The 52105-nt window shown below is 64.4% G+C and carries 46 protein-coding genes and 5 pseudogenes; 26 read left to right on the forward strand and 25 right to left on the reverse strand.

The features are described from left to right. Positions 1-301: 301 nt before the first annotated feature. Together ACO2Q5_RS22095 and ACO2Q5_RS22100 are read right to left on the reverse strand one after the other, a co-directional pair. A complete protein-coding gene (locus ACO2Q5_RS22095; protein ID WP_423295105.1) occupies positions 302-1411 on the reverse strand; it encodes an IS110 family transposase in 1110 nt (369 codons plus the stop codon). A 95-nt stretch (positions 1412-1506) separates the two neighbouring features. Next, positions 1507-1893 (reverse strand): annotated as a pseudogene (locus ACO2Q5_RS22100) (hypothetical protein); the annotation flags it as partial. A gap of 175 nt (positions 1894-2068) precedes the next feature. Between ACO2Q5_RS22100 and ACO2Q5_RS22105 the strand changes: the two are divergent. After that, complete coding sequence (locus ACO2Q5_RS22105; protein ID WP_423295108.1) at positions 2069-2362, forward strand: hypothetical protein; 294 nt, start codon at positions 2069-2071, stop codon at positions 2360-2362. Between the two features lie 414 nt (positions 2363-2776). Here ACO2Q5_RS22105 and ACO2Q5_RS22110 read toward each other — a convergent pair whose 3' ends face one another. The 9 genes and pseudogenes from ACO2Q5_RS22110 to repA form a co-directional block, all read right to left on the reverse strand. After that, the gene (locus ACO2Q5_RS22110) at positions 2777-3478 is read right to left on the reverse strand and encodes an RES family NAD+ phosphorylase (RefSeq protein ID WP_423295110.1); all 702 of its coding nucleotides are present in this window, start codon (positions 3476-3478) and stop codon (positions 2777-2779) included. Continuing rightward, on the reverse strand, positions 3475-3876 hold the full coding sequence (locus ACO2Q5_RS22115; protein ID WP_423295112.1) for an MbcA/ParS/Xre antitoxin family protein: 402 nt from the start codon (positions 3874-3876) through the stop codon (positions 3475-3477). The genes ACO2Q5_RS22110 and ACO2Q5_RS22115 overlap by 4 nt, the downstream gene beginning before the upstream one ends. A 58-nt stretch (positions 3877-3934) precedes the next feature. Further along, positions 3935-4564, reverse strand: a complete 630-nt coding sequence (locus ACO2Q5_RS22120) for an antitoxin of toxin-antitoxin stability system (RefSeq protein ID WP_423295195.1) — start codon at positions 4562-4564, stop codon at positions 3935-3937. Beyond that, positions 4544-5395: pseudogene (locus ACO2Q5_RS22125) on the reverse strand (IS110 family transposase); the annotation flags it as partial. The pseudogene ACO2Q5_RS22125 and the gene ACO2Q5_RS22120, both read right to left, overlap by 21 nt. A gap of 62 nt (positions 5396-5457) precedes the next feature. Beyond that, complete coding sequence (locus ACO2Q5_RS22130) at positions 5458-5934, reverse strand: hypothetical protein (protein ID WP_423295115.1); 477 nt, start codon at positions 5932-5934, stop codon at positions 5458-5460. Positions 5935-6033: 99 nt separating this feature from the next. Then, positions 6034-8205: a ParB/RepB/Spo0J family partition protein gene (locus tag ACO2Q5_RS22135; RefSeq protein WP_423295117.1), complete on the reverse strand. Its 2172-nt coding sequence runs from the start codon at positions 8203-8205 to the stop codon at positions 6034-6036. 178 nt (positions 8206-8383) lie between these two features. Then, a complete protein-coding gene (repC, locus tag ACO2Q5_RS22140; protein ID WP_423295120.1) occupies positions 8384-9595 on the reverse strand; it encodes a plasmid replication protein RepC in 1212 nt (403 codons plus the stop codon). 182 nt (positions 9596-9777) lie between these two features. Beyond that, entirely contained in the window at positions 9778-10770 is a 993-nt protein-coding gene (repB, locus tag ACO2Q5_RS22145; RefSeq protein ID WP_423295123.1) for a plasmid partitioning protein RepB, read from the reverse strand. Continuing rightward, positions 10770-11954, reverse strand: coding sequence for a plasmid partitioning protein RepA (gene repA / locus ACO2Q5_RS22150; RefSeq protein ID WP_423295125.1), 1185 nt, complete (start codon positions 11952-11954; stop codon positions 10770-10772). The genes repB and repA overlap by 1 nt, the downstream gene beginning before the upstream one ends. A 215-nt stretch (positions 11955-12169) precedes the next feature. On the opposite strand from repA, the gene ACO2Q5_RS22155 reads away from it, so the two are divergent. Then, a complete protein-coding gene (locus ACO2Q5_RS22155) occupies positions 12170-12397 on the forward strand; it encodes an AbrB/MazE/SpoVT family DNA-binding domain-containing protein (protein WP_423295128.1) in 228 nt (75 codons plus the stop codon). After that, the gene (locus tag ACO2Q5_RS22160) at positions 12387-12782 is read left to right on the forward strand and encodes a PIN domain-containing protein (protein WP_423295130.1); all 396 of its coding nucleotides are present in this window, start codon (positions 12387-12389) and stop codon (positions 12780-12782) included. The genes ACO2Q5_RS22155 and ACO2Q5_RS22160 overlap by 11 nt, the downstream gene beginning before the upstream one ends. Positions 12783-12860: 78 nt before the next feature. Here the strand turns inward: ACO2Q5_RS22160 and ACO2Q5_RS22165 are convergent, their stop codons facing one another. Together ACO2Q5_RS22165 and ACO2Q5_RS22170 are read right to left on the reverse strand one after the other, a co-directional pair. Continuing rightward, positions 12861-13745 (reverse strand): recombinase family protein, encoded by an 885-nt coding sequence (locus ACO2Q5_RS22165; protein ID WP_423295132.1) that lies wholly within the window; start codon positions 13743-13745, stop codon positions 12861-12863. A gap of 215 nt (positions 13746-13960) precedes the next feature. After that, positions 13961-15112: a tyrosine-type recombinase/integrase gene (locus tag ACO2Q5_RS22170; protein WP_423295135.1), complete on the reverse strand. Its 1152-nt coding sequence runs from the start codon at positions 15110-15112 to the stop codon at positions 13961-13963. 153 nt (positions 15113-15265) lie between these two features. Here ACO2Q5_RS22170 and ACO2Q5_RS22175 point away from each other — a divergent pair, with 153 nt between their 5' ends. Both ACO2Q5_RS22175 and scpB read left to right on the forward strand, forming a co-directional pair. Next, complete coding sequence (locus ACO2Q5_RS22175; protein WP_423295137.1) at positions 15266-16114, forward strand: DUF1403 family protein; 849 nt, start codon at positions 15266-15268, stop codon at positions 16112-16114. A gap of 2 nt (positions 16115-16116) precedes the next feature. Next, on the forward strand, positions 16117-16725 hold the full coding sequence (gene scpB, locus ACO2Q5_RS22180) for an SMC-Scp complex subunit ScpB (protein ID WP_423295139.1): 609 nt from the start codon (positions 16117-16119) through the stop codon (positions 16723-16725). 55 nt (positions 16726-16780) lie between these two features. Here the strand turns inward: scpB and ACO2Q5_RS22185 are convergent. Continuing rightward, positions 16781-16896: pseudogene (locus ACO2Q5_RS22185) on the reverse strand (transposase domain-containing protein); the annotation flags it as partial. Positions 16897-16943: 47 nt separating this feature from the next. Beyond that, a complete protein-coding gene (locus ACO2Q5_RS22190) occupies positions 16944-17870 on the reverse strand; it encodes a LysR substrate-binding domain-containing protein (RefSeq protein ID WP_423295141.1) in 927 nt (308 codons plus the stop codon). Positions 17871-17937: 67 nt separating this feature from the next. On the opposite strand from ACO2Q5_RS22190, the gene ACO2Q5_RS22195 reads away from it, so the two are divergent. Genes ACO2Q5_RS22195 through ACO2Q5_RS22220 form a run of 6 tightly spaced genes read left to right on the forward strand, consistent with a single transcriptional unit; the run spans position 17938 to position 24668 of the window. Then, complete coding sequence (locus tag ACO2Q5_RS22195; protein ID WP_423295143.1) at positions 17938-19500, forward strand: sulfatase; 1563 nt, start codon at positions 17938-17940, stop codon at positions 19498-19500. A 27-nt stretch (positions 19501-19527) separates the two neighbouring features. Further along, positions 19528-20838, forward strand: coding sequence for an ABC transporter substrate-binding protein (locus ACO2Q5_RS22200; RefSeq protein ID WP_423295145.1), 1311 nt, complete (start codon positions 19528-19530; stop codon positions 20836-20838). Between the two features lie 38 nt (positions 20839-20876). Further along, positions 20877-21806, forward strand: coding sequence for a carbohydrate ABC transporter permease (locus tag ACO2Q5_RS22205; protein WP_423295147.1), 930 nt, complete (start codon positions 20877-20879; stop codon positions 21804-21806). Next, positions 21803-22633, forward strand: a complete 831-nt coding sequence (locus tag ACO2Q5_RS22210) for a carbohydrate ABC transporter permease (RefSeq protein ID WP_423295149.1) — start codon at positions 21803-21805, stop codon at positions 22631-22633. The genes ACO2Q5_RS22205 and ACO2Q5_RS22210 overlap by 4 nt, the downstream gene beginning before the upstream one ends. A gap of 24 nt (positions 22634-22657) precedes the next feature. Beyond that, a complete protein-coding gene (locus ACO2Q5_RS22215; RefSeq protein WP_423295151.1) occupies positions 22658-23749 on the forward strand; it encodes an ABC transporter ATP-binding protein in 1092 nt (363 codons plus the stop codon). Further along, positions 23742-24668, forward strand: a complete 927-nt coding sequence (locus ACO2Q5_RS22220; RefSeq protein WP_423295153.1) for a DUF4432 family protein — start codon at positions 23742-23744, stop codon at positions 24666-24668. Before ACO2Q5_RS22215 ends, ACO2Q5_RS22220 begins: the two co-directional genes overlap by 8 nt. Positions 24669-24929: 261 nt before the next feature. Here the strand turns inward: ACO2Q5_RS22220 and ACO2Q5_RS22225 are convergent, their stop codons facing one another. Then, a complete protein-coding gene (locus ACO2Q5_RS22225) occupies positions 24930-25283 on the reverse strand; it encodes a winged helix-turn-helix transcriptional regulator (protein WP_423295155.1) in 354 nt (117 codons plus the stop codon). Between the two features lie 213 nt (positions 25284-25496). Between ACO2Q5_RS22225 and ACO2Q5_RS22230 the strand changes: the two genes are divergently transcribed. The 4 genes from ACO2Q5_RS22230 to ACO2Q5_RS22245 are packed head-to-tail and all read left to right on the forward strand — an operon-like array spanning position 25497 to position 28561. After that, entirely contained in the window at positions 25497-26255 is a 759-nt protein-coding gene (locus ACO2Q5_RS22230; protein WP_423295157.1) for a DODA-type extradiol aromatic ring-opening family dioxygenase, read from the forward strand. 4 nt (positions 26256-26259) lie between these two features. After that, positions 26260-26757 (forward strand): luciferase family protein, encoded by a 498-nt coding sequence (locus ACO2Q5_RS22235; RefSeq protein WP_423295159.1) that lies wholly within the window; start codon positions 26260-26262, stop codon positions 26755-26757. 40 nt (positions 26758-26797) lie between these two features. Continuing rightward, positions 26798-27694, forward strand: a complete 897-nt coding sequence (locus ACO2Q5_RS22240; protein ID WP_423295161.1) for an NAD(P)H-binding protein — start codon at positions 26798-26800, stop codon at positions 27692-27694. 45 nt (positions 27695-27739) lie between these two features. Beyond that, positions 27740-28561: a glutathione S-transferase family protein gene (locus tag ACO2Q5_RS22245; protein ID WP_423295197.1), complete on the forward strand. Its 822-nt coding sequence runs from the start codon at positions 27740-27742 to the stop codon at positions 28559-28561. On the opposite strand, the gene ACO2Q5_RS22250 is transcribed toward ACO2Q5_RS22245, so the two are convergent. From ACO2Q5_RS22250 to ACO2Q5_RS22260, 3 genes are all read right to left on the reverse strand, one after another. Further along, entirely contained in the window at positions 28486-31563 is a 3078-nt protein-coding gene (locus tag ACO2Q5_RS22250; RefSeq protein ID WP_423295163.1) for an efflux RND transporter permease subunit, read from the reverse strand. The two genes, ACO2Q5_RS22245 and ACO2Q5_RS22250, sit on opposite strands and share 76 nt — an antisense overlap. Before the next feature lie 84 nt (positions 31564-31647). After that, on the reverse strand, positions 31648-32781 hold the full coding sequence (locus ACO2Q5_RS22255) for an efflux RND transporter periplasmic adaptor subunit (protein WP_423295165.1): 1134 nt from the start codon (positions 32779-32781) through the stop codon (positions 31648-31650). Next, positions 32771-33322 carry a TetR family transcriptional regulator gene (locus ACO2Q5_RS22260; RefSeq protein WP_423295167.1) on the reverse strand — a complete coding sequence of 184 codons (552 nt, stop codon included), beginning with the start codon at positions 33320-33322 and terminating at the stop codon, positions 32771-32773. Before ACO2Q5_RS22260 ends, ACO2Q5_RS22255 begins: the two co-directional genes overlap by 11 nt. 114 nt (positions 33323-33436) lie before the next feature. Between ACO2Q5_RS22260 and ACO2Q5_RS22265 the strand changes: the two are divergent. Beyond that, positions 33437-34708: pseudogene (locus ACO2Q5_RS22265) on the forward strand (DHA2 family efflux MFS transporter permease subunit); the annotation flags it as partial. Positions 34709-34729: 21 nt separating this feature from the next. Here ACO2Q5_RS22265 and ACO2Q5_RS22270 read toward each other — a convergent pair. Together ACO2Q5_RS22270 and ACO2Q5_RS22275 are read right to left on the reverse strand one after the other, a co-directional pair. After that, a complete protein-coding gene (locus ACO2Q5_RS22270; RefSeq protein WP_423295170.1) occupies positions 34730-35575 on the reverse strand; it encodes a hypothetical protein in 846 nt (281 codons plus the stop codon). A gap of 239 nt (positions 35576-35814) precedes the next feature. Next, complete coding sequence (locus ACO2Q5_RS22275; protein ID WP_423295172.1) at positions 35815-36471, reverse strand: hypothetical protein; 657 nt, start codon at positions 36469-36471, stop codon at positions 35815-35817. A 301-nt stretch (positions 36472-36772) separates the two neighbouring features. On the opposite strand from ACO2Q5_RS22275, the gene ACO2Q5_RS22280 reads away from it, so the two are divergent. Beyond that, positions 36773-37969 (forward strand): Fic family protein, encoded by a 1197-nt coding sequence (locus ACO2Q5_RS22280; protein ID WP_423295174.1) that lies wholly within the window; start codon positions 36773-36775, stop codon positions 37967-37969. Between the two features lie 77 nt (positions 37970-38046). Here the strand turns inward: ACO2Q5_RS22280 and ACO2Q5_RS22285 are convergent, their stop codons facing one another. Then, positions 38047-38205 (reverse strand): hypothetical protein, encoded by a 159-nt coding sequence (locus ACO2Q5_RS22285; protein WP_423295176.1) that lies wholly within the window; start codon positions 38203-38205, stop codon positions 38047-38049. 48 nt (positions 38206-38253) lie between these two features. Here ACO2Q5_RS22285 and ACO2Q5_RS22290 point away from each other — a divergent pair, with 48 nt between their 5' ends. Genes ACO2Q5_RS22290 through ACO2Q5_RS22330 form a run of 9 tightly spaced genes read left to right on the forward strand, consistent with a single transcriptional unit; the run spans position 38254 to position 45590 of the window. Then, on the forward strand, positions 38254-38877 hold the full coding sequence (locus tag ACO2Q5_RS22290; RefSeq protein WP_423295178.1) for a hypothetical protein: 624 nt from the start codon (positions 38254-38256) through the stop codon (positions 38875-38877). Next, the gene (locus tag ACO2Q5_RS22295; RefSeq protein ID WP_423295180.1) at positions 38816-39586 is read left to right on the forward strand and encodes a lytic transglycosylase domain-containing protein; all 771 of its coding nucleotides are present in this window, start codon (positions 38816-38818) and stop codon (positions 39584-39586) included. Before ACO2Q5_RS22290 ends, ACO2Q5_RS22295 begins: the two co-directional genes overlap by 62 nt. Beyond that, positions 39583-39873 (forward strand): TrbC/VirB2 family protein, encoded by a 291-nt coding sequence (locus ACO2Q5_RS22300; RefSeq protein ID WP_024811680.1) that lies wholly within the window; start codon positions 39583-39585, stop codon positions 39871-39873. Before ACO2Q5_RS22295 ends, ACO2Q5_RS22300 begins: the two co-directional genes overlap by 4 nt. Before the next feature lie 9 nt (positions 39874-39882). After that, a complete protein-coding gene (locus ACO2Q5_RS22305) occupies positions 39883-40161 on the forward strand; it encodes a type IV secretion system protein VirB3 (RefSeq protein ID WP_045682577.1) in 279 nt (92 codons plus the stop codon). Further along, a complete protein-coding gene (locus ACO2Q5_RS22310) occupies positions 40151-42547 on the forward strand; it encodes a type IV secretion system protein B4 (RefSeq protein WP_423295183.1) in 2397 nt (798 codons plus the stop codon). Before ACO2Q5_RS22305 ends, ACO2Q5_RS22310 begins: the two co-directional genes overlap by 11 nt. Beyond that, positions 42544-42759 carry a hypothetical protein gene (locus tag ACO2Q5_RS22315; RefSeq protein WP_423295185.1) on the forward strand — a complete coding sequence of 72 codons (216 nt, stop codon included), beginning with the start codon at positions 42544-42546 and terminating at the stop codon, positions 42757-42759. The genes ACO2Q5_RS22310 and ACO2Q5_RS22315 overlap by 4 nt, the downstream gene beginning before the upstream one ends. 4 nt (positions 42760-42763) lie before the next feature. Beyond that, complete coding sequence (locus tag ACO2Q5_RS22320; protein WP_423295187.1) at positions 42764-43930, forward strand: lytic transglycosylase domain-containing protein; 1167 nt, start codon at positions 42764-42766, stop codon at positions 43928-43930. Next, entirely contained in the window at positions 43927-44580 is a 654-nt protein-coding gene (locus ACO2Q5_RS22325) for a tyrosine-type recombinase/integrase (RefSeq protein WP_423295189.1), read from the forward strand. The genes ACO2Q5_RS22320 and ACO2Q5_RS22325 overlap by 4 nt, the downstream gene beginning before the upstream one ends. Further along, positions 44577-45590 carry a tyrosine-type recombinase/integrase gene (locus ACO2Q5_RS22330; RefSeq protein WP_423295190.1) on the forward strand — a complete coding sequence of 338 codons (1014 nt, stop codon included), beginning with the start codon at positions 44577-44579 and terminating at the stop codon, positions 45588-45590. The genes ACO2Q5_RS22325 and ACO2Q5_RS22330 overlap by 4 nt, the downstream gene beginning before the upstream one ends. A gap of 67 nt (positions 45591-45657) precedes the next feature. Here ACO2Q5_RS22330 and ACO2Q5_RS22335 read toward each other — a convergent pair whose 3' ends face one another. From ACO2Q5_RS22335 to ACO2Q5_RS22345, 3 genes and pseudogenes are all read right to left on the reverse strand, one after another. Further along, entirely contained in the window at positions 45658-48219 is a 2562-nt protein-coding gene (locus ACO2Q5_RS22335) for a TOTE conflict system archaeo-eukaryotic primase domain-containing protein (RefSeq protein WP_423295193.1), read from the reverse strand. 147 nt (positions 48220-48366) lie between these two features. Then, positions 48367-50586 (reverse strand): annotated as a pseudogene (locus ACO2Q5_RS22340) (strawberry notch-like NTP hydrolase domain-containing protein); the annotation flags it as partial. A gap of 290 nt (positions 50587-50876) precedes the next feature. Next, positions 50877-51986, reverse strand: a complete 1110-nt coding sequence (locus ACO2Q5_RS22345) for an IS110 family transposase (protein WP_423295105.1) — start codon at positions 51984-51986, stop codon at positions 50877-50879. Between the last annotated feature and the right edge of the window lie 119 nt (positions 51987-52105).

A 52105-nucleotide genomic window follows, 5' to 3' on the forward strand; every position in this document is an offset into this window, starting at 1 on the left:
GTGCTGAATTCCGATGACCATTCGTCAAGAGGATAGGCATGCGTTTCCCGCCGCGCGGCTTGAATGCCGTTCGTCATGTTCGTTCTCCTTGCGATATTGGCAGAGGTCAGGGCACCCGACTTATTCGACGGTTGCTCAAACTCCGATGCGGGGATCGAAACCCCATTATGGTAAGCGTCAGAGGCGTTCGTTCATTCTGCTGTCAGATGTCCGGACAGTTCCGGATCTCAATTCTCGACCGACGGTTTGCCTCGTCCCGCGTCAGATGCCCTGGCCACTGCCAACATTCGCACGTGCGGAGTCAGGCGGCCTTCGGCATGGCGCTGATCGCTGTCGCCCAGATGAAGCCGACCAGTTCGCGGGCAACCGCAGCCGCGGCAACGGTGCTGCGCTTGCCTCTGCCCTCGAGGCGCCGAAAGCGCTGGTTCAGTCGCACCTGGGCTTTCCACCCGATGTCCTTCAGCGCCTGGCTGTAGTTTTCCCGTTTCAGCATGAGCAGCACGCCGACCTTGGGGGGCCATTTGTAGGACCACGCGGCCTCGACCAGCATCACCCTCGCGATCTTGTTGCCCGCTTTCGTGATGCCGCCGGGTCGCTGCTTGCCGCCGCTGGAGTATTCGCTGGGGACCAGGCCGAGATACGCCATCAGCTGGCGCGGACTGGCAAACCGGGAAAAGTCACCGATCTCCGCGGCGAGGGTTGCGGCGATGACCATCCCGATCCCCTTGAACACCTGCAATGCGTGCACCACCGGGGCGAGCGTCCAGCCCGGAATGAGATGGACCATCTGGCCTTCGATCTCGGCTTTTCGGGCCTCGGCCTGATCCAGGCGATTGATATAGCTCTGCAGCGCGAATTTCTGGGCAGCATGCTCAAGCGGCAGGGATGTCAGCCACTTCCGATAACGCAGGCACCATGCCTTCGACTTGCACCGCAGTCCGTGCTTGAGCAGAAACATCTGGATCAGCGCACGAGCTGCCCGGACATCCTGCGAAGCAACCTGGCGCGCCCGAACCAGATCGCGCATCGCCTCATGGGTGGCGTCGGGCACCCACACAAAGGTAAGTTCGCCTGCACGAAGCAGCCGCGCCAGCATCAGCGCGTCCCGCGTGTCGTTCTTCACCCGTTCACCCGGCCGCTTTGGCGTATGGCTTGGCGCCACGATCCGGCAGACAATCCCCATCTCTGCAAGCTGCCGGTAAATCCCATAGCCGCAGGGACCTGCTTCGTAGGTCACCTCGATCTTGCCGTGGCGCTGAACCAGTTTGCGCATCAGGCGCGAAACAGCATCGGGCGTGTTGTGAATCGTCCCATACATCCGGATCTCGCCGTCCCGACCGGCATCCGCAATCGCGACCGATATGCTGTCCTTGTGCACGTCCAAACCGACAAAGGCGTTGTAGTCTTCCATGTCATCTCCTCGGGCTGCGGACCGAAGAAGAGTGCGGACCGCGATCACTCTACGGCGATCCTGTCCCACGTCGGCTGGAGCGCCAAGAATGGTCATGCCATCTGCTGGAAGCGCTCCATCTCCTCCGAGCGCCGGGTATGCGTGGGCAATAAGCCCGCCACCTTGGCGAGGATCGGCAGCAGCGCCGCGGGCGAGCCGGTTCGGGCGAGCAGCGCACGGCCGAACTTCCGCAGGAAGAGCACCAGCGCCACCTCCCCCGCCTCATAGGCAAGCTTCCAGTCCCAGGCGCCATCGGCATCGGAGCCGCCGAAGGCGCGCTCCATCTCAAGCCGCAGTCGCAGCGCGTCGAGATGGAAGCCCTGCGCCAAATCAGGCTGCAGCGCTTCGGCCACGCTCAAGATAGCAGCGGCCGTATCAGGGGACGGGATGGGGACAACAGGCGCAAGCGCGCGCTCGGACGCAAAAGGGGCGAGATGGGTCATCGGGAAACTCCGGAATGAGGGACAGGATCAGGCCAGGACACCCTCTTTCGGGCACCCTCAGGCCTGACCCTCTCCGCCCTCCTCTTCCTCTCAAACCCCATGATTTCCGCAGGTGGCTTGATTTTGTTCCTGTTATGTTCTATTTTGAGAGCCACGCTATGAAGGGAGATCCCCGATGGAAAGCAACACTTACGCCCTGCCCGCGACGCCAAAGCAGATCGCCTATGCGCGGTCGCTGGCCCTGCGCAACCAGACGCTTCTGCCATGGGAGGTTCAGCAGGACCGCCGGGCCCTGAGCGCCTGGATCGACGCACAGGCCAGGCTGAAGCCGGGCACGCAGGACAGCCGTCCGACATCAAAGCAGGTGGCCTTCGCGGAACGCCTCGCCCGCATCAAGCGCCGAGCCGTGCCGGATGAGTGTTTCCGTGACAAGGGGCTCATGTCGAAATGGATCGACGGGAACAAGTGAGCACGGCACCGGCTGGCTCCGGCCTTCCGGAGCTTCAGCCATACCGTGGTTTGGCAAACCGAGCGTAGTTGCCAACCTGTAGATTGGCAGATTAGCCCTTCGGGACATCAGCCTCGGTCAAACTCCTGTCCGAAGTACCAAGGTCTGGTCGCGGCGGCATACCAGGAGGTACACCACTGCGCCCTTCGGCAACCACTACAAGTCGTTGCCGTCTTTCGACCCAGCGTCTTCATATCTCCCTGCACGTGGGGCTAGTCCATAAATTCTTTGGAAATGGTGAGCTTGGAGCGTCCATAACGCTGGAAAAGCAACCTCATCGAAGAAAACTATAATGGTCTCTTGGGGCAGAGACGTCGCCGTGTGCCGGTTTCATGTCTTCGGAGCCCGCCAAAAAAGCGCTTGCGCCGCAAGGCGTCAGCCGACGGCCGTAAGCGAGTAGTGCGGTGTCCCATCCCAAACCAGATCCCAAGACGCGCCAGGCCGGACGTTCTGGATGGCGTGGGGCTCGAAGCAGACGAGGCAATTCCCGCCCGGCGCGGGAGCCCGAACTGAGGGGTAGATCAGGCCACGCGATCCAGCCCGGCGCAGATGCTGGGCGAGGCTTTGGCCCTCGGGATATCCGACAGCCGGATCGGGATGCAGCGCCGGATGGCCCAGCTCGTCGGTCAGATCATCGAAAATCCCGATGAAATCCGCCAGCAGTTCCACATAGCGGGCGCTGTCATGATAGCTGCCCACAAAGCCGAGTTCGCGCGTGCGGTGCCACGCCACTTCGCTGACGGAAACCATCACGTCCCACGCGCAGTACCAGCCGCCGCGCTCTTCGGTGTTGAAGCGGTTTCCGCCGGCGCGGGTGTAGGTAAAGGCGGCGTTGACGTGACTGTCGCCATAGAGGCGCAGATCACGGCTGCGGCGCTGCCAGGCCAGCTCGCGCGGGTCCAAATGCGGGTTGCGGCCACGTTCCGCCAGAAGACGGCCGCTGGTCAGGCCCTCGATTTCTGCCAGGATCTCCATCTCGTCATCGGTATCGACGAGACCACGCAGGGATGGCGGCTTGTGGTAAGTGGCGGGCAGGAGACGAACGAGACCACGATCAGAAATCTCGGTCTGCTTCATGCCCCACCGCGCAATGCATCAAGATAGGTCCGAACCGCGAGAATTTGCGGCAAGCCCCCGTCGATGGCGGTATCAACCGGACGGCTACCCCCGAACAGCGGCCCTGTGTTCGGTCGGGTGAACCAGCTTCGCGCGAGCGGCTCGGAGAAGTAGAGTTCGAGCGATTTGTAGATGCCGATCACCGCACTGACCCGCAGCAGTTGATCCTTGGTCAGTTCTCCCGCAAAGTCCGGCTTCTTGGCGCGCTTCCACGTGCTCACCGTCATATCGGCAAGGCCAGCCGCTTCGTTCAGGTTAAGGCCCCAAGCATCGACCACGCGCGCGTAAGCCTTCAACGCGACGGCGTTAACCTGTGCAGGTTCCCTGATTTTCTCAGCAACGTACATGGCGTCCTCCATTGGCTTGAATATAGATCATATGGCCTCATGGTAAAGATCAAATGAACCGCCCGCGCTCTCACCCGAACCTGCGCCCGGCTTCGGTGAAGGTGTACTCGTTGACGATGATCCCCTCCTCGATGGCCTCGTCCGAGGTCAGGTGGTCGTATTCAGCCTCAAGCTGGCGGTAGAGCCAGCGGACCAGATCGCGCAGCGCCTCGGTCACGATCTCCTCGGCGTCCTCGGTCGGCGGCTGCCAGCTTGGACTGTCGCGCGTGACGTCGATCGACATCGTGTATTCGTGGTAGTAGCGGCCACGGTGGCTGACCTCGGCGGCAAGCTGGTAGAAGTTCCGTCGCTGAATCGCCTGCAGCCGGTCGGCTATGCCATGCAGCGTCGTGTCCTTGGGCGCGTAGTCCCCGATGCGCGCGGTCGCGCCCTTCGCGTGGGACCAGTAACCCTCAAAACAGGCCCCGTCCCCCTGACTCCAAAACCCTGAAAACCAGATGCAGGGCTTGGCCCGCGTCCCGCCGCCCATCAGTCGGACGGGAGTCGTCTTCAGGCGGATGCCGAGGATTTCACAGACCCGCTCGAAATCCTCGTAGACCGCGTCCCACCATTCATCGTGGGGGCCAAGCTCGCGATACCAGCTGCGCGCCTTTTCCTTGGCGGCATCCGAGAGTTCGGGGAGCCGTGTCATCGCCCCCATGATCAACAGCCGCCTGATGTCCCCCTGCCCTGCCTTCGATATTTTCCCAAGCCTTTGTTTGCCACCTGATGAATGCTGTCGCGGGACGATCCCCAGCCAGGCCGCAAAATCGCGCCCTGATTTGAAGCTCGCCATCGGGGGCGCAAAGGTTTCCACCGCGAGCGCTGTGAGCGCGCCAACACCCGGGATCGTCTTCAGACGCCGGGTCACCTCGCCTTGAGACGCGAGCGCCTCCGCCTGCCGGGTTTTCACTGCAATGCGCGCGGTCTTGTCCTTGATCAAGTCCACCAGGTCCATGCAATCCTGATGAACCAGCGGATGCAGACCATGATCTGCATCCATCAGGAAGGCTTCGATCCGCCCCAGATTGCGCGCACCGGTCGCAAAGACATGGCCGTGTTCATAAAGCACCCCGCGCAAGGCGTTGATCAGCTCGGTCCGCTGCCGCACCAGCCGCTCACGGCTCCGGAACAGCGTTGCACGGGCTTGTTGGTCGATGGTTTTAGGGTCGACAAACCGCATCTCGGGGCGCTGAGCCGCGATCACAATCGCCTCGGCATCGGCGGCGTCGTTCTTCTGCCGCTTCACGAACGGACGGACATATTGCGGCGCGACCAGCCTCACCTCATGGCCCAAATCCTGCATCCGCCGCGCCCAGAAGTGGGCACCGCCGCAGGCCTCCATGACAACAACCGCCGGAGCGTGCCCCGTCATGAACTTCTCGAACTGTGGACGCGTCAACTTCTTGCGGAACAGCACCTCCCCGACCATTGATGCCCCGTGCAGCTGAAAAACCGACTTTGCCAAGTCCACCCCAATCATTGTATCCATAGGTTGCCGTCCTCTCCGTCCCGTGGCTGTAATCACCACGACTTTGGCACATCGCGATGCCGTTAAGGGAGGGCGGCAACCATTCCATCTGCCCTCTCGCTATCCTCGGTGCCGACGACTTCCAGGCGCGCATTGCGATATCCCTCTCGCGCGATCCAAAGCTCCGCCGCGGTGACGGACTCCGCCAGATGCAGCAGCTCGGTGTTGCCGCCGAAGTCGAGGAGTACGCGTACCTGCCCGGGCTGCGGTTCCTCCGCCACTTCGAAGACCAGACGGCTGTCGGCCGAATGGCTGCGCATGATGGTGACGAGGATCACCCCGTCCGAGGAGAAGTTCCCTTCATGCAGTGTGAAGGCGGCCGGAGCCGTCCAGGTCGGATAGACCCGCGGCGGTTCCTTCTTAACCAGACGGCCCACTCCGTTCGAACGCTCCCAGGCGGCAAGCTTCTTGGTGAACCGGGCCGGCGGCTTGGGACTGCCGTCGGTGTAGCGGATCAGCGCCCCGAGAGGGGCTGTGTCGATGATGATCGTTGCAGACATGATTCCTCATCCCGAATGCGAGAATTCGCATTCATCATATTGATATTGCTGTTTTTTGTTGGAATGAGGGCGGGTTGCCCCGCCCCCGGATGGCTCAGATCATTCCGCAGCCAGCATCGATGCGTCGCCGCCGGGTAGATCAGCCGTCAAGAAGGCGGGGAGATCGATGTCGTCGGGGTGGCCCGCGTCCTCCCCCTGCCCTTCTGCAATCTCCTCGCCGTCGCGTGCCACCAGATCGGCCCGGCGCAGGACCCCGGGCAACCAACCGCTGCCCTTGAGGAGCCGCTCGGCTTCGGTGGCCATCTCGCCCTTCTTGAGGTGATCGAGAAGTTGCGCGGTCCCCTCCCCTTTCGCCTCGCGCACGGCCTCGAGGATCCGGGCCTTGGGCACGCGGTTGAGATAGCCATCGACCGTCGGCTCCCAGCCTGCCTCGACCATGTCGAGATCCACCGCGCGGGCCACGAGATCGGCATGCGCCATGCGGCGGGTCAGGCGGCTGGCGGAGATGCCCGCTCCGTAGGGGTTCACCTTCTCATAGAGGGCGTTGATCCCGAAGCTGAGGCAATGCGCCAGGAGCGCGAGACGGCTGCCCTGATCGAGCACGGTCAGATAGTCCCAAAGCGCGGCATCATCGCCGAGGGGCAGATCAGCCTCCCAAGCTGCGTGACGCTCGTCGACCAGCTTGGCCACGACGCTGTCCTTCAGATCGGGCGCCTGTGCCGACATGTAGACATGACGCACCGAAGCTTCCAGACAGCTGCCCGAGGCCGAGGAGGTGCGGAAGGTGTCCGTCACGAGCTTCAGGAGCAGGAGCGTCAGCGCGACGTCGGGCGAGCGCCCGATGGCCTCACGCAGCGCGAGGGTCCGATGGGCCGTCAGTTCCATGACCAGCCGCTCAGGCAACGGCTTCAGCGCCCCGTCGTCTTCCTCGTCGGATGCGTCCGCGCCGATCGGGTGACCGCCCGAGGTGATGGCGGTGCCCCCGACAGAGGTCCCCGAAGGTTTCCAGTTGGAAACACCAACATCACCCGCCTGCCCCATGGCATCCACACCATCGCCATCCTGGACCGCGGTCTCCTCGTGCGGCTCGTCCTCTAGCCGAACGTACCCGCGATAGATCGCGAGGCTGCCGTCCCGATCCAGCGTCACGAAGACGCCCGCGCGCGGGATCTCGGCCGGGTCATAGATCAGCGGCCGCTGTTCGAGCGCCTCCATCGCCATCTCGAGCTGCCCGAGCCGGGCATCGATCTCTTCGGGGTACTCGTCCAGGCCGGAGTATTCTTCCTCCAGTGCCCGATACTCTGCGAGGAGCGTCGCGTGGGCCGCGCTTTCCTCGTCGGTCATCGGCGCGGGCTCACCAGAGAGACGCCGCAGGCCATGGCTGTAGCCATAGGGCAGGTCTGTCGCGACCTCGATCCACTTCCAGCCCTCGGAGGCCAGCGCCTCGGCTTCGGCTTGGAGCTTCTCCGAAACCAGCCGGTCGAGCAGGGCAGGGTCCTCGAGCCAGCCACCATCGTCACCTTGGAAGAGATCGCGCAGCACGACACCGCCGGCCGCATTATAGGCATCGACACCGACGAAGACCGCGCGGCGATCCGAGGCCCAGACCGAGGTTTCCGTGAGCATGCGGCGGATGGCATAGGGCTCCTTGTTCCAGGAGTTCTTCACCACATCCCAGACCTGCACCTGACGCGCATGATCGGGGTTCACCGTGAAGGCCATCAGTTGTTCGAGCGTCATGCCGTCCTCGGCATAGACCTCGAGCAGGGCAGGGGCCACGGATGCGAGCTTCAGGCGCTGCTTCACGATCTGCGGGGTGACGAAGAAGGCCGCGGCGATGGCTTCCTCGCCCTGTCCTTTTTCGCGCAGGGCCGCGAAGGCGCGGAACTGGTCCAGCGGGTGCAGAGCAACGCGCTGCATGTTCTCTGCGAGCGAGTCATCCTCGGCCAGAATCTCGGACGCGGCATCCCGAACGATGCAGGGGATCGGTGCGGTCTTCGCCAGCCGTTTCTGCTTCACCAAGAGCGACAGCGCCTGGAAGCGGCGGCCACCGGCCGGGATCTCGAACGTGCCGGTCTCGACACCATCGGCATCGAGAACAGCCCGCACGTTCAGGCTCTGAAGGAGCCCGCGCCGGGCGATATCCTCGGCCAGTTCCTCGACCGAGACGCCGGCCTTGATGCGCCGCACGTTGGCCTGGCTCAGCACGAGCTTGTTGATGGGAATATCCCGCGACGGGGACAGGACGACATTCTGGGCTGCTTTCGCCATCAGATCTTCTCCACGACGGGCGCCGGAAGCCACTCTCCCGTTCTCACTTCCCGTCACCCCTCAAACCCCCAACCTTTTCCTCTATCTGCTGGTTGCTCATCAGACGGCGCAGAGGGTTCACAGCTGTGAACTTCATCGATTGGGGTGCCGACAGGGAGAATGTTCACAGCTGTGAACATCACGCCGCGCTTCGCCGGGACATCAGAGCCATGACCATCGGCCCGCAGGAGAACTCGCCCGCCGCCGCCTTCGATGTCAGCGCACGGAGATAGCCCCCGGGCGATCGGATGTCGGCGAAGCGTTCCAGCATGGCGACAACAACGATCGATGCCTGCTCGGGGCCCATGAGCCGTTGCGCTTCTTCCCAAGCGGAAGCACTGATCCCCATGGCCGGCCGCACATGGCAAGCCGCGTCGAAAAGCTGATGCCAGTGGCGGATATCGCCCTGGTAGAAAGTTTTGAGCGACGGGCAGCCCGCGATCACCAGATGGAGCGGGATCTTTGGCACGCGTCTTGTGTCCGCTTCTTCCACGTCAACACTAGGTGCATCCGTTTCAACATCTGGCGCGCCGGCCGCCGCCCGGCCTTTTTCCAAGGCAGGTTCAAGATCTATAGATTCTTTATTTGAATTATGATGGTGGCGCTCAATATTGGCACCATTGGTGTTCATTTCTTCTGTTTCGGGACCATCAATGACGTTGCGTGCGTGGTCGAGAAGGGCTTCAAGGTCGGCGCGAAATGCTGAGAGCTCCTCGATCGCTAGCTTGCGGCGGAGGGCGCGCGCCGTAAGGGCAGCCTTGTCGCGAAGCTGATCCCAAAGGCCAAGGCCAGGGCGGATCTCCTCTCCGAACTCGGCCAGGGCAGCAAGGTCTCGCCGCATGAGGCTCACGACTTCCCTCAGGCGCCGAACACGCTCCTCGGCCTCACGCACGGCCTCTGCGGCCCGTGCAATCTCCTCGGACCGACAGTAGATTGGCGACAGGTCGAAGCCGAAGGCCACGCGCTCTTCGCCGTGCTTTCGGACATAGCGCTTCCCGTTGGGGCTATCGCGCCGCATCAGCAAGCCAGCATCCACCAGACGGGCAATGTGCCTGCGCATCGTGGAGCAGGGCATGCCGTTCAGCCGCTCGCAGATTGCCTTGTTCGACGGGAAGACGACCATCTCGGTATTCCCGCCAAGTGCATCATCCGGAAAGAAGCTGAGAAGCCCCTGCAGAACGGTCAGATCGCGTTCGGAAACCCCAAAGGCCGCCTGCGCCTTGGACAGCTCGCGAAGGAGCTCCCACTTATTGACGGGCTTGCCCGGAACAGACGCCTCAGGACGCTCGACCACGCGCAGATGGGCGTGCGAGATCGGCCGCATAAACGGCGAAATCGGTGTGTACTCCATGATGTCATTCACGAAGGCATAGAAAAGCAGTTCCGCGAATCACATATGACTTGCGGTTTGCGCGCCGGCCCACTACCTTGAAAGTGCTAAGATCAAAGTTGGGGTCTCGTGGAGCGCAAGCTTTGCGGGACCTTTTCTTTAGCCTGTACCGTGCCTCCTTATTGTTGCTGCTCTGCCTCTCTTCATGTCTCGCCTTTCCAGCGATCGTGAAGCTCTTCGAGGACGTCCTGCGCGCGGGCATCAAGCCACTCCGCAAAGGCATCATCCACATCCGTCAGGTCCAGGCGAAGCGCCCGGCCAGATCTCTTGATCGCGCCAACGGGCGTGCCATCGATCACAAGGGCAGTGGTCTTCGATCTCGGCTTCTTGCCGAGCGTCGAGCTCACACTCTTTTTTACGTGCCGCGCAACGGCCTCAAAAGCCGCCACCGAAGGATCAACCTGCGGATCCTCATCCGCCTGTTCGTTCGCGGCCGCCTTGGCGCGAACATCAAGAGCAATTCGGGAAAGATCGTCGTTCTCGATCCGGCTGTCGGCAAGATCCTTGGCCAAAGCTTCCCATCTGGGACGGCCGACGCCGTGCGCCGGTCCGATTGCATGGGCCAGTGCAGTTCCGATCGCCTTGGCAACCGAGATCGACATCGATACCGCCGAACGGGTCACGTTGAGCACTTCGGCAATCTGTGCCTGCGAGCCAAAGCCACTATCGAGCAGTTCCTGAGCGAAGAGGGCACGCTCGATGTAACTCAGGTCACGTCTACCAGTATTCTCTGAAACCTGAGCGCGTAGTGCCGCCGTATCGTCCAGGTTAGCGATGAGGGCGCGAACCTTGCTCACTTTGTCGGAGGCACGAATGGCCTCAAGACGGCGGCGTCCATAGACGAGGAGATACCGATTGGGGTCGGTCGCGTGGCGCCGAACAAGGATGGGCACAGTCTGCCCGTTTTGTTCAATCGACGCGCGAAGGTCGTGCACATCCTTTGGGTCGAGGCGATCCGAGTATCGCTCGTCTTGGATCTCAGCCGGATCGAGCTCCCAAACATGGTGAGCATCGACGGCATCACGCGCTGACCGCAGGGCCCGATTGCTAGACATCATGCTACCAGGGGCAGGGGGCGTCCCCGCCGCTGCAAGACTATCCAGCATGGACATGCGCTTCTTCTTGCTGTCGGTCATCAGCGCCCCCAAGTCTTCTGAATGAGCTGGGCAATCTCGTCGTTGACCGCATTCAGGCTTTCAATGGCCCGGTCATAGGTCGTCCGGGTGAAGGCGCTGCGTTCGACCTCGTAAAGGGTCTGCTTGGTCAAACCGGCATCCGAGATGGCCGTCGACTTGAGCATCGGCGCGTTCAAGACCTTGTCGCCATACATCGTCCGCAAGAAGGCGACGATACGGTTCTGCGGTGCGTCTGTGGGCTCATACCGGGTCAAGAGATACCGCATCCAGTCATGCGACATGTCGGCCCCACTGTCGGCAATGACGTCCATCAGGTCGGCCGTCATTCTGAGGAACTGGCTCATCGACATCACGTCGAGCATCTCGGGATGGATCGTCACGAGAACGCCTGTCGCTGCCGACAGCGCGGACATGGTCAAAAACCCGAGCTGCGGAGGACAGTCGATGACGACGACGTCATACCGCTCATCGACCTGGGCCAGTGCCTCCTTCACACGGAAGAAGAACAAACCCGCATTGCCGCGAGAAAGCGCCCGCGGCGTCTCGTGCTCGAACTCCATCAGTTCGAGGTTCCCAGGAATCAGATCGAGGTTCGGGATGTATGTCTTGCGGATCACCTCGGCGATCGGAACCGGGTCTTCATAACGGATCGCATCATAGAGCGTACCGCCGTCTAGCAGGTCGAATTCAGGCTGAACCCCATGCAACGCCGTAAGAGAGGCCTGCGGATCAAGGTCGATCGCCAGGACGCGGTAACCCTTGAGTGCCAACCGTTGAGCAAGATGCGCCGAGGAGGTCGTCTTGCCGGAGCCACCCTTGAAGTTCATCACGCCGATGATCTGCAGATGGTCACCTGCGCGACGACCGGGCAAGTAATCTCCCGGCTTGCGAGCCGTTTTCTCCAGCAGTATCCGTAAGTTATGAATATCTTCGGCCGAGTAGTGCCTCCTGTTCCCCGATGAGACTTCGGGCGACGGCCCCTTGCCATCAAGGTGAAGCTTTCTGAGGTATGAGTCGTTGACACCCAGCAGAGCAGCAGCTTCCCCTGAGGTGAATTTGCGCATAGTCTTAGAAGCGTCGGGCGGGAACAGGCTCTCACGCTGCGAATGCAGTTGCGCCGCCAGCAACTCAGAGTGCTGACGGATCACAGCGTTCAGGTCTTCCGGTGTATCGGCTCTGCTCATCTGCCCTCTCGCGTCCGTGGCGTGTTCACGGATTTCGGCGTTTAGTCGCCCTTTTTCGTGACTATTGCCGGAGGACTCAGATTCGCGCAAGCTCTTTCTAAATCTGGTGTCAGCCGCTGCATGACGCACAAGAATAGCCCGGGTACGGGGACAGGCTTGCCCGCGCAACCAGCATGATATACATTACAAAATGTATATCAACGCAGGAGGTCGCCATGCAGGTCGCAAAATGGGGCAACTCGCTTGCCGTCCGCTTGCCCGCGGAGCTTGTCCGGGAACTTGGCCTTAAGGAAGGCGATCAGATCGACCTGGTCAAGGACGACGGCCAAGTCAAAGTCCGTCGTCTGGCGCGTGCGGATGAGGTGCTGATAGGTCTACGCCGCTTCCGGGGCAAGTTGCCCGCTGCGGAACGCCTGAGCCGCGACGCTACGCATGAGCGCTGAATTCGCGGACACGAATGTCGTTCTATACCTGCTCGATGACGGCCCAAAGGCCGATCGCGCCGAGGTCATCCTGGGGCAGGGACCGCGGATCAGCGTTCAGGTCCTGAACGAGGCGCTGGTGAACTGCCGCCGCAAAGCCGGCCTCAGTTGGGAGGAAGCAGCGGCATTTCTCGAAGGCGTGCGCGCCTTGTGTCCCGTCGAAGACATGACACTTCAGACCCATGACGTCGGTCGCGCCTTGGCGGAACGCTACGGCTTCTCGATCTACGATACGATGATCGTGGCCAGCGCTTTGGTTGCGGGCTGTACGACGCTGTGGAGCGAGGACATGCAAGACGGCCTGCTGGTGGAAGGTCAGCTTCGCATCGTTAATCCTTTTGCATGAGCGGACAGTCTCCGAGCATGGCGCTGGCCGTAGCCTTGTAATCCTTCCACGACGCGGAGCATTTGCAAGGTTGCCCGGCTACTCAAGCAGCCCCAGCCTTTCGGCTCGCTCCAACAGCATCTTCACGGATGACGGCTGCCAGCTGGTCCGCCCACGCGGCGTCCGCTCCCGCATTTTCTCGAGCCTGTTGCAGATCTCTTGCAGCGTGATCTCCGGGTTTGCGCCTTTGATGGCGGCGACGATGGCAGGCAGGCGGTCGTCGGTTTCGCGTCGGCCCGCACGGCCCAGCACGGTTTCGGGCAGGAAGCCGTCGCGGACATAGGCGTTCACCGCGCGGAGCAATCGGCTCTGAGTCCACTGGCGCTCGCGGGGCAGGGGGGCGTTGATGATGCGAAGCAAGTCTTCCCAGGGCATGTCGGGCCGCAGGCGGCGCACATGCGGCACCCAGTCCTGCGCCGTCTCGTTCAGGCGATCCATGTAACCGTCTTGCCTCGCCAGCCACACCTTGCGAAGCGCCGCGGGATCGCGAGCGCGCAGACCCGGGTTGCCACCGACCCGCCCCTTGCTGCGCGCCGAGGCCAGCCCCGCCTTCGTGCGTTCGCGGATTAGAGCGCGCTCGAACTCCGCCGCGGCGCCCAGGACTTGCAGGGTGAACTTGCCCTGCGGTGAGGATGTGTCGATCGGATCGGTCAAAGAGCGGAAGTAGGCACCTTTCGCCTCCAGCCGCTCGATCACCTCCAGCAGATGCGAGAGGGACCGCGCCAGGCGGTCGATGCGCACGACGACGAGCGTGTCGCCTTTGCCTATCCGGTCCAGCACGCGGGCCAGCACGGGCCGCGCGCGGTTCCCTCCCGATGCTTGCTCCTCATGGATCTCCGCGCAGCCCGCGGATTTCAGGGCCTGCGACTGGGGCAGGGGGGTTTGATCCTCGGTCGAGACGCGCGCGTAGCCTATCAATGGCATCAAAACAGGCCGTTTGCAGTTTCATATACCGTCAAGAAACGACCGTTTGTAAACGAATGCAAGGTCACTTTCTGTGACAATGATTAGCAGAACTATCTTGGTTTCCTTATGCAGATGTCGCGTTTAGCTCCCGATTTCAATTGAAGCAGTAAGCTGAAACTGAAGCGCTGGAATTTCACCTTAGCGCTTCACCAACGCCTCAAGATTCCTGGTCTTCACAGCCCTGCCGCTTTGGTCAGGTTCACCCGGAACCTGTCGCGCCTGCGCTGGTAGCGCCGGGTCATCTCGGCCGACGCATGTCCTAGGTGCTTTTGAACATAGCGCTCATCAACCTCTGCCGACGAGGCGAGCCCGGCACGCAAGGAATGCCCTGAGAACATTGCCAACCGTTTGGCTTCCGGCAAATCGGATCTGACACCACTCTTAAGAACGGTTGCCTTGATCAGTCTTGCGACGTGCTTGTCGGAAAGGCGCGCCTCGAGGGCGCTTTTGCCGTCCCGCGAGGTGCGCACGAAGACTGGGCCAAAGCCGATCTTGGCAAAGTGTAGCCATTGCTCCAGCGCGTGGACGGGACAGGTCTGGTCGCTTGAGCCGCGCCCGACCTCGACCTCGCGCCACCCGGTCTTGGCGTTAAGCGTGAGCAGCGCGCCTTTGTCGAAGATCTCCAGCCAGCCGCCGGAGTCCGGTGTATCATCCTTGTGTATGTCGAGGTTGACCACCTCCGACCTGCGCAGGCCGCCTGCATAACCCAGAAGCAAGATCGCCCGATCTCGGAGCCCGCGGAGATCGTAGGGCAGGGTGGCCACCATGGCCTGGATATCCTCAGGCAGGATAGCTTCCTTCTGAACCGGCGGGCGCGCATGCTTGCGTTTGATCCCAGCCAGAACAGTGGCGATGTGGCGATCCTTGCGATCAAGAGTGAAGCCGCGCTGCCTATAGTTCCAGGAAAGCCCCGAGAGACGACGCTCGATCGTGGAGACCGAAAGGGCAGGGGTCTTCCCGGTTGGTGCAGCCAGATCAGCCACATAAAGTCCAATCATCTCGGGTGAGGGGGGCAGAGGTTCTGTGCCTTTCAGTCGGCACCAGCGGGTGAAGTGTTTCCAGTCGGCGGCGTAGGCCTTGTTCGTGTTCCCAGCAGTCGAGGCCTCAGCGTAGTCCCGGGCGGTATCGATCAGCCGGTCGAGCGCGCCGGAGCCGGCCACATTGGCGGGCAGGGCGATTGAGGCTCGATCCCGAGAGGTTCTCTCGTCGTGTTCGTCACCGTTCAACGAGTCATAGGACGCTGAACTCGAAATCTCGGACTCCGACCCGCCCAAACCCTCGATTTTGGTGCTGCTATTTGTGAGATTACCCATGTTTTTGAGCATATCATTTTAACGTCCGATAATGCAAGATTATTGGACATCATTGTGATCAGAAAGAAGCGGCGTTTTTGGTGCAATTTTCTAGCCAAAAGCGCCGTTGTGAAATAGCGTGCCGGCATGAGAAATCCTTGTGTCAAGCCATCCGAACCCTTGCCGATGCTGGTACCGCTGCCGGGCTGGATCACGGCCAATTCTCCGGAAACCCTTGCGGTGGCGGCGTTCAAATCAGGCGCGGCCTTGGCGTACCTCACTCTGGCGACAGCTGCCGATCCTGTGCCGCAAGCCCTGTGGCGTGACCGGCTTGCGCTGGCGGCGGCAGAGGTTTCTGCAAGAATTTCCGGTCGGCGCGAAGGGGCCGCTGCGATGCGGGATGCCCTGCTTCTGACCAGGGCGGGCGATGATCCCGGCCCTGCGGGAAACATCCTGCGGCAATGGTCGCGCGCCGTGTCGCGGCCGATCTCGGTGGACCATCTGGCACGCGCGCTGGAGGGGGTCGCGCCGGAACGGATTGCCCTTACCCTTGATGTCACCGGGCCAACCCCGGTCGACCGCGCGGCGCAGGTCATCGAGGCCGTGCTGACCGACAATCCTCGGGGCGAGACCCCGGCCCTGATCCTGGCGGATGCGGTGCTGTCGCGGGCCTTGGGGCGGGATCATCTGCTGCCGCTTTTGGGCCCGGCGATGACGGCGCGCGATCTGCGCCTGCGGGGCGACGACCTGCGCCTTGCCTGCCACCGGGCTGCGGTGAAGGGCGTTCAACAGGCGCTGCCCCTTGCGGGCGAACTGGCGCGCGGGGCCGCACGGCTGCGCGCTGCGGTGCCGAAGCTGCGGGCCAAGGGGGCCGCGCGGGCGGCGGAAATGATCCTGTCGCAGGATGCGCTAGCGCCCGGAGCACTGAGCTTCATGTCGGACCGGGCGGCGCGGCGGCTGTGCGATCGGCTGGTGGGCCTTGGCGTCCTGCGCGAACTGACCGGGCGCGACACGTTCCGCCTGTATGGGGTCTGAGCATGGCACGGCGCGAAGACAGAGGGCTTGACAGGGATCTGGCTGATCTGCCGCCCGATCTTCGCTGGCGGGAATGGCTGCGCCGGATCGAGGCGGTGCTGTTTGCCAGCGCCGCGCCGGTCGCGCGCGAGGATCTGGCGCGTGTCGTGGGGCAGGGGGCCTCGGTCGATCTGCTGATCGAGGATCTGGCCGCCGATCTGGAGGACCGCCCCTATGAGGTGGCGCAGGTGGGGGCCGGGTGGATGCTGCGGACCAGATCCGCCTATGCGCCCGCGATCCGCGCGGCGGCGGATGTGGAGGGACAGGCCCTGAACCTGTCAGAGTTCGACCTTGCCGTGCTGGCGGCGATTGCGTTTCACCAGCCGATCAGCCGCGACGGGCTGAAGGACATCTTCGGGCGTGAGATCAGTCGCGACCTGATCGGGCGTCTGGCCGAGCGCGACCTGATCGGCACCGGCCCCCGCGAGCCGCGACGTGGCGCGCCCTATACCTTCGTCACCACCGATGCCTTCCTCGCCGCCTTCGGGATGACATCCCTGCGCGACCTGCCCGATCCTGAGCAACTCGCCGATGCCGGCCTGGCGGGATCTTCGAAAGCCCCTGACGTGTAAAAGGCAGCTTGGGATGAGGTGCAAGCGGTGTACCGATCACACCGCTTGCAGCGCAATTCCAGGGGAGGAGACCGTCGATCCGGCTCTGCTTGTGGCCCCGGACGATGGCGGAGAGCGTGGCTGACAGCCAGGCGGGGGGCCGACGACGTTCATTTTGCAGGTCTCGATCAGCTTGCGGCGAGCATGGGCCAGCAACAAGGGGGCCTGACCCTGGGATCTCAATGGCCCTTTCCCGCCAAGCCGTATTCACGAACAGCCGCAACCAGAATTTCCGCAAGACGAAGGAAGGGACGGGAGGCACGGATCGAATTGCGGTAGGTGATCCCGGTCATGATCGACCAGTGGTATCCGGGCACTTGCAGCGCGCGCAGACCCGAGGCGAGGCGCGGGTGAAGAAGCGGCTCGGGCAGGCTGGTCAGGAAGCCTTCGTTCCGGACCAGATCCAGCGCCAGCGACAGCGAATGCGTGGACACCGTGCTGCGCGGCGGGGCGACGCCGGCCGCGGCGAACATGCGGTCCAGATGATCGAGGGCCATCGTGTCGTAGCTCAACTGAACCCAGGCTCGGCCCGCCAGCGCGGCGACCGGCACCTGCGGGCAGGCGGCCAGCGGATCGTCCGCGGCGGCGACGATCCGGTTGACCTGTTCGTAGAGCGGGATTTCCGCCAGGTCCTCCAGCGGCTTGTCCGTCGCGCTGCGCAGTCCGCCGATATAAAGCCCGATCTCGCCCAGAGCCAGCTTCGGCAGCAGGACCGAACCGACACCGGTGCGCACCGTCAGGCCCAGGTTGGGAAATTCGCCGGACAGTGCCGACAGCACGCGCGGCATGAAGGCGGCCTCGTAGGTCGGCCCCACGCCGATGTGCAACTCGCCGCGGGCACCGTCGCGGGTGGCGTTCAGGTCGATCAGCGCGCCGTCCCACTGCGTCTCGATCTCGCGCGCCCGGGACAGCAGCACCTGTCCGGCCTGGGTCAGCACCACCCCGCGCGAGGATCGTTCAAACAGCGCCGACCCCAGGAAGTTTTCCAGTTCGCGCAGCGACTTGGTCAGCGCGGGCTGGCTGGTGTTGAGCTGCCGCGCGGCCGCCTGAAGGCTGCCCAGCTCGGCGGCGGCCAGAAAGTGCCGCAGACGCCAGACCTGATCCATTGCGATAACTTCCGTTTATATCTCTGATCCAAAACAGTATTACCTGTTGCGGCCGGGGGTGTCTAGCATGACGGACCGAGGCTACCCGAAAGGCACCCATCCGATGCGCGCGGTCTTTGTCCTGTTCGATTCGCTCAACCGCCATGCGCTTGGCTGCTATGGCGGCGCGGGCATCGCCACGCCGAACTTCGACCGCTTCGCCGCCCGCGCGGTGACCTTCGACAACCACTATGTCGGCTCGCTGCCCTGTATGCCGGCCCGGCGCGACATGCACACCGGGCGGCTGAACTTCATGCACCGGTCCTGGGGCCCGCTCGAGCCCTTCGACAATTCGATGCCCGACATGCTGCGCCAGGCCGGTGTGCACAGCCACCTGATCTCGGACCATTTCCACTATTTCGAGGACGGCGGCGCGACCTATCACAGCCGCTACAAGACCTGGGAGTTCATCCGCGGGCAGGAATACGACCCCTGGATCGCCATGGTCGAGCCGCCGCTCGACCGCTTCAAGGCGATGTATTCCGACAAGCACTACAACGTGCCGACCGAACCCAAGCGCCGCCAGCACCAGATCAACCGCGAGAAGATCCGGGCGGAGGAGGATTTCCCCGGCCCCGCCTGCTTTGCCCGCGCCTTCGCCTTCCTCGACGACAACCGGGATGCCGACAACTGGTTCCTGCAACTGGAATGTTTCGACCCGCACGAACCCTTCTTCGCGCCCGAGAAATACCGCGAGCCCTACCGCACCGGCTACAACGGGCCGATCCTCGACTGGCCGAAATACGCCCCCGTCAAGGAAAGCCCCGAGGAGATCGCCGAGATCCGCGCCAATTACGCCGCGCTGGTGGCGATGTGCGACGCCTGGTTCGGCAAGCTGCTGGACTATTTCGACGCGCACGACCTGTGGCGCGACACCTGCCTGGTGCTGACCACCGATCACGGCTTCCTGCTGGCCGAACATGACTGGTGGGGCAAGAACCTGACGCCCTATTACGAGGAGATCTCGCATATCCCGCTGATCCTGCACCACCCCGGCCATGCCGGGCGGGCCGGGCAGCGGGTGGCGGCGCTGACCCAGACCACCGACCTGATGCCGACCTTCCTGGAAATCTTCGGCCAGCCGATCCCGGCCGAGGTCACCGGCCGGTCGATCCTGCCCCTGATCGAGGGGGCCGAGGGGCCTTCGGCGCTGGCCTTCGGCATGTTCGGCGGGCCGATCGGCGTCACCGACGGCGAATACAGCTATTTCCGCTATCCCGCGGACCTCTTCGACGAGCGGCTGGGGGAATACACGCTGATCCCCACCCACATGACCGGGTTCTTCACGCTCAAGGAACTGGCCACCGGCCGGATGGCCGGCCCCTTCGACTTCACCAAGGGCCAGAAGCTGATCCGCTACGACGCGCTCAACGAGGCGCGCCGCCCGCCGGGGCTGGACGGAACCCGGTTCGTCGCCTTCGACTCGGCGGTCTATCACAACGCGACCGATCCCCATCAGCTGCATCCGATCCGCGATGCGGCGGTGGAGGCCCGGCTTTCGGCCGAGATCCTGCGCATCCTGCGCGCGCATGACGCGCCGCCGGAATACTTCGCCTGGATGGGGCTGGATGCCCCGCACGGGCATGACTGACACGAAACCCAGGGGAGGAGAGGCAAGATGATGAAGTTCCTGATGGCCGGCGCGGCGGCGCTTGCCCTGGCCGGCGGTGCGGCTGCCGCCAAGGACCAGCCCGACATCACCATGGCGATCAATCAGTCGCCCTGGCTCAACGCCTTCGTGGCGATGGTGGATCGCTACGAGGCGGAGACGGGCAATGTCGTGACGCTCGACGTGACGCCCTTCGGAGGGCTTCTGGAAAAGATCCGCAACTCGGTCCGCGACAGCACCGGCACCTATGACCTGGTCAACATCAACTCCTTGTGGCTGGCCGAGATCTACGCGGGCGGCTTCCTCGCGCCGCTCGACACGCTGCGGCCGGGCTATGCGTTGCAGGACGGCGTGCTGACCTACGGCATGACCACCAACTGGGATGCCGCCACGGGCTCCTTCGCCGAGGGGGGCGCGCTGATGGGGGTGCCGGTCAACGGCAACGTCCAGGTGCTCTATTACAACCAGGATGTCTATGACGAGCTCGGCCTGAAGGTGCCGACGACCTGGCCCGAGCTTCTGGCCAATGCCCGCACCATCACCGAAAAGACCGACCTCTACGGCTTCGTGCCGCGGGCGGCGCGGGATTCGATCGTCTACAACTTCACCCCCTATCTGTTCAGCCAGGGCGGTGCCTTCTTCCGCATCACCGGCGCGGGCGAGGCCGAGGTCACGCTGAACAGCGCCGCCGGCCTTGCCGCGCTCGAGACCTATCTGGCGCTGGCGGGCCCCGATTCCGCCCCGCCGAACCCCGGTGCCATCGCCCAGGGCGAGCTGATCCAGCTTCTGTCGGCGGGCCGCGCGGCGCAGGCGATCGCGGTGATCGCCGCCTGGGGCGCGCTGGAGAACCCCAAGGATTCGCTCGTGGTGGGCAAGATGTCGGCGGCGCTGCTTCCGGCCGGCCCGGACGGGACGGTGGCCTCCTCGGCCGGGCACTGGGTCACGGGCATCCCGAAGAACGTGCCGGCCGACCGCCAAAAGGCGGCGCTGGCCTTCCTCGACTGGTTCCAGTCGCGCGAGGTGCAGATCGAGTATGTCAAGGCCGGCGGGGTGCCGGTGCGCGGCGACCTCGCCTCGTCCGAGCTCGGCTCCGACAGCGCCTTCCGCTTCATCGACGCCTATTCGCAGAACGCCGCCCACGCGGTGATGGGCCTGCCCTTTGCCGCCGCGGCCGAGGCTTCGGACGCGATGGCGCTGCACCTGAACCGCGCGGTGATCGGCGAGCTTGCGCCCGCGGCGGCGCTGAACGCGGCGGCGGCGGATCTGGCTGCGATCCTCGAACGCAACGGCTACAAGGTCACCCGCGGCCCCGATCTCTGATCGGGGGCGGGCGGCGCGGAAATCCCGGAGGCAGGGCGATGGCACGGGCGCAAACTGGGGCACAGGCTGGGGCGGGGCGGGGGCGCGCGGCGGATCGCCGCTGGCTCTGGCTGTCGCTCGGGCCGGTGGCTGCCTTCTTCGTGCTGCTTTCGGGATTTCCGGTGCTGAACCTGCTGGGGCTTAGCCTCTTCGACGTGAAATGGAGCGAGGGGGCGGCGCAGTTCCACTATCTCGGCCTCGACAACTACCGCCGGCTGTTCACGCAGGAGACGGTCTATTGGGCCGGGGTGCGCAACACGGTGATCTTCGCCGTGACCGTGGTGGTCTGCCAGATTGTGCTGGGTTTTGCCATGGCGCTGGCGGTGAACCGCGCGGGCACGGCCGGGCGCACGGTGCTGACCGGCATCTTCCTGCTGCCGATCGTGATCCCGCCGATCGTCATCGGCACCATGTGGCGGCTGATCCTGGGGCGCGAGTTCGGGCTGGCCAACGCGGTGCTGTCCGCGCTCGGCCTGCCGGCGGTGGACTGGCTGGGCAATCCCGATGTGGCGCTGGCGGCGGTGATGTTCGTCGATGTCTGGCACTGGACGCCCTTCGTCTTCCTGCTGATGCTGGCGGGGCTCGAGGCGCTGGACGGCGAGGTGCTCGAGGCCGCGCGGATGGATGTGCGCGGCCTCTGGCAGGAGGTGCGCCACATCATCCTGCCGCTGATGATGCCGACCATCGCGATCACCGCGCTGTTTCGCATCATCCTGTCGTTCAAGGTCTTCGACGAGGTCTATCTGCTGACCTCGGGCGGACCCGGCACCTCGACCGAGGTCATCAACTTCTCGATCTACCGCACCTTCTTCCGCCAGGATCAGGTGGGCTACGGCTCGGCCATGTCGGTGGTGACGCTGTTTGCGGTCGCGCTTCTGGTGATCCTGGCGCGGGGGCTGCTCGCGCGGCGGCGGAGGGATGCGGCATGAGGCTGCGCAGACAGGCCGGCCGGATCGGCGCCAGCGCCCTGGTGTGGTCCTACGCGGCGCTGATCGTGCTGCCCACGCTCTGGGTGCTGTCGAACGCCTTCAAGTACAAGATCGCCATCATCACCGGCCAGGTGCTGGCGAGGCCGACGCTCGACAACTTCCGGGAACTCCTGTTCTCGCGCCAGTCGCATTTCCTGTGGAACCTGTGGAACAGCGCGGTGGTGGCGGTGATCTCGACCGCGATCGTCATCGTGCTGGCCACCATGGCGGCCTTCACGCTCGACCGGCTGCGGGTGCCGGGCTGGGTCAAGTGGGCGGTGCTGGGCTGGGCGATCCTGTTCCAGATGCTGCCGACGCTGACCTTCGTCGGCTCGTGGTATGTGATGTGGGCGGCGGCGGGGCTGCACGGCACCTATCTTGCGGTGATCCTGACCCATGTCGTCCACAACCTGCCGATGGGACTGTTCCTCATGCTCAGCTTCATGTCCGCCCTGCCGAACGAGCTGTTCCAGGCGGCGCGGATGGACGGCTGCACCCATGCCCAGACCTTCTGGCGCATAGCCTTCCCGCTGGTGCGCGGCGGGATGATCGCGGCGACCGCGCTGATCTTCATCTTTTCCTGGAGCGATTTCGCCATCGCGCTGGCGCTGACCTCGCCGCGGACCATGACCGCGCCGGTCGCGATCTCGACCTTCGCGCAGGAATACGACATCCGCTACGGCGAGATGGCGGCGGGAACGCTGCTCTCGATCGTCCCCGCACTCGTGCTGATCCTCGTCGGGCAGCGCTTCATCGTCCGCGGCCTGCTGGCCGGCGCGGTGAAATAGCCCGGCGCCCGGAAGGAGTTTCCCATGGCCACCGTCACGCTTCAGGGCGTCCGCAAAAGCTTCGGCCGGACCGAGGTGATCCCGCCGCTCGACCTCGAGATCCGCTCGGGCGAGTTCATTGCGCTGGTCGGCCCCTCGGGCAGCGGCAAGTCCACGCTGCTGCGCATCATCGCCGGGCTCGAGGAGATCGACGCCGGCCGGGTGCTGGTCGATGGCCAGGACGTGACCGGGGTGCCGCCGGGCGAGCGCGACATGGCGATGGTGTTCCAGTCCTACGCGCTTTATCCGCACATGAACGTGGCCGAGAACATGACCTTCGCGCTGCGGATGCGCGGCGCGGACCCCGCCGAGATCGACCGCCGCCTGCAGCGGGCGCTCACGATGCTGGGGCTGCAGGACTATGCGCAGCGGCGGCCGGGGCAGCTTTCGGGCGGGCAGCGCCAGCGCGTCGCCATGGGTCGCGCCATCGTGCGCCAGCCGCGGGTGTTCCTGTTCGACGAGCCGCTGTCGAACCTCGACGCCAAGCTGCGCGCGGCGACGCGGCTGGAACTGCGGGCGCTGCACGATCAGCTCGGCGCGACCTCGGTCTTCGTCACCCACGACCAGATCGAGGCGATGACCATGTCCGACCGCGTGGTGCTGCTCGACCGCGGCCGGATCCAGCAGATCGGCACCCCGCGCGAGATCTACCGCGCGCCGCGCAACCGCTTCGTCGCGGGCTTCATCGGCTCGCCCGAGATCAACATCCTGCGCGGCCGGCTGGCGGCGGCCCCGGGCGGCGGGGCGGCCTTCGAGGGGCTGGCGTTGCCCGGGGCGGCGGCGCCCCCTGCGGCGCGGCAGGTGGACCTCGGCATCCGGCCCGAGCATATCGGGGTGGCCGACCATGCCGCGCCCGACCGCTGGCCCTTCGAGGTGCAGGCGGTCGAGTTCACCGGGCAGGACGCCTTCCTGACCGGGACCGCCCCGGTCGGGCGGCTCACGATCCGGCTGGACCTGCGCGACGAGACCGGGCTGGCCGAGACCGTCGCGCCCGGCCAGCGCCTGCACGTCTTCCCGCGCGAGGGGCACTGGCTGCTGTTCGATCCCGAGACCGGCGCGCGGATCGACGATGCCTGAGCCGGCGGCGCTGCGGCAGTTGCGCCTCGACGGCGGCCCGGCCGACGGATCGCGGCTGATCGAGGTGGCGAATGCCGCCGGGCTGACCGTCGATCTCCTGCCCGACCGCTGCCTCGATCTGGGGCAGGTGCGGCTGAACGGCGTGCCCTTCGGCTGGGTCGGGCCGAACGGCCTGGCCCCCGCCGCCCCCGGCGAGATGGATCAGGCGCTTGGCGGGCTGATGTGCACCTGCGGCTTCGATCACATCCGCCAGCCCGAGGCGCAGGGGGGCAGGCGCTATCCGCTGCACGGGTCGATGTCGTTGCGCAAGGCGCAGGTCGAGGCCGCCTGCGTCGGCCCGGACGGCAGCGCCGAGATCCGGGCGCGGGTCGCCCACGGCGTCGCCGGCGGCGCATCCTGGACGCTCCTGCGCCGCATCACCATCCCGGCCGACCGCGCCGAAATCGCCATCGAGGACGAGGTCGCGCTGCACGCGCCCGCCGAAGGGGACCGGGTGATGGCCCTCTATCACGTCAACCTGGGACCTCCGCTCGTCGGCGCGGACACCGTGGTGTCCGTCGCAGGACAGCCGCGCCCCGACCTGCCGGGTTCGGCCCCCGGCACCTTCTGCGAGCCGGCACCCCCCGGCGCGACGGTGGTCGAGGTTGGGCGCGGGATCGGCGATGCGCGTGTCCTGTTCCGGCTTGAGGCTGCGGCCGACCAGCTACCCTGGCTTCAATTCCACCGCCGGATCGCGCCCGATGGCGGCCTCTTCTGCGTCGAGCCTGCAACGCACGACCGACGACTGCGGACAGAGCTTGCGCCGGACGGGCCCGGACCCGAGGGGAACGTCCTTCGCCGGTTTCGGCTGCTCTTGCGCTTCGGTCACGAGGTCCCGTCTGCCCCGGAACGTTCGGGACAGACGTTGTCCGGACCATGAGCGGGACTGCATCGGCTGCCGGTTCCCGTAGCCCGCGCCCCGGACCCGCAGGCCGACCGATCAGTCGCCCCGCCACGGCGGGGTCAGACAGCCCGAAAGGCACCGGCCGGGTGCGTCGAACGTCTGCGCGCCCGAAACGTCATGCTTCCGCGCGGGCAGCGGGGGGCCCGGACATGGCGCCCATCGACCTTGACGCTGTCGGCAGGGGCGGCGTCGCCGGACAAGCAGCAAACGATCATCCCGCGACCAGGCAGCGCCCCCTCATTCTGCGGCCCGCGCGTTACTGGCAAAGGCACCCTCGGCCTCCCAGCGGCGCGCGATGGAGCCAAGCGTGTCCAGCACGCCGCGCAGTTCCGCGCCCCGGTCGGTCAGCCCGTAGCTGACTGCGGGCGGAATGGTCATGGTCTGCTCGCGCCAGACGACGCCGGCATGTTCCAGCATCCGCAGCCGTTCGGTCAGGACCCGCGTCGAGATTCCAGGCACCAGGCGCTTGATCGCGCCAAAACGCTGCGGCCCCTGCTCGGACAGGACCCACAGGATATAGATGGTCCACGGGCCGGTGATCACACGCAGCAGGCCCTCCATCGGGCAGGAGGGGGGCAGGGCGGTCTTCATCGCGGGCGCTCCTTGCGGCAGGAGAAGGCTGGTTACTTTTCGGTGCCTACTTTTATTTGTTCAGTAAGACTGCTAGGAAAAGCTACATCTGAAATCATCAGGTTTCAAGCAAAGCGCAAGCGGCGGCGTGCCGCCCGGGCTTGAAAGGACGACGACATGACGGACAGGCAACCTGCGGTATTTCTTCCGCATGGCGGGGGACCGTGCTTCTTCATGGATTGGGATCCGCCCGACCCCTGGCTGCGGCAGCGCAGGTTCCTCGAGGCGTTCCCGGCAAGCCTTCCGGCAAGGCCGCGGGCGCTGCTGGTGATCTCGGGCCATTGGGAGGAACGGGTGTTTACCGTGCAGACCAACCCCGCGCCGCCGCTGCTGTTCGACTATCAGGGCTTTCCGCCGCATACCTATCGGCTGACCTGGCCCGCGCCGGGCAACCCCGCGCTGGCGGCCCGTGTGCGCGACCTGCTGGAAGGGGCCGGGTTCTTGACCGGCGAGGATCCGGTGCGCGGCTACGATCACGGCGTGTTCGTGCCGCTGAAGGTCGCCTTCCCCGAGGCCGACATCCCGACCGTGCAGCTGAGCCTGCGTGCCGACCTCGACCCTCAGGCGCATCTGGCCGCGGGCCGGGCGCTGGCCCCCCTGCGCGACGAGGGGGTGCTGATTATCGGGTCGGGCAACACCTATCACAACATGCGGGTGATGATGCAGTCGATGCGCGGCGGGGCCCGCGGCCCGGTCGCGGGGGGCGATTTCGACCGCTGGCTCACCGACGCGGTGACGCAGGATGATCCCGCCCGCCGCGACGCGATGCTGGCGGCCTGGGACCAGGCCCCCGGCGGGCGCGAGGCCAACCCGCGTGAGGAACACCTCATCCCGCTGCATGTGGTGGCGGGGGCGGCCGGCGCGGATCGCGGTGCCAAGACGCTTGAGGATCATGTCATGGGCGCGGTGGAAAGCGCCTTCCGGTTCGGGTGACGCCATGGGTTTCGAACTGCCGATGCGCCCGGGCCCGCGCCCCCGGACCACCGATTGCGCCCCGCATGAACAGGTGTCGCAGAATTCGACCCCCGAGGTTCACGCGCTTTTCAAGCGCCGCGCCTTCGCCCTGCCCTTTGTCGAGCGCCGCCCCTCGGGCATTTCGGTTCCGGGGGCCGAGGCGCTGGTGCTGCCCCGGCCCCATGCCTGCGGCCCGCGCGAGGCCTTCATGATCGGGCGCGAATTCGCCCATGTGCATCCCTCCTACGACGGTTCGTCGCATCTGATGCTGCCCTTGCCCGCGGTGGAGGAGCTGATCGCGAAGGGCTGGGGCGAGCCGCATCCGATGGCGCGGCTGGGCTACATCCCCGCGACGGCGGTCATGGCCTTCGCCCCCCGTGACGCGGGCGAGGTCGATGTGATGCTGCGCCTGTTGACCACAAGCTGGGACTTCGCCCGCGGCAAGCTGGCAAACCCAGCCCCCGTGCATATCCACGACTGAGCGCAAAAGTTTCTCACGACATCTGAACAGGAGAAAGAACATGACCAGCATCCAGAGCGGCCCCTTCATCGTGACCGGCGCCTCCGGCCAGCTTGGCCGGCAGGTGGTCGATCTGCTGGTTCAGGCGGGTGTCGGGCCGATCATCGCCATTTCGCGCAATCCCGAAAGGCTTGCCGATCTGGCGGCAAGGGGCGTCGAGGCGCGCAAGGGCGATTTCAACGACCCGACGTCGCTCGACTCCGCCTTTGCGGGCGGCAAGCGCATCCTGATCATCTCGACCGACGATCTGACACCGGGCAAAAGGCTTGCCGCCCATTCCAACGCCGTCGCGGCGGCCAAAGCCGCGGGCATCAGCCATATCGTCTATACTTCGCTGACCAACCCGGTCCCCGACAGTCCGATCGGTTTCGCCCCGGACCACGCGGAAACCGAAAAGCTGATCGTGGCCAGCGGCGCCGATCACACCATCCTGCGCAACAACCTTTACGCCGATCTTCTGCTGATGGCAGGTGCCCAGAGCATCGCCTTGGGCCAGCACTTCGCCGCCGCTGCTGACGGCAAGACCGGATATGTGACGCGCGCCGATTGCGCCCGTGCCGCAGCCGCGGCGCTGATGACGGCCAGGGGAAAGCAGACCCTCGACATCACCGGCCCCGCGGCCGTGAGCCAGGCCGAGATCGCGGAGATCCTGTCCGGGATCGCGGGCAAGCCGATCCCCTATGTCGCCCTGCCCACCGAAGATCTGGTGCAGGCGATGATCGGGAATGGCCTGCCGGAGTTCATGGGGCGGGTCTTCGCCTCTTTCGACGAGGCGATCGCGCAAGGCTATCTCGACGTGGCCAGCGCCGATCTGAATACCCTGACCGGCCAGCCGGGACAGTCCGTTCGCGACTTCCTGCTGGCAAATAGGGCCGCACTGCTGCGCTCGCAGGGCTGAGGGCGGCAGGACGGGACGGTAAACGCCACCTTCCCGCCCGATGCCCTGCGCGTCTGCGCCGTGGCCTTCGAACTGGTGACCGACCTCGACATCGTCGAGGTCGGCCTCCGCGCCGGGGATGTCCTGCGGCGCAATCCGATGGCCAGGGTGCCCGTGCTGGAGGACGGCGATTTCGTCCTGTGGGAATCGCGGGCGATCCGTGGCTATCGCGCCAGCCTGCATCCCGAAGCGGGGATCGTCTCGCACGATCGCGCCCCACAGGCCCCGATGGACCAGTGGGCCTGGCGGCAGGTCATCCCTCCGGGACCGGCCATGCAGACACTGTCCTTCGGGCTCTTCCTGAAGGGAAAGTCCGGCATGGGCGATGCCGACCCGGCGACCGTCGCTTGCGAGCGCAAGGCCTGCGATCGGTTTCCGGACGTTTCCCAACAAGGGGCTGGCAGGCAAGGCCAGGACCGTCGGCGGCCAAAGCCTTGCCGCCTTCTGCATCACGACACGCTTCATGTATCGTGCTCGGGGCCGGGATTTCGCCCGATGCCCGGCGCGACCCCTGCGCCGAACCTTTCCCGCCGCCCTGCCGCCTCGACTTGGTGGGACTTTGCCGGTGATGCGTCCCGCGACCGGGTCTCGGCAATACGTGTGACGGCATCAGATCGTCCGGGACGTAAGCTCCGTCATCGCCGATCCGTTCCTCCTGCCCCGATGTGCGTCAGGCTGCGGCCCTTCGATATCCGACGATTCCGCTATCATGCGGACAGGCGAAGCCGCCCCGCAAGGCGGCTTCGAAGCGGTCATGTCGTGGCAGCGGAGGGGATTTCCTGTCCCGCACCGGCGCGCGGCCGTCGGATCCGGAACAGGATCGCATAGAGCACCGGCACCGCCAGCAGCGTCAGGACCGAGGCGAAGGCGAGGCCCCCCATGATCGTGACCGCCATCGAGGCGAAGAAGGCGTCCGGCAGCAAGGGCAGCATGCCGAAGATCGTCGTCCCCGCCGCCAGCACCACGGGGCGCAGACGGCTGACCGAGCCCTCCACCACGGCATCGTAATCAGCCGCCCCGGACGCGCGGCGCAGGTCGATCTCCTCGACCAGGACGATGGCGTTCTTCATCAGCATCCCCGACAGCGACAGGAAGCCCAGCAGCGCGGTGAAGGTGAAGGGCAGGCCGCTGGCCAACAGCCCCAGAACCATCCCGGTCACCGACATCGGCACCACAAGCCACAGGATCAGCGGCTGACGCACCTTGTTGAACATCAGGATCGAGATCGTCAGCATCACCAGGAAGCCCAGCGGCAACTGCTTGCCGAGCGAGGCCTGCGCATCCTGCGAGCTTTCGAACTCGCCGCCCCATTCCATCCGGTAGCCGGGTGGCAGCTCCATCGCCTCGATCTGGGCGCGGACGCTGCGGAAGGCCTGGTCCGCCGTCAGATCGGGCCGCTTGCTGCCCTGGGCGGTGATCGTGCGCTCGCGATCGCGCCGGTGGATCAGCGCCTCGGCAAGCTGGACCTCCATCCGCGTCACCATGTTGGACATCGGCACATAGGCCCCCGCGCCGGCCGACCAGACCGGCAGGTCCTGCACGCGGTCGATGCCGTCACGCTGGGACTCGGGCAGGCGCAGATAGATCGGCACCTCGGCGTCGCCTTCGCGCAGGGCTGCCACGCGCAGGCCCGAGGTGCCGAATTGCACCGTGTCGGCGATTGCCTGGCGGGTGGCGCCGGTCAGGCGCATCCGCGATTCATCGACGATCGGCACGACGCGCAATTCGCGCTGGCGCCAGTCGGTGCGCGGGTCGATGATCGTGCCGGCCGCCTCGTAGATCTTCAACGCTTCGTCGGCAAGTTGGCGCAGGATCAGCGGATCTGGTCCCGAGAAGCGCACCGCCACCGCAGCCCCCGCGGGCGGGCCGAAGACCAGTTCTTCGGTGCGGACCAGCGCGTGGGGGAACTCCATCGCCAGCTCGCGGTTCAGCCGGGCCGCCAGTTCCGGGATCACCAGGGCATCGCGCGTGCGCACGATCAGCTGGCCGTAGCTGGGGTCGGCCTGTTCGGGGTTGTAGGTCAGCATGAACCGGCTGGCCCCGCGCCCGACCAGGGTCGTCACGGCGACCACATCGGGCTCGGCCATGACCATCTGTTCCAGCCGCTGCATGGCGCGGTCGGTGGTGTGGATGTCGGTGCCCTGCGGCATCTGGAACTGGACATAGAACAGCGGCGTGTTCGAGGCCGGGAAGAAGGCCTGCTTGACCTGGCCGAAGGCCATGATCGAAGCGACGGTGATCCCAAGGATGACCACCATCACCAGCCAGCGGACCCTGAGCGAGCCGTGCAGGATCCCGCGGTAGGCCCGATACATGATCCCACGATAGGGATCGGCCGACACATCCTGCGGGGCCTTCAGCAGAAGCTTGCCGAGGTAGGGCGTGACCGTGACCGCCAGGACCCAGCTGAGCAGCAGCGAGATCGCGATCACGGCAAAGAGCGAGAACAGGAACTCGCCCGTCGCATCCGGCGAGAGCCCGATGCCGGAAAACGCCATGATGCCGATGACCGTGGCGCCCAGGAGCGGAATGCTTGTGGCGCTTTCGGTCTCGGCGGCGGCATCCTCGGGCGTCTGGCCGCGCGCCATGCCGATCACCATGCCCTCGGCAATGACGATGGCGTTGTCCACCAGCATCCCCATGGCGATGATCAGCGCGCCCAGGCTGATGCGCTCCATCTCGATCCCGAAGACGGCCATGAAGAAGACGGTCGCCATCACCGTCAGGCCCAGCGTCGCCCCCACCACAAGACCCGCGCGCCAGCCCATCGTCAGCATCAGCGCGCCCACCACGATGGCCACCGACTGGAACAGGCCGACAAGGAAGTTCGATACCGCCTCGTCCACCACCTTGTGCTGTTCGTAGATCGGGATCAGATCGGTGCCTTCCGGCAGGGCGCTGGCCAGTTCTGCCAGCCGGGCCTCCACCGCCTTGCCCACCGCCACCACGTTGCGGTCGGTCAGTGCCGAAACGCCGATGGTGAAGGCCCGCACGCCATTTTCGCGGATGATCTGTCGGGGCTGTTCCACCTCGTGGCGGCTGACGGTGGCGAGATCATAGACGGTGGCCTGCCCGACCTGCCCCGCCGCGCCCAGACGCAGCGCCTCGATCCCTTCGACCGTGGCATAGCCTTGCGGCACCGAGAGCGGGATGCGCGCGGTGTCGGCGGTGACCTCGCCATTGGCGAAGACCTGGTTCTCGCTGGCGATCACGCCGATCAGCTGGTCGGGCGGCAGGCCCAGACCGGCCAGGCGGGCCGGGTCGATGGCGATGGTGATCTCTTCCTCGATCAGGCCCTGGACCTCGACCTTGGCCACCCCGTCCACCGTCACCAGCCCGCGCCGCAGCATCGTCGCCAGATCGCGCTGTTCGGTGGGGGTCAGGCCATTGGTGGTCACGGCATAGAACAGGCCATACACATCGCCGAAATCGTCGTTGATGATGGGGTCCCGGGCACCGGCGGGCAGTTGGCCGCGCACGTCGCCGATGCGCCGGCGCATCTCGTCCCAGATCTGCGGGATCTCGTCGGGCCCGTAGCGCATGTCGATCTCGACGGTGATCTGCGCCATGCCGGGCATGGATTTCGACTGCACGCGGTCAAGCTGCCGCATCTGCTGCAGCGCGGTCTCGATGACATCGGCGACCTCTTCCTCGACCTCCTCGGCGGTCGCGCCGGGATAGGGCACGAAGACAAGCGCGGTCTTGAGCGTGAAGCTCGGATCCTCGAGACGGCCGACACTGGCAAGCCCCCAGAACCCGCCGAGCAGGCAGAACAGGATCGCAAGCCAGACGGCAACGGGGCGCCGAATGGCGCCGCGCGCGATGCTCATGCGTGCTGCATCAACCGTTTCGGATGCCATGCCGGTCATTCTCCCGTTCCGCATTTCGATGGATGGCGGTCTTAGTCCCCGCCGTCAGAGGCCGACGACCGCCACCCGCGCCCCGTCGCGCAGGCGCCACCAGCCGGTTGCGACCACCGTTTCGCCCGGCTCCAGCCCCTCCAGCACGACGATCCGGTTGTCGCTCGGCAGTCCGAGCCGGACATCGCGGCGGGTGACGGTGCTGTCCTCGGCGTTGTAGATCCAGACCGTCGGATTGGCCCGGCTGGTCGTGTCCACCGCCGAAACCGGCAGCGTCACCGCCTGCGCCGGACCGCTGCTTTCCTTTTCGCCCACCGCGACATTCGCCGTCATGCCCGGCAGGATGCGCGGGTCGATCTCGCCAAGAATGCGGAATTCGACATCGAAGGTCCGCGTCGCAGGGTTGGCCTCGGCCGCGAAACTGCGCGGCTCCAGCGTCGGGCGATAGCCGGGTGCCGCCGGAAAGGTGGCCGTAACCGAAAACAGGTCGGGCTGGACGCGGGCCACGGCGGCCAGATCCTCGGGCAGCGAAATGCGGATAAGGAGTTCGGACACGTCCTGAAGCCGGACCACCGGCTGGGCGGGCGTCACGTTGGAAAAGGCTTCGACATAGGTGCGGGCGACGATGGCATCGAAGGGGGCGCGCACCTCGGTCTGGGTCAGACGCCGTTCCGCCTCGCGCCGCGCCGCCTCGGCCTGGGCAAGTTGCGCGCGCACCGCGTCAAGCTGCGCGTCGGTGGCAACCCCGCGGTTCGACAGCGCCGAGGCGCGGGTGAACTCGCTGCGCGCCAGATCGTAAGAGGCGCGCGCGCGGTCCAGCGCAAGCTCGAAATCGGCTTTGTCGATCTGGCCGATCAGCCCGCCGGCCGGCACACGGGCGCCGGCGATCAAGGGAAACTCGACGATCTGGCCGGAAATCTGGAAGGCCAGATCGACCGTGCGCAGCGCCTCGACCGAACCGGCAAAGGACCGTGTCCTGGTTTCGGATTGCACAAGGGCCTGGGTCAGTTCGACCGGCAGCACAACCGCCGCGTCCGCCCTGTCCTGCGGCGCGGCAACAGCGCTTTCGGCCGGTTCCGTCTTGCCCTGCGCCAGGATCTGCCAGCTGGGCACGACAAGCAGGAAGGCACTGACAGCCGCCACGGCTCCGAACCCCAGAACTGCACCCAGTTTGCCTTTAGTGGGCATTTTCGATCATCTCCCTTATCGTCTGGCCGAGTTGCCTGCGAACGGCAGGCTCGCCGCCGGGAAGCGAGAGGAGGGCATGGAACCGCAGCCCCTGAAGCGCGAAAAAGATGAGACGATCGCGGTTTGCGTCCGTCGCCTCGGCCTCGATCTGTGCAAGATCGGCCTCCAGCGCGCGACGCAGCGGATCGAGAAGGTCGGGCTCCGCCGCAGCAACCGCCAGGATCGACATCGACAGGTCCGAATCCGCGCTGTCCAGACTGTCCAGCGACGCCAGATGCCGGCGCAGCGTGCGGTGCCGCGCATCCTGCGGCAGGCCCGCCTCCAACGCATCGTGTTCGGCCAGCATCTCTTTCAACAGCGCCGCCATGAGGTCGCGCTTGGTCGGGAAATTGTAGAGGACGCCTCCCTTCGACAGTCCCGCTTCGCGGGCAACCGCCTCGAAAGAGATGTGCGCAACGCCCTCGCGCGCGGCAATTGCACGCGCCGCGGCAAGGATCCGCGGGCTTGCATTCCGGCGCGCGCTTTGCGATTCTTGGATCAAGACTGTACCATCCGGTCGGTATACGTGACCGGGGAGGTAGCGTCGCCTCCCCCCGGGGTCAAGGCGGCCTGACGCATTTGTTGAAATGCCGGTTTTCGGTCGGGCGAGGGACTGATGAAACGCTTCAATTCCATTCTGGCAGTGAATGCCGCGATGGGCGTCTTTCTGGTCGGCTCGGTCGTCGGCGGTCTTGCTCCGAATGAAACCATCCTGACATTGGCGCGCGTCGTCCAGGGGGCCGCAGCGGGCATTGTCCAGCCGCTGGCGATGATCATGTTGTTCAAGGTCTTCCCTCCTGACAAGCGTGGCGCAGCGATGGGGATCTACGGGGTGGGTGTGGTGCTCGCCCCTGCTCTCGGGCCCTGGATCGGCGGCGTATTGATGGACGCCTTCGACTGGCGCTTCGTCTTCTATCTGGGCCTTCCCTTCGCCGGGATTGCCATCCTGCTGTCAAACCTTTTTCTGCCAGGTCGAGAGCAGACCGGGCCGCTTCCCGCTTTCGACTTCCCGGGCGTCGCGATCCTTGCGGTCTTTCTCGCCGTCCTCCTCAGCACATTGTCGAATGCTCAGCGTCTGGGCTGGGATTCGAACATGACACTTTTAGGCTTTATAGTGTCCGCAGCCTCGGCCGCAAGCTTCATTCTGTGGGAACTTCACACCGACAAACCCATGCTCGACATGCGGCTCTTTGCTAATTTTGCCTTCGTTTCTGCCTCGGTGGTGTCCTTCATCATGGGGGCAGGGCTTTTTGGCTCGACCTATCTCTTGCCGGTCTTTGTCCAGCAGATCCAAGGCATGACGCCGACGCAAGCGGGTCTTCTGCTGATGCCGTCGGGCTTCGTAATGTTGATCGTTTTCCCGATCGCAGGGCGCCTGTCCGACAGGGTTCCAGCCGCAATCCTGATTGGCATCGGCATGGCGATCTTCGCTTGGTCCTCTTGGCTGATGGCGGATGCGAATATCAACACAACATTCTGGACACTTGCCTGGTGGACCGTGATTTCCCGGGTGGGTCTGGGGCTGGTGTTCCCGGCAATTTCCTCAGGAGCTTTGAAAGTATTGCCCCGGCATCTCCTGGGGCAGGGCTCTGGGGCCTCGAACTTCATCCGCCAGCTCGGCGGCGCCTTCGGGGTCAACCTGCTCACTGTTTTCATCGAGCGGCGAACAGTCATGCACGCCGATGCCTTTGCAGCCACGCAAACCAGCGACAATACCACCACGATGGAACTTCTGCGCGAAGTCGCCGGCCTGATGCACTCGTCAGGGCTGCCAGACACGCAGCTCCTACCTGCCGCAGCCTCTTTTCTGGGGCAGACCGTGGTGATCCAATCATCAAACGCTGCGTTTCAGGACGGCTTCATGGTCGTGTTCGCGATCTTCGTTCTCGGGCACATAGCCGTCTCTCGATCATCGCGTTATCTCCCCCGCCATCACAGCGCGCCCGTGAACGGCAAGCGTCGCCACGAACCTTTGGCATCCGAACTGCCGGATGACATCGAGAATTCGAGCGTCGTAAGCCGCTTGCCCGATGAGCCGACACAGGTCCGATGCATGAAACTGCCGGTTGCTACTGGGTGCAGCCTTGATCTGGTTGTGCAACTCCCGCTCACGCGGATCAGGCGCTCGCTCCGCCGACGTGGACGCTGCCTCAGGTCGGCTCACCGTACCAGGTGAGGTGCGCCAACGGCGCATGAAGCCGAGGAGGAAGCCGGCCGGAACATTTTCGTTCCCGCGCGCCCGATTGAAGGCATGGAAGCAGTCCCAGATCACCTGCGTGTCGACGTTCCAGCAGGGCAGGGCCTTCTTCGCCGCCTTGATCAGCTCGGCCCAGCAGGTCTGGAAGACGTTCGATCCAGCGCTAATGGTGATCCGCCCTGAGAATACATTTTTGTTATCTTTCTCTATAGATGGTGATGTGTCGCCTGTGCCTGACGCAACATCCTGATCTTCACTCTCGGCGTCGAAGGCCGTGAACCGGAAAAGCCAGGGTGCGAACTTGCCGTTGGGCTTCTCTCGTCTCAACTCCAGCTCGGACGCCTCGAGTTCAGCCAGCAGCTCGGTCAGGTATTGGCGTGAGATGCCCATCTTGGACGCGAGATCAGCGAGGGTGAAGGCGGCCGTCCCGCGCGGCAGCCCGTTGTAGCCCTCCTTCCACGCGATGGCGTCGAGGATGACGGTTGCCAGCTTGTGGGCGGAAACGGATAAGTCTGTCTGGGTGATCCGTCGCAGGATCAGGCCGGTCGTGGGTTCCATGGTTGGTGTCTCCTGTGAGAGACGACCCCATGCCGAGAGCAAACAACATTATTGCCAGCAAAACAACTTTGCTGGTTGCAGAGGTTCGGACTGTGCGCTAGAAGATCCTTGTTCACGGGTTCTTCTAGCGCGGCGTCAGGCTTTACGGTCTGGCGTCGTTTCCCTTTTTGGGTTCAGTGCACGGTCTCCGGTGCAAGATGTATTGGAAGCGGGCCCGCCAGATGGAGGCCCGCACAGGTTCAGTAGCGGACCTCTTCGAAGCCGTAGTTCCCCTCATGATCCCGCCAATCGACGAAGACCGAGCGGTAGTTGACCTGTCCGCAGCCGCTTGGGCGAGGAAGGTCAGATGCTGTAGGCACGGCGGCTACGCTCGAACCTCGCCAGTGGTAATCACCTTGCGTGCCGTATGAACCAAGACGTGTGCCGTCGGATCGGATGCAATCGCCATCTCGATTTTGGCGCTGGCTGAACTGGATGTGAAAGACACGGATGCTGCGAACGAAGTCGAAAGCATCGCCCGAAATGTCGATGTCGGCTCGCTCGTCAGACTGGACCTGAACCAAGGGCAAGGGATCTTGCGGCACGCTGACCTGAGGCGCATCCCGGAAGGCAATGTCGTACAACCGTTCCATTGGCGACTCCAAGGCAGGGGCGCTGAACGACGCCCCCATCGGGCAGCGCCAGATCTGCAAGGGCGGCTCGATCGGCCAGGGCGTGATCCTGCGGATGAAGACCGCCCTTGCATGGGCACAAGGCGCCGATGCTGGCCAGCCGCCTGCCAGACAGAGCAAGATGGCGCAGTCGACCTGATAGGCTTGCGCCGGCTCGACCGACCCGACGAGGCTCGATACGGTGATGGCCGCGGCGGCTGTCGCGGTTCTGACCCTGTGCTTCATGACGCCGACTCCTGCTACAATGGTTCGGCGATACAAAACAACACTAACGATAGCAAGGCAATTTCATCGCGGGAGTTGCGGTGTGACCCCCCAAGGGCTGGTCGCAGATGTCGGTCTGACGCATGAAGTGGCTTCAGGGCACCGATTGGGCAATGGGATCCCCTAGCCAAGCATAAGTGGACATCGTACCGGCCAAGTAACCGGACGTGATCTCCGTATCCTGTAGCGCACTACTATGATAAGTATTCATTTTATGGAGAATGTGTACGGCCACGAAAGCGGCCAGCGGGAAGGTCATGTGATGGTCCGTGATGACGGCGAAACGGTAGGCTTGTTCGAGCCCCTCATGGTCTCGGAAGGCTCTCCTGTCCGCTCGGGCTTGAATGATCTTGTGCTCGAGTTGGCGGAGAAATCCGCCGCCTTCCGCAGCAGCTTGCCCGTTTCAATCGCAGAGCCGCTTGCCGATCTCGTGCGGGCGATGAACTGCTACTACAGCAACCTCATCGAGGGGCATGACACCCATCCCATCGACATCGAACGCGCGATGCGGAACGACTACAGTGCCGATCCATCGAGGCGAAACCTTCAGCTTGAAGCCAAGGCGCATGTCGCCGTTCAGAAATGGATCGACGAAGATGGCATGGCGGAACCACCGACCGCGCCTGCGTCAATCATCGAACTGCATCGCCGGTTTTGTGAACTCTTGCCGCCCGAGCTCCTCTTCGTCGAGAACCCAAAGACAGGCGAGAAAATCCCGGTTGTGCCCGGGGAACTGCGCACACGATACGTTGAAGTCGGACGGCATATCGCCGTCAGCCCTGGAGCCGTCCCCCGCTTCCTCGACCGAATGCACAAAGCCTATAGCCTTCCTGGCAGGATCGAACCGATCCTTGCCGCGGCTTGCGCCCATCACCGGCTTCTCTGGGTGCACCCCTTCCTTGATGGGAATGGGCGCGTTGCACGTCTCATGTCCTACGCCATGCTGCGCAAGACCCTGGACACGCGCGGTCTTTGGTCAGTGGCGCGCGGGCTGGCGCGGCAGGAGGCAGCCTACAAGGAACACCTCGCCGCCTGTGATGGGCCGCGCCGTGGCGACCGTGACGGCCGCGGCACGCTCAGCGAGGCGGCGCTTGCCTCCTTCGCGCAGTTCTTTCTGCGCATCTGCATCGACCAGGTGGAGTTCATGGCAGGGCTCATGCGACCGGACCGGTTGCGGGACCGCATTTTGATCTGGGCGGAAGAGGAGATACGTGCCGGATCCCTGCCTGTGAAATCCGATACTGTTCTGAAAGCTGTTCTTTATCAGGGACAGATCGAGCGGGGCGAGGTCGAGTCCATCCTGGGTACGAGCGACCGCACGGCGCGACGCGTGACCTCCGCGCTTCTCGAGGCTGGCGCGCTGTCCTCAGCATCGTCACGTGCCCCGCTAAAGCTGGCTTTTCCCGCCAAATTTGCAGGGCGATGGATGCCAGGGCTGTTTCCTGACCGGGAAGACTGAGAACTGAAAGCTCGCTTGAAACAGGCAGTGCATGAACTGGTACTCCGTTTCAGGGTCTCAGGACCGAGCGGGGACCACTACTCCACTGCGTCGAGAAACCGCCCGTACTCCTCGCTCACTTCCCTCGCTTCGATAAAGGCCCGTGCGCGCTCCTCGTCGAGGCAGCGGAAGTACTCCTGCACATCGGCGATGTAGGCCTCGAAATCCCCCTGGATCAGGTCCGCGTAGGCGCGCATGTCTTCGCGCGACGCAGGTAGGAACGGCCGCTCCGGCGGAGTGCAGGCATGGACCGGACCACACACCACAAGGACAGTGATCAGCAGCGCCAGGGGGATGTTGCACGCACAGGACATGTGCAGGGCAAAACTCCTTTGCCGCCTTTAAGATCACAAGTTTGTCAGGTATCACCGTTATCGGAGCAAGGCGATCTTCGTCAAGTCGTTTTAATTGTCTTGCTATCGTTCATGTTGTCTTGTATCGCCCGCGGTGTTGCGACCCCGTGGGCCCGAGACTGCACCTCACGCAGAAAAAAGGATCCAGGGAAGGCCATGATAGAAGTAGCACCGAATGTGGTTACAGAAGACGGGCTGCGCGGCCTCCTTGCCGAAGGCTACCTCATCGAGGTGGTCTGCAAGGAAGGCGCCGAGAAGCGCCATAACAGTTGGTACGGCGCTTGGGTCATCCGGGCGGTTGCCCCGGATGGAGGGGACGACAAAATGCTCGTCACCAGCCGCAGCGTCCTCAAATTGCGCGATTTCAAGACCATCGTCGGCCTTGTCAGCTTCCTTGCCGACATGGGCTGCACGACTGCCAGCATCCCGCTCATCGAAGGCGCCCGCGAACGCCATGCAGCCCCCGGGCGATCGCCCGAGCCGCGGACCGGTCCGGTTCTGGTCAAGGACAACTGACCGCGCGTTTGCGCTCGTCGTTGCACTGGGTACAGGTGTTTGTTCCGCACCCTTGACCCTTGCCGACGGTTTCATCTTCCAGGTCAGCCCTGATGGCCGACTGATCGACATAACTGATGCCACGAGCACCCTGCGCTCGTTCACCGGTGACGAAGACGCCCAGAATGGGCCCCTTCCAGATCGTCTCTTTCTCTTTGCAGCACCGCAGTCCCATGGGGATGATGCGCCCCTGAGCGATGTGACGGCTGCCGCAGAGGTCGCCCCGCGCGCCATCCGCGCCTCCCCCGAAATCCTCCACGCCATCGAGACCACAGCGTTGCGTTACGGCAGCCATGACGCTCTGCGCCAGGCGGGCCTGTCGGTCACCGATTGGGCGCTGTTCTACCGCGCCAATATCGAGGTCGAGAGCGCCTATAACCCGCGTGCGCTGAGCCCGGTTGGAGCCATCGGGCTCGGCCAGCTGATGCCCAACACCGCGCGCGATCTCGGCGTCGACCCCCATGACATCGCGCAGAACCTCGACGGGTCGGCCCGTTACCTTCTGATGATGCTCGAGCAGTTCGGCGATCCCGCGCTGGCACTCGCGGCCTACAATGCCGGCCCCCATGCGGTCACCCGCCATGGCGGCATTCCCCCTTTTCGAGAAACCCAAGGCCATGTGGCCCGTGTGACAGCCGTGTTCCAGCGGCTGAGAGGAGACCTGTCGTGACGTCCAAATCTTCTATTGTTGCGCTCGGCGCGATGGCGCTCATCGTGCTGGCGGGACCGGCGCTTGCTCAAAGCATTGACCTGTCGCCCGTGCAAACTCTGCTGCAAGGCATCGTGGATGCGATCACCGGCCCCTTGGGAATCGTGATCGGCACACTCGCGCTGATCGGTGTGTTTCTCTCCTGGCTCTTCGGTATCCTCGATTTCCGGCAAGCGCTCTGGGTCGTGGTTGCGATCGCGGGCATCGCCGCGGCGCCCACCATCGTCGCCGCCATCTGGACGACCTGAGAAGCACCCATGTCCGACCAGTCCCGCGTGTTCATCGGCCTTCTGAGGCCGCCCAAGCTGATGGGCTTGCCGATCATGTACGCCATGGTCTGGCTCTTTGGCTCGACGCTGCTGTTCCTCTGGGTGCAGAGCTGGGTGGTGGCCGTCTTCGCGGGGCTGGCCTGGCCGGCGCTCTGGAAGGCCGCGGACTGGGATCCGAACTTCCTCGATGTCCTGGTGATCACCTTGCAGGAAACCCCGCCCACGGCGAACCGCAAACTGCACGGAGGCGACAGCTATGCCCCGTGATGGAATTGCTGAGCACGTCGGGGAAGCGCTTGATCCGCTGACAGCCCTGCCCGCATGGGTCAAGGGCGAGAAGCGGCTCTCGTCGATGCTGCCTTATGTGAGCCTCGTGACCGACCGGACGATCCGGACGCGTGGCAACGAGCTGATGCAATGCATCCGGCTGGAAGGGGTGAACAGCACCACGAGCGAGGACGCGCATCTCGACCGGATCGGCGGGCTCCTCGCCGGGATCGTCGCGCAGGTGGGGACGGAGTTTTCCTTCTACCTGCACAAGGTGTCTAAAGCGGTCGACGTGACCCTGCCGCCCATCCCGGGCGAGGGTTTTGCCGCCGCCGTCGATAAGCGCTGGCTCGCCCATCTGGGCCGCTCGGGTCTGCGCGACAAGACATTGACCCTGACCGTGCTGAAGCGCCCGGAGACCGGCAGCCGCCTGCCGTTCGGACTTGGGCCCTCCCGCGCGCGGAATGCTGCCGACACAACCCGCCGCTTGCGCAAGCTCGACGAGGTCGTGGGTTTTCTCCTGTCGTCCTTCGATGAGTTGAAGCCCCGACTGCTTGCGGCCAGCACTGGCGAGCTTCTGGGCTTCCTCGGCTCCCTCAACACCGGCGAAGAGCACCCGCTCTTCCCGCGGTCACGCCTCGGCGTGATCGCAGAGGATGTGGCCAATACCCGCGTCACCTTTCGCGGTACGACCATCGCGCTTTCCGACGGTGCCGTAGGCGACAAGCTCGGCGCGATCTTCGCGGTGAAGAACTATCCCGCCAAGACCGACAGCCTGATGCTCGACGAGCTGAACCTGCCCGTCGACATGGTGGTCACGCATTCCTTCGTGCCGATCAACGCCAACATCATGGCGGGCCGGATCAAGCGGCAGCTGCGGCTTATGCAGGCCGCCAACGACGGAGCCGTCAGTCTCGCCCAGGAACTGGAGCTCGCGCAGGACGATCTGGAATCCAAGCGCCTGATCTTCGGCGAGCACCACATGACGGTGGCCGTCTACGCGCGCAGCCAAGCCGCCCTCGACGACATCGCGGCAGAGATCCGCAACATCTCCGCCACCTCCGGCATCAACCTGATCTCGGAGGCCTTCGGGGCACGGGCGCATTTTGTGGCGCAGCACCCCGGGAACACGGGCGCGCGGAGCCGCAAGGCCGCGATCACGAACCACAACTTCGCCGATCTCGCCACCTTCCACCGCACCCCGCTTGGCAAGACAGGTCGAGAAGTGCCCTGGAGCGTACCGATCACGCTCTTCCCGACGCCTGAGCGCAGCGGGTTCCGCTTCAACTTCCACGAACAAGGCGCACCGGATCGCGAGCCCACGGGTGGCCACACGCTGATCCTCGGCCGCCCCGGATCGGGCAAATCCGTGCTGGCGGCGTTCCTCATGACCATGGCGCGGCGCGCAGGCGCGCGGCTCTTCGTCTTCGACTACCGCGCCGGCATGGAAATGGCGGTCCGCGCGCTTGGCGGCAGCTATTCGACGGTGCGGGCCGGACGGCCCACGGGGCTTAATCCCCTGCAGACCGAGATCGATGCTCGCGGTCAGGCCTGGCTTGCCGACTGGCTCGCAAGCCTCCTCGAGCGGCGGGACAGACCCCTGACCCCGGTGCAGACCAACCGCCTGCAGGAGGTCGTGCGCCAGAACGCGAGTGCGGGAAACGCCGGCCTGCGGAACTGGTCGGACTTCGCCTCGCTCCTCGTCTCGACCGATGACGAGGGCGATCTCTTCGAGCGAATGCAGGAATGGACGGCCGATGGCCGCTACGGCTGGATCTTCGGGGCGAACGCAGATGACACGTTCCAAATTGGGGGCAGCACTGATGCTGACGTCGCGGGCTTCGACCTGACCGGCATCCTCGATTCCGAGAGCGAGCGAGAACGCATGGCGGTCCTGTCCTACCTCTTCCGCCGGGTCGAACGGGTGATCGAGGACCGCAAGCCCACAATCATCGTCATCGACGAGGCCTGGAAGGCGCTCGACAACGCGTATTTCGCGGAACGGCTCTCGAACTGGCTGGTGACCGCGCGCAAGCAGAACGCCGTCGTCGTGATGATGACCCAGTACGCCAGCCAGCTCGAGCGGACCCGGACCGGCAAGACCATCGTGGAAGCCGTGCCCACCCAAGTGCTTCTCCCCAACATCCGCGCCTCGGCGGCGGATTACGCAATGCTCGGCCTCAGCGACAAGGAACTCGACGTGCTCTTGGGCGTCGGCTCCGCCTCGCGGCTCGCGCTTGTGCGCGATGACCGCGGCGCGGTGGTGATCGACGCCGATCTCAGCGCCCTCGGCCCCCTCGTGACCATCCTTGGCGGCATGGAGAAAGGCGAGGCCCTCGTTGGCCCAGATTACCGTGACCGCCCTGATTTCTGGAGAGTGACATGACCCGTACCATCATCCGCAGCGTTGTGCTGCTCGGCCTTGGCCTCACCCTTACGGCTTGCGCGCAGCATAACCCCGCGCAAGCCAACTGCTTCAACTTCCGCGATGCACCCGCACAAGGCGCAACCGCCACCGCCACGATCTCGACCATGGGGGCGGAGGTCACGCGCCGCGACATGGCCTGCGATTTCGTCCTCTTGGGGGCGGGCGGCTAAGCCAATGCGGACCTGGCTTCCTCTCTCGATGATCGGCTTTGCACTGGCTGGTCCCGCTGCGGCGCCAGCTGTCGCCCAAGGCGTGCCGACCTTCGATCTGCGCCTGTTTGCCGAACGACAGGCGATCCTCGAGCAGACCGATCAGGATCTGGCACTTCAGCAGGACCGGCTGACCCGCGAGGAAGAGCTTGCCGAAATCGAGCGCCAGCAACTGGCCTCCCTCGAAGGGCTGGTGGATGCGATGTCCCTCGGCTCGGGTGATGTCGCAGGCACTGTGGCCGGGCTCGAGGCGGGGCAGGGGGCGGTTGGTGACGTCGAGAGCGCAGCCGCCAGCCTCTACGCGCCCGAGGACAACAATCCGGCTGCAGCCCGGATGTTTGGCGATGCCCGGGAAGGGATCGAGGAACTGATCATTCGCGCGGCCCGCCATACCCACAGCCTGCCCGGCGTGAGCCGTGCGGGCCTGTCGCTCGTCCAGTGGCGCTGCCTTTTGCAGGCCCTGATCTGGCAGGAAAGCCGCTTCCAGATCGGGGCGCGCTCTCCCGTTGGGGCCTTCGGGCTCACCCAGATCATGCCCGGAACGGCGGGCGATCTCGGGATCTACCCGGCCTATTACGACGACCCCTGGCTGCAGGTCACGGGCGGCGCGCGGTACCTCGCGCAGATGCTGAACATGTTCGATGGCAACATCATCCACGCCCTCGCCGCCTATAACGCGGGCCCCGGCAACGTGCAGAACTATGGTGGCGTCCCGCCCTTTGCGGAGACCCAGCATTACGTCGTGGTGATCCCGCAGCAGTACAACAGCTACCTCGCCGCCGTCGGCGGCATCGATGCGCTCGGCACGATCGACCCGGTGCTACTGGCGAATGCGAGCTTCAGCCTCTCGGCCCATGGTGCCGGGGTCTATGGGGATTATTCGCTGGTCTCGGTCCGCGCGGCAGCCCTGCGCGTGCAAGACATCATCACCCGCATCGGCGAGACGGAAGACCTGCACGAGGCCATCGCGCTCAACACCTATGCGCGCGCCGAGCTTGCCCGGCTGGTTGCGATCCGCACCCGGATCAAGGCCGCCCATACTCAGCCGCTGAGCGAGGAACAACTCGCCATGGCCGCGGCCCAAGCCGCCGAGCGGCAGTTCATGGATTTCACCCAGGAGACATTGCGATGATCCGGCGCTTGTACCGTTCCCTCACCACCACCGCCGCGACCCTCGCGCTGGCCACCGCCCTCGCGGGGCCCGTCACCGCACAGGGCGTGCCCACGGTCGATACACAGAACATCGCCCAGGAAATCCGCCAGCTTCAGTTGCTGGCCTCGACAGGTCTGCGCATCTCGGAAGCATTGTCCCTGAGTTGTGACGACCTGACGGAAGATGGGCTGATGATCCGCAAGGGCAAATTTGGCAAGAGCCGTCTCGTCCCTCTTCACGCCTCGACCCGTGCAGTGATGGAGCGTTATCTCGATCAGCGACGCATCGTCCGTGATGCTGGTCATGACCTTTTCGTGCTCGGGCACGGTCACGCACCGACGGCGACGAGAGCACACGTGGTCTTCGTACGGATCGTGCGCAAGCTCGGATACCGCAATCCGACTGGTCCCGGCCCCCGGCTACACGATTTGCGCCATACCTTCGCGGTTCGGTCCTTGGAGACCTGCGGGAACGATCTGCGGTCGGTCCTGCGGCACATGAGGGCCCTGAGCACCTATCTCGGCCATGTCGATATCGCCAATACCTATTGGTATCTCGAAGCCACCCCCGTCTTGTTGCAAATGATCGCGGCAACGGCGGAACAGACGTGGATCGGGGGTGTAGCATGACCCCGCTCGCGCCGGACCTGTCGGCTTTCCTGCAGAAGCATCTGCCCGATGAGCGTGGCGCCAGCCAACATACCATCGCCGCCTATGCCCACGCGTTCACACTCTTGCTGCGGTTTGCGGCCACACGCCTTAAACGACAGCCTTCTGACCTTTTGATCGAGGATCTCGACGTCAGGCTGATCAGGGCCTTTCTTGAGCACATCGAAGAGGGTCGAGCCAATACCGTGCGATCCCGCAATGCCCGGCTGGCAGCGATCAAGGCGTTTTTCCGCTTCCTTGAACCAAGGCGTCCAGCCTGCCTCGAACAGGCGATGATGATCAGGTCGCTGCCCGTCAAACGCACGGATGTAAAGCTGATCGACTATCTGACGAAGGACGAGGTGCGCGCCTTGCTTGCGGCCCCAGACGGCAGAGTGCCGGCTGGGCTGCGTGATCGGGCGATGCTTCATCTGGCCTATGCAGCAGGTTTGCGGGCATCTGAACTTCTCGCAGTTCGGATGGACGATTTCCCGCGGGGCTCGTTCGCAAACATCCGGGTGCTTGGGAAGGGCCGTCGGGAGCGGGTGCTGCCGCTCTGGAAGGAGACGCAAGCAGCCATTCGGGCCTGGCTTGCCGTCCGTCCCAACGATGTCGGGCCGGAACTCTTCCTGAACCGCGATGGCGGCCCGATGACGCGGGATGGTTTCGCCTACCGGCTCCGCCAACATGTGGCCGTGGCCGAACGCGCGACCCCTTCGATCGCCGACAAGCACGTGACCCCGCATGTGCTGCGGCACAGCTGTGCCATGCACACGCTGCAGGCTACCGGTGATGTCCGCAAGGTCGCCCTTTGGCTGGGTCATGCCAGCCTCCAGACGACCGAGATGTATTTGCGCGCGGACCCGACCGAGAAGCTTGCTTTTCTCGAAGCGCATCATGCCCCGCTGATCAAGCCGGGCAAGTTCCGGCCGCCGTCTGACAAGCTGATGGCAATCCTTGCGGCCGCGACAGGCGCGAAGGCGCGGCTATGACCACGGCACCGTTCTGAGTAACTGACTCGCCGTGCATCGGCAGCGTCCCACATAGGATGGGGCGCTGCTATTCCATCACATAGCCAAGCGCGCGATACCCAGATCGCCGTTTTGCAGCCATCCTCGCCAGGACCGGCACCGCACTGTCCACGTAATCCACGACCAGAACGTCCTTCTTGCCGTCATGTTGCCGGTGCAGGCGGCCAACATATTGCGCCAGCGTTCCTTTCCACGCGATTGGCATTGTCAGGAACAGGGTATCGAGCCGGGTGTCGTCAAACCCCTCCCCGATGTAGCGCCCTGTCGCAAGGATCAGCCGTTCCTCTTCATGGGGGACATTCAGCGCAGCGACGGCGGACTTGCGATCTTTCGCCGACATGCCGCCTCGCAGGACGACCAGATTCTTCGCAAACTTGGAGAACCGCTGCTGCAGATAATCCAGATGGTCTTTGCGCTCGGTCAGCACGATCGGGGACCGTTTCGCTTCGAGCGATTTCAGCACATCATCAAAGATCTGATCATTTCGACCGGCGTCTTCAGCCAGAGCGGCATAGATCGCGGGCATCGATGGCCGTTCCGCCATCGCAAGCACTTCAGGCAGTTTGAACCGCGTGTGACGCTCGCGCGCCCGATGCCGAATGCCGCTCTCAGCAGCCTGCGATCTGGCATGAACCTGATGCCGAACGGGCCCGCATTGCATGAAGATGATGGGATGATGACCGTCTTTTCGGGCGACGGTTGCCGACAAACCGACGACATAGCGGGCCTTCGTTCTGCGCGCGACAAGCTCAAAACTCGCCGCAGACAGGTGGTGGCATTCGTCGACGATCAACTGACCGTAGTCAGCCACGATGTCGTCGACCTCGCCGTTTCTGACCAGGCTCTGGATGAGCGCCACGTCAATCACGCCTGTCGGCTTCCGCCTTCCACCGCCAATTGTGCCGATTTGCTTGGCGTCGATCTGAAGGAAGGTCTTCAGCCGCTCAACCCACTGGTCAAGAAGTTCACGACGATGCACCAAAACCAGCGTGTTTCGGGCGCGATGACCAATCAGGGCCGACGCGACGACGGTTTTGCCGAAGGCCGTGGTCGCGGCAAGCACGCCAGTATCATGCCCGGTGAGGGACTCGAAGGCGCGTTGTTGCGGCGACCGAAGCTCACCAAGGAACCGAACCGTGTTCGGCAGCGGGGTTCCATCGCTACGCTGGTCGTCCAGTTCTGCGTTCGCACCGTGTTCGGTCAGGACTTCAACCGCCTCATCAAAGCAGCCTCGAGGCAAGGCAACGTGGCGCGGGTGCAGCTCGGCACAGGAGACCACGCGCGGCTTTCCGAAGGTGGGCAGTCGCATCGCCTGCGCCCGATAGAACTCGGGGTTCTGGAAAGCTGCGACCCTTACCAATTGGGCAATCATCGCAGAGGGCAGCCCGGTTCGGTCAATATAGACCTGATCTGCGACTGTTACCTTGATGTTTGGCGGAACCACCACGTCCGCAGGCTTTGCCTTCGGGCGTCGCGACGGCGACATTTTCCAGGGCTCGTCAGCGTCTTCATCATCAACCGGCATCCGGACTGCCAGCACCTGACCAGATGCCTCAGCAGCCGCAACAAAATCTGCTACCGCCTCCGCAGACATCCGTGGGAGCGTCGACAGATACGCCCACTGGTCTTCGTATGGCTGAAGATCCTGATCGAGGAAGACGCTGTTGCCGACCCTCCGGGCACTGTGCTGGAGCGGAAGCGCGATCAGGTTTCCGAAGCCTCCAACAGGCATCGTATCCTGGTTCGGAAAGAGGCGGTCATAGGAAGCAAATCCGATCTCTGGCCGTTTCTCCATGGTTTCTGTGATCAGTGCCGATCCAAGCTGCCGAGCCGCCCGAGCCGACACAGGTTCGGCGAAGAATACCCAGACGTGGCCCCCATTGCCCGATCGGGACCGTTCCAGTGCAGCAGGCACACCCTTCGTCCGACAAGTTGCAAGCAGGGCACAGGCGTCTTCTGCCCAAGACGCCTTGTCAAAATCTGCTGCCAGGAACCAACAGGTATCATCCCGCAGCAAAGGATAAACGCCCGCAACGAAGTCAGCCGAATGACCGTCGCCGCCCCGCAAGTGCCGTTCAATGATGCCGACGTCGGGAGGTATGAACCGCTGATGCTTGCAGTCCCCGCATTTGACGGTTGGCTTTCCGCAGATGCCTTTCACCCATTCATTGAAGCAGGCGGGTGAGTACCCGGCGCGTCCTGTCTTGCGGTTTTCCCATCGCACTGGGAATACGTCCGGGCGGCCAGCAAACAGGGTGCGGAATAGCTCTACCTTTTCGCGTGACGTCGACATGTTGGTGACGGGGGCATTCTCAAAAGATGGACGTTTGGCTTGCGCGGCTATTTCTGCAGTTTGCTTGGCCTCCAACGCCGAAAGCTCCTGCAGAAGCTGACGTTGTTCCTTATCCAGCTCGGCCAGCCGTGCCCGAACCCTGGCCAATTCTGTTTCTGTCCCGCTCCTGTCCGCCACCTGTGATTTCCGCCAAGTTGTCCCCTCCCCCCGACCATAACGGCCAAACGGCCCTGCTGTAAGCATGCCTCCGCTTCCGGCGGCTGCGCTGCCGGGATGAGAGTTGGAGGGGGAGGTCATGTCGGGGTGTCCTTCTACGGTTGAGAGCAGAGGCATCATGATTATGCAAAGCGGAGATCCCGAAATGAAACATCATATCAACGACATGAAGCGCCGCGCTCTGCATAACGCGGACGCGGCATATTACGTCTTATCCGGAGTTCCGGATAAGACGTATTCCCGCGGGGTGATGTCGACGCGGATGTCGTTCCACTCCTCGGTCGGGATTTCCGACAGGCGGCGCTCCATCAGCGCCTCGCCGGTCGAGACAATCTGGATGACGCACGCCTGCCCCGCCGCAAGATCGGCGTCGATGCTCGCGAACAGCGTGGGGGTTTTCATCGACGTCAGCAGGTGTCCGAAGAAGCGCTGCTTGGCGGATTCGAAGGCCGAGCGCGCGGCGGATTTGGCCTGGCGGTTCAGCGTGCCGCTCTCACCCGTGATGTTCGCCGCCTCCATCGCGGCAGCAAGGTTGTTGTGGATGATGGCGAAGGCCCCCGCATAGGCATCGTAGATGCCGCGCTGCTCGGGCGTCAGCGTATGCTCGAGCATCTCGTACTCGACGCCGTCATAGGAGAGCGACCGGGCGGTGTAGAGGCCAAGCGACCGCAGGTCGCGAGCGAGGACTTCCATCGCGGCGACGCCGCCCGCCTCGATGGCCTCGACAAATTCGGCGCGGTTAGCGAAGGGGAAATCTTCCCCACCCCAGAGCCCGAGGCGCTGCGCATAGGCAAGGTTGTGGACGGTCGTGGCCCCCGTGGCGGACACATAGACCACGCGGGCATTGGGCAGCTTGTGCTGCAGACGCAGGCCCGCCCTGCCCTGCTGCGAAGCCTCAGTGTCACCGCGCTCGCCCTTGGACCCTGCGGCATTCGCCATGGCATGGCTTTCGTCAAACAGGATCACCCCGTCGAAATCCGAGCCCAGCCAGTCCACGATCTGGTCGACGCGGGATTTCTTGGCGCCGCGCTCCTCGGACCGCAGCGTCGCGTAGGTGGTGAAGAGGATGCCTTCCGTAAGCGGGATTTCACGGCCTTGCGCAAAGCGCGAAAGCGGCGTGACGAGCAGGCGTTCCTGCCCGAGGGCCGACCAGTCGCGCTGCGCATCCTCGAGTAGCTTGTCACTCTTCGAGATCCAGAGCGCCTTGCGGCGGCCCTGGCACCAGTTGTCGAGCAGGATCCCGGCTGACTGGCGGCCCTTGCCAGCGCCGGTGCCATCGCCGAGGAAAAAGCCGCGGCAGAAGCGGACGGCGTCCGCGGCATCGTTGGGCGCAGCCGAGACCATGTCACCGGTCTCGTCGACGGTCCACGAACCGGCGAGATAGGCGCCATGGGCTTCGCCTGCGTAGATCACCGTCTCGAGTTGCGCGTCGGAGAGGAGGCCCTCGCGCAAGACGGCGGCGGGGAGTTTCGGACGGTAGGAGGGTTTCGGGGGCGCGACGGACGCCATCGCCGCCGACTGCACCAGCTTCGTCGGGTGCGGGGCCGCTCCGGGGATGTCGATCGCCTGCAGGCGGAAGGTTTCGTAGATCGCATCGGACAGGCGCGCGGCGCCGAGATCGTCCGCCGTCTCGCGCAGGTTGTAGACAAGGTCCTCGGCATCCGGTGTGGTGACATGGGCATCGGTCTTGGGCGACTGCGTTGCACGCGGTTTTCCAGCCGCGGAGCCAGACGCACGGGCAGGAATTCCCGGGAAGGGGGAAGGGGACCGGGATGTAGCGACATCGTCCGCTTCCAGTTCGAGGCGCGGAGGGACCTCGGCCACGAGCCGGGCGAGGAGCTGCGCCACATCCGGAGCAATAGGCTGGTTGAGATCAGCGGTGATGCCGCCCTTTTCGCCGCCCCGGCATTTGTCGAAGACCGAGATCCGCGTCTCGAAGCTGGTGCCGTGCTTGGCAAAGGCTGCGCCCGATACAGCTCCGGTGAAGACCAGATGGGCAGACTCGGTGAGACGGCCGAAGGTCTCGGACCAGGCGGGTGCATCCGGTGCGAAATTCGCACCTGTGATCGCGATCAGACGCCCGCCGGGGGCAAGGCGCGCAAGGGCCGAGCGCAGATGCCGCGCCGTCGCCTCGGTCGTCCGGCCATCGACATTGGCAACAGCCGAAAACGGCGGGTTCATCAGGATGACGCTGGGGCGCAAGCCCGCGTCGAGGTGATCGTCGATCTGCGCGGCGTCGAAACTGGTGACCGGGCACCCCGGGAAAAGGTGGCGCAGAAGGTCGGCGCGCGTGTCGGCCAACTCGTTCAGCGCGAGGCTGCCACCCGCGATCTCGGCGAGGATCGCCAGAAGACCGGTCCCGGCCGAAGGCTCGAGGACCAGATCGCGCGGTGTGATCTGCGCGGCAGCGAGCGCCGCCAGCCCCACCGGCAGCGGGGTCGAGAATTCCGATGACCATTCGTCAAGAGGATAGGCATGCGTTTCCCGCCGCGCGGCTTGAATGCCGTTCGTCATGTTCGTTCTCCTTGCGATATTGGCAGAGGTCAGGGCACCCGACTTATTCGACGGTTGCTCAAACTCCGATGCGGGGATCGAAACCCCATTATGGTAAGCGTCAGAGGCGTTCGTTCATTCTGCTGTCAGATGTCCGGACAGTTCCGGATCTCAATTCTCGACCGACGGTTTGCCTCGTCCCGCGTCAGATGCCCTGGCCACTGCCAACATTCGCACGTGCGGAGTCAGGCGGCCTTCGGCATGGCGCTGATCGCTGTCGCCCAGATGAAGCCGACCAGTTCGCGGGCAACCGCAGCCGCGGCAACGGTGCTGCGCTTGCCTCTGCCCTCGAGGCGCCGAAAGCGCTGGTTCAGTCGCACCTGGGCTTTCCACCCGATGTCCTTCAGCGCCTGGCTGTAGTTTTCCCGTTTCAGCATGAGCAGCACGCCGACCTTGGGGGGCCATTTGTAGGACCACGCGGCCTCGACCAGCATCACCCTCGCGATCTTGTTGCCCGCTTTCGTGATGCCGCCGGGTCGCTGCTTGCCGCCGCTGGAGTATTCGCTGGGGACCAGGCCGAGATACGCCATCAGCTGGCGCGGACTGGCAAACCGGGAAAAGTCACCGATCTCCGCGGCGAGGGTTGCGGCGATGACCATCCCGATCCCCTTGAACACCTGCAATGCGTGCACCACCGGGGCGAGCGTCCAGCCCGGAATGAGATGGACCATCTGGCCTTCGATCTCGGCTTTTCGGGCCTCGGCCTGATCCAGGCGATTGATATAGCTCTGCAGCGCGAATTTCTGGGCAGCATGCTCAAGCGGCAGGGATGTCAGCCACTTCCGATAACGCAGGCACCATGCCTTCGACTTGCACCGCAGTCCGTGCTTGAGCAGAAACATCTGGATCAGCGCACGAGCTGCCCGGACATCCTGCGAAGCAACCTGGCGCGCCCGAACCAGATCGCGCATCGCCTCATGGGTGGCGTCGGGCACCCACACAAAGGTAAGTTCGCCTGCACGAAGCAGCCGCGCCAGCATCAGCGCGTCCCGCGTGTCGTTCTTCACCCGTTCACCCGGCCGCTTTGGCGTATGGCTTGGCGCCACGATCCGGCAGACAATCCCCATCTCTGCAAGCTGCCGGTAAATCCCATAGCCGCAGGGACCTGCTTCGTAGGTCACCTCGATCTTGCCGTGGCGCTGAACCAGTTTGCGCATCAGGCGCGAAACAGCATCGGGCGTGTTGTGAATCGTCCCATACATCCGGATCTCGCCGTCCCGACCGGCATCCGCAATCGCGACCGATATGCTGTCCTTGTGCACGTCCAAACCGACAAAGGCGTTGTAGTCTTCCATGTCATCTCCTCGGGCTGCGGACCGAAGAAGAGTGCGGACCGCGATCACTCTACGGCGATCCTGTCCCACGTCGGCTGGAGCGCCAAGAATGGTCATGCCATCTGCTGGAAGCGCTCCAT

Source organism: Neotabrizicola sp. VNH66, assembly GCF_049445895.1.
GTDB lineage: Bacteria > Pseudomonadota > Alphaproteobacteria > Rhodobacterales > Rhodobacteraceae > Pseudogemmobacter.

Coding starts and splice junctions, on each gene's coding strand:
- ACO2Q5_RS22095 (WP_423295105.1), bottom strand. CDS start 1,411: ATGGAAGACTACAACGCCTTTGTCGGTTTGGACGTGCACAAGGACAGC.
- ACO2Q5_RS22105 (WP_423295108.1), top strand. CDS start 2,069: ATGGAAAGCAACACTTACGCCCTGCCCGCGACGCCAAAGCAGATCGCC.
- ACO2Q5_RS22110 (WP_423295110.1), bottom strand. CDS start 3,478: ATGAAGCAGACCGAGATTTCTGATCGTGGTCTCGTTCGTCTCCTGCCC.
- ACO2Q5_RS22115 (WP_423295112.1), bottom strand. CDS start 3,876: ATGGAGGACGCCATGTACGTTGCTGAGAAAATCAGGGAACCTGCACAG.
- ACO2Q5_RS22120 (WP_423295195.1), bottom strand. CDS start 4,564: ATGGGGGCGATGACACGGCTCCCCGAACTCTCGGATGCCGCCAAGGAA.
- ACO2Q5_RS22130 (WP_423295115.1), bottom strand. CDS start 5,934: ATGTCTGCAACGATCATCATCGACACAGCCCCTCTCGGGGCGCTGATC.
- ACO2Q5_RS22135 (WP_423295117.1), bottom strand. CDS start 8,205: ATGGCGAAAGCAGCCCAGAATGTCGTCCTGTCCCCGTCGCGGGATATT.
- repC (WP_423295120.1), bottom strand. CDS start 9,595: ATGGAGTACACACCGATTTCGCCGTTTATGCGGCCGATCTCGCACGCC.
- repB (WP_423295123.1), bottom strand. CDS start 10,770: ATGACCGACAGCAAGAAGAAGCGCATGTCCATGCTGGATAGTCTTGCA.
- repA (WP_423295125.1), bottom strand. CDS start 11,954: ATGAGCAGAGCCGATACACCGGAAGACCTGAACGCTGTGATCCGTCAG.
- ACO2Q5_RS22155 (WP_423295128.1), top strand. CDS start 12,170: ATGCAGGTCGCAAAATGGGGCAACTCGCTTGCCGTCCGCTTGCCCGCG.
- ACO2Q5_RS22160 (WP_423295130.1), top strand. CDS start 12,387: ATGAGCGCTGAATTCGCGGACACGAATGTCGTTCTATACCTGCTCGAT.
- ACO2Q5_RS22165 (WP_423295132.1), bottom strand. CDS start 13,745: ATGCCATTGATAGGCTACGCGCGCGTCTCGACCGAGGATCAAACCCCC.
- ACO2Q5_RS22170 (WP_423295135.1), bottom strand. CDS start 15,112: ATGCTCAAAAACATGGGTAATCTCACAAATAGCAGCACCAAAATCGAG.
- ACO2Q5_RS22175 (WP_423295137.1), top strand. CDS start 15,266: ATGCTGGTACCGCTGCCGGGCTGGATCACGGCCAATTCTCCGGAAACC.
- scpB (WP_423295139.1), top strand. CDS start 16,117: ATGGCACGGCGCGAAGACAGAGGGCTTGACAGGGATCTGGCTGATCTG.
- ACO2Q5_RS22190 (WP_423295141.1), bottom strand. CDS start 17,870: ATGGATCAGGTCTGGCGTCTGCGGCACTTTCTGGCCGCCGCCGAGCTG.
- ACO2Q5_RS22195 (WP_423295143.1), top strand. CDS start 17,938: ATGACGGACCGAGGCTACCCGAAAGGCACCCATCCGATGCGCGCGGTC.
- ACO2Q5_RS22200 (WP_423295145.1), top strand. CDS start 19,528: ATGATGAAGTTCCTGATGGCCGGCGCGGCGGCGCTTGCCCTGGCCGGC.
- ACO2Q5_RS22205 (WP_423295147.1), top strand. CDS start 20,877: ATGGCACGGGCGCAAACTGGGGCACAGGCTGGGGCGGGGCGGGGGCGC.
- ACO2Q5_RS22210 (WP_423295149.1), top strand. CDS start 21,803: ATGAGGCTGCGCAGACAGGCCGGCCGGATCGGCGCCAGCGCCCTGGTG.
- ACO2Q5_RS22215 (WP_423295151.1), top strand. CDS start 22,658: ATGGCCACCGTCACGCTTCAGGGCGTCCGCAAAAGCTTCGGCCGGACC.
- ACO2Q5_RS22220 (WP_423295153.1), top strand. CDS start 23,742: ATGCCTGAGCCGGCGGCGCTGCGGCAGTTGCGCCTCGACGGCGGCCCG.
- ACO2Q5_RS22225 (WP_423295155.1), bottom strand. CDS start 25,283: ATGAAGACCGCCCTGCCCCCCTCCTGCCCGATGGAGGGCCTGCTGCGT.
- ACO2Q5_RS22230 (WP_423295157.1), top strand. CDS start 25,497: ATGGATTGGGATCCGCCCGACCCCTGGCTGCGGCAGCGCAGGTTCCTC.
- ACO2Q5_RS22235 (WP_423295159.1), top strand. CDS start 26,260: ATGGGTTTCGAACTGCCGATGCGCCCGGGCCCGCGCCCCCGGACCACC.
- ACO2Q5_RS22240 (WP_423295161.1), top strand. CDS start 26,798: ATGACCAGCATCCAGAGCGGCCCCTTCATCGTGACCGGCGCCTCCGGC.
- ACO2Q5_RS22250 (WP_423295163.1), bottom strand. CDS start 31,563: ATGAGCATCGCGCGCGGCGCCATTCGGCGCCCCGTTGCCGTCTGGCTT.
- ACO2Q5_RS22255 (WP_423295165.1), bottom strand. CDS start 32,781: ATGCCCACTAAAGGCAAACTGGGTGCAGTTCTGGGGTTCGGAGCCGTG.
- ACO2Q5_RS22270 (WP_423295170.1), bottom strand. CDS start 35,575: ATGGAACCCACGACCGGCCTGATCCTGCGACGGATCACCCAGACAGAC.
- ACO2Q5_RS22275 (WP_423295172.1), bottom strand. CDS start 36,471: ATGAAGCACAGGGTCAGAACCGCGACAGCCGCCGCGGCCATCACCGTA.
- ACO2Q5_RS22280 (WP_423295174.1), top strand. CDS start 36,773: ATGGTCCGTGATGACGGCGAAACGGTAGGCTTGTTCGAGCCCCTCATG.
- ACO2Q5_RS22285 (WP_423295176.1), bottom strand. CDS start 38,205: ATGCGCGCCTACGCGGACCTGATCCAGGGGGATTTCGAGGCCTACATC.
- ACO2Q5_RS22290 (WP_423295178.1), top strand. CDS start 38,254: ATGGACCGGACCACACACCACAAGGACAGTGATCAGCAGCGCCAGGGG.
- ACO2Q5_RS22295 (WP_423295180.1), top strand. CDS start 38,816: ATGCAGCCCCCGGGCGATCGCCCGAGCCGCGGACCGGTCCGGTTCTGG.
- ACO2Q5_RS22305 (WP_045682577.1), top strand. CDS start 39,883: ATGTCCGACCAGTCCCGCGTGTTCATCGGCCTTCTGAGGCCGCCCAAG.
- ACO2Q5_RS22310 (WP_423295183.1), top strand. CDS start 40,151: ATGCCCCGTGATGGAATTGCTGAGCACGTCGGGGAAGCGCTTGATCCG.
- ACO2Q5_RS22315 (WP_423295185.1), top strand. CDS start 42,544: ATGACCCGTACCATCATCCGCAGCGTTGTGCTGCTCGGCCTTGGCCTC.
- ACO2Q5_RS22320 (WP_423295187.1), top strand. CDS start 42,764: ATGCGGACCTGGCTTCCTCTCTCGATGATCGGCTTTGCACTGGCTGGT.
- ACO2Q5_RS22325 (WP_423295189.1), top strand. CDS start 43,927: ATGATCCGGCGCTTGTACCGTTCCCTCACCACCACCGCCGCGACCCTC.
- ACO2Q5_RS22330 (WP_423295190.1), top strand. CDS start 44,577: ATGACCCCGCTCGCGCCGGACCTGTCGGCTTTCCTGCAGAAGCATCTG.
- ACO2Q5_RS22335 (WP_423295193.1), bottom strand. CDS start 48,219: ATGACCTCCCCCTCCAACTCTCATCCCGGCAGCGCAGCCGCCGGAAGC.
- ACO2Q5_RS22345 (WP_423295105.1), bottom strand. CDS start 51,986: ATGGAAGACTACAACGCCTTTGTCGGTTTGGACGTGCACAAGGACAGC.